The following is a 54672-nucleotide window of genomic DNA, read 5'->3' on the forward strand; positions in this document are numbered from 1 at the left end:
GGTCAATAGTGGCCTGCGCAGCTATTTCCCGTCTGTGACGGACCGCGTCTCCCGCCGCGCGCTCGGTGCGATCATGTCGTCCGGCGCACCCTCCATGGTCCGCAACGAGGTGGTCGCCGATCCCTCCGCCATCGGCACCACACGGCAGATCTACGTGCCGCTCCAGGCCAATGCCGATCTCTATCTCAAGGGTCTGGTCTCGGCTGTGGAAGTCACCAAAGGGCAGGGCGAACTGGGCGTGTCGGGAACGTCCGGCCAGGTGCAGTTGTCCTCCACGGTCAACAATTTTGCGCCGCTGCTGGCGGCGGTGAAGGCCCAGCTTCAGGCCGAGGCGACCCGGCTGCGCGGTGATCTCGCCGGCAAGCAGCGCGTGCTCGTCATTTTGGAACGCGACGTGGGGGCGCTCCAGCGCAGCCTCGCGACGGTGCCCGAGGCGGACCGCGCCCGGCTGCAGGGCCGGGTCGATCAGGATGGACGTCAGGTCGCCGCCACGCGCTCGGAGATCGAGCAGTTGCAGCAGCGCATCGCCGGCATCGAGGGCCGCATCTCCGGCGCCGACCGGGCCGAGGCGCTCGACAACGCCCTGTCCAGCTACCTCATCCGCATCAATGGCGGCGTGATCAAGCTGACCGAGGTCCAGAGCGCCAACGCCACCGGACTGGTGATCCTGCCGCCGCGCAGCACCGACGTGGCGAAGCCCGGCGAGTGGGAAGTCGTCCGCATCGCCTTGCCGGAAACCAGCCGCCGCATCAGCGACCGCGAGATCGCCTATCTGGAATCGCTGAAGGACCGCGGTCTCGTCGAGCGACGCATCTCGCGCGAGTTCTTCTTCGGCGGTGCCTCGCGTGAAGCGGAACTCGCCGGTGTCTGGGTCGCGGTGGTCGGTTCGTTCCTGACCCTGATCATCACCCTTGCACTGAGCTTCCCGATCGGCGTGGCCGCGGCCATCTACCTCGAGGAGTTCGCTCCGAAGAACCGCTGGACTGAGATGATCGAGGTCAACATCAACAATCTCGCGGCGGTGCCGTCGATCATCTTCGGCCTCCTCGGCCTGGCGGTGTTCCTCAACACATTCGACATGCCCCGCTCGGCACCGGTGGTTGGAGGCCTGGTCCTCGCCCTCATGACGCTGCCGGTGATCATCATCGCCTCCCGGGCCGCCATCCGCGCCGTGCCGCCCTCCATCCGCGAGGCTGCTCTCGGCGTCGGTGCCTCACATCAGCAGGCCGTGTTCCACCATGTCCTGCCGCTCGCCATGCCCGGCATCCTCACGGGGACCATCCTCGGAATGGCCTCGGCGCTGGGCGAGACCGCCCCGCTGCTTCTGATCGGCATGGTCGCCTTCGTGGTCGATGCGCCGAAAGGCATTTCGGATGCGGCGACACTCCTGCCGGTTCAGGTGTTCATGTGGGCGGACTTCCCCGAGGCCGCCTTCGTCAGCAAGACTGCCGCTGCCATCATCGTCCTGCTCGCGTTCCTGATGCTCATGAACGCGGCGGCTGTTATTCTGCGCAAGAGGTTCGAGCGTCGCTGGTGATCGGCCTGGCGCTCACGAGAAAAGGATGAAGTCGATGAACTCGCTTCCGACCTTCGAGACGACGGCGGCACTGTCGGCCGTGCCGGCCGCTGCGGCTCACCCGAAGATCACGGGCCGCAACGTCAATGTCTTTTATGGCGACAAGCACGCCATCAAGGACGTCAACGTCGATATCCCCGAGCGCTCCGTCATGGCCTTCATCGGCCCGTCGGGCTGCGGCAAGTCGACCTTCCTGCGCTGCATCAACCGGATGAACGACACCATCCCGATCTGCCGCGTCACCGGTGACATCCGGATCGACGAGAAGGACATCTACGATCGCGACCTCGACGTGGTGCAGTTGCGGGCCCGGGTCGGCATGGTTTTCCAGAAGCCGAACCCGTTCCCGAAGTCCATCTACGAGAACGTCGCCTACGGCCCGCGCATCCACGGCCTGGTGAAGAGCAAGACGGACCTCGACGAGGTGGTCGAGACCGCCCTGAAGAAGGCGAGCCTGTGGAACGAGGTGAAGGACCGGCTGCAGGAATCCGGCACCGGCCTCTCCGGGGGCCAGCAGCAGCGCCTGTGCATCGCGCGCGCCATCGCAGTGTCGCCCGAGGTGATCCTGATGGACGAGCCCTGCTCGGCCCTCGACCCCATCGCCACCGCCAAGATCGAGGAACTGATCGACGAGTTGAAGCAGAACTTCACCATCGTCATCGTCACCCACTCAATGCAGCAGGCGGCCCGCGTGTCGCAGCGCACCGCCTTCTTCCATCTCGGCATCCTCGTCGAGGAAGGGACGACCGACCAGATCTTCACCAATCCGGTCGACACCCGCACCCGCGACTATATCACCGGCCGTTTCGGCTGATTTTGGGCAGGCATCCGCCGCGGTTCAGCCCCGCGGCGGCCCCAATCGGCTCGCCATTCTCGTCGCTCCAACGCCACGGAGCACGTCATGAAGCCGCAGCATCTCGCCGCCCTGAGCCTTCTTCTCGCCGTCCCGGTGTCCGGCGCCGCGGCCGCGGAGTTCCGCTTCCCCTCGCGGGTGGAGGCCGTCACCGTCTTCCCTGACGGGGCGAGCATCACGCGCCGCTTCGCGGTCGAGGTGCCGGCCGGCGATCACGTGCTGATCCTCGACGACCTGCCGCTTGCCGCCGATGCCGCGTCGCTGCGCGTGGCGGGAGCCGGGACGGGACAGCTTGTGATCGGCTCGGTGGATGCCCGCCAGCAGCGCGCCACGGAGAGACCCGATCCCGTAGCGATCCGGAAACTGGAAGCCCTCCGGGACGAGCGGCTTTCGCTCGACGACCGCATCGCCGCCGAACGGGTTCGCAAGCGGGCGACGGAGGCGCTGGTGGCGCCAACGACGCTGGCCGGAGGGGAGCGCGGGCTGAACGTCGGCGAAGCCCGGCAGGCGCTCGCTGCCGCGCTGGAGGAAACACTCGCCGCCGACCGGGCCATCCGCGAGGCCGAACAGCGCCAGCGTGGCCTCGATCGCGAGATCGCCGAGGTCGAGGCCCGCGTCAGGGCGCAGCCGCCGCGGCGTCTCGAGGCCCGTATCGCAGTGGAGGCGCAGGCCGCCTTCAAGGGCGAACTCACCGTCACCTACGCCGTGCGCGCCGCCCGCTGGACGCCGGTCTATGACGCACGTCTGTGGACATCCGGAGCCAAGCCCTCCCTCGAACTCGTCCGCCGTGCCGAGATCCGTCAGCAGACCGGCGAGGACTGGCCGGACATCGCGCTGACCGTCTCGACGGCGCGCGTGGCGCGTGGCGGCTCCGTTCCGGTACTGCCGTCCCTCATCATCCGTTATCACGAGGACGCCCGCGAACGTGCCGCTGGCGGGGCGCCCCGGCCGTCCGCGATGCCGGCTCCGGCGGCGCCGATGACACGCTCACAACAGGAGGATACTGCGGCTTCGCTCGCCGGGCGGGTCGCGGAGCAGGAAGCCGTCGTCGACATGGGAGGGTTCCAGGCCTCCTTCGCCATTCCCGGACGCACCTCGATCCCGTCCGGAGACAGCGCGCGGGCGCTGCGGATCGGCACCAGCGCCATCGAGCCGCAACTCGTCTCGCGCGTCGTGCCCAGCCTCGATCCGACCGCCTTCCTTGAGGCCCGCTTCAAGCATGCCGAGGACGTGCCGCTCATGCCCGGCCGCGTCAGCCTCTACCGAGACGGCGTTTTCGCCGGCCGCGCGGCGCTCGCCGCCGCGACACGCGAGGACGAGGTGAAGCTCGGCTTCGGCCCCGACGATCTCGTCCGCGTCGAGCATCATGTCGTCCGGCGCACCGACGGCTCGGCCGGCATCATCACCTCGTCGAAGACGGAAGAGCGGGAGTTCCGCATCGTCGTGCGCAACGGCGCCCAGGCGCCGCGCCGCCTCGTTGTCGAGGATCGCCTGCCGGTGACCGAGGCTCAGGACATCGTCGTCGAGGCCCTGACCGGCATGACGGCCCCGACGACGCGGGACACCGACGGCCGCCGCGGTCTCGTCGCCTGGAGCTTTGATCTGGCACCCGCGGCGACCCGGGAAATCCGCCATGGATGGCGGCTGCGCTGGCCCTCCGAGCGGCGCATCCAGCCGGTGCAGGGGCGGATGTAAGAGGGCCAGCAACGGTCCAGGCCATGCGATCTCGTCCGTTCGCATAGTCGGGGCGACCCTTGCCACCCCGCCAGCGATCCTTTATCCGCACAGTGCAAGGGCCCCGGCAGGACGCGCTGACTGCGCCGCCGGGGTTTGCCTTGCCGTGGAGGGTTTTGGACCATGGCGAATGTGGTTGTCGTCGGCTCGCAGTGGGGCGACGAGGGCAAGGGCAAGATCGTCGACTGGCTGTCGAGCCAGGCCGATGTGGTCGTTCGGTTCCAGGGTGGCCACAATGCCGGCCATACGCTGGTCATCGATGGCGTCACCTACAAGCTGTCGCTGCTGCCTTCGGGCATCGTCCGGCCGGGCAAGCTGTCGGTCATCGGCAACGGCGTGGTCGTCGACCCGCACGCGCTGGTCGCCGAGATCGAGCGCGTCTCGGCCCAGGGCGTCGCCATCGCCCCCGAGACGCTGCGCATCGCCGAGAACGCCTGCCTGATCCTTTCCGTGCATCGTGAGCTGGACCAGCAGCGCGAGGCGGCCAATTCCGGCACCAAGATCGGCACGACCGGCCGCGGCATCGGCCCGGCCTATGAGGACAAGGTCGGTCGCCGCGCCATCCGCATGACCGACCTCAGCGACCTCGGCTCGCTCATGCCGAAGATCGAGCGGCTGCTTGTCCATCACAACGCGCTGCGCCGCGGCCTGCGCCTGCCCGAGATCGAGGCGCAGGCGATCTACGACGAACTCGCCGGCGTCGCCCCGAAGGTGCTGCCCTATGTGACGACGGTCTTCGATCTCCTCGACGATGCGAAGCGCTCCGGCAAGCGCATCCTGTTCGAGGGTGCGCAGGGAACGCTGCTGGACATCGACCACGGCACCTATCCCTTCGTGACGTCCTCGAACACGGTGTCGGGGCAGGCCGCGATCGGCTCGGGCATGGGGCCGGGGGCGATCAACTATGTCCTCGGCATCACCAAGGCCTATACGACCCGTGTCGGCGGTGGCCCGTTCCCGACCGAACTCGAGGACGAGAACGGCCAGATCATGGGCGAACGCGGCCGCGAATTCGGCACGGTCACCGGACGTCGGCGCCGCTGCGGCTGGTTCGACGCGGTTCTGGTGCGGCAGGCGGTGAAGACCAACGGCATTGACGGGATCGCGCTGACCAAACTCGACATCCTCGATGTGTTCAAGGAGATCAAGGTTTGCGTGGGCTATGAACTCGACGGCAGACAGATCGACATCTTTCCGGCCAACCAGGACGCGCAGCAGCGCATCCGGCCGATCTACGAGACGATCGAGGGCTGGGATTCGACCACGATGGGCGCGCGTTCCTGGGGCGAATTGCCGGCACAGGCGATCAAGTATGTCCGGCGGATCGAGGAATTGATTGGTTGTCCGGTCGCGCTACTATCGACCAGCCCGGAGCGCGACGATACGATTCTGGTGCGCAATCCCTTCGAGTAAGAGTTGAGGGGCGACAAGCGAGTTTCGATGGCCGACTACACGCCCCTGATCTCCCGTGCCGTTGGGGCACTGACGGACAACACCGGCGAGGCGCGCCGCGCGGTCTATGACCGCGCGCGGGCTGCTCTGCTCGCCCAGTTGCGCAACATGAACCCGCCCCTCCCGGAGGAGCACATCACGCGCGAGCGCATGTCGCTCGAGGATGCGATCCGCAAGGTCGAGGCGGAGCGTTCGTCCGAGAGCCTCGATCAGATGCTGGAGCGCGAATTCGCCACCCTGGGCAAGGGTGCGTCCCGGCAGGACCCGATCTCGATCGCTGGCGCCCGGACGGTGAGCGACGCCGCGCACGATGCGGAGACGCTGGGTGACGCCACCGCCTATGCCCGCCAGTCGGCCCGCGATCAGTTGACCGCTCCGGAAGCGGGCGTCCCGGCTGAACGCATCGAGCCGAGCGTCGAGCGGGCGCATCCGTTCAGCAATGCCAATGAGGGCGAAACATCGCCGATCCGGCCGCGCGTGTCGGTTCTCGGCGAGGAGGGCGACAAGCCGGCGCGCAAGGGCGGCGGTGGCGCCATCGCCATCGTTCTGGTGCTGCTGCTTCTCGCCGGCGCTGGCGGGCTCGGCTGGTATGTGGCGAACAATCACCCCGACCGGCTGCCCTTCTCGACCGCGCGCGCGCCAACACCCGGGCCGGCGCCTGCGCCCGCACCGGTTCCGGCCGCCGATCCGGAGCGCCCGAAGGCCACTGACCGCGTCGGGGGAGATACCCCTGCACCTGCGCCCGTGGCGACACCGGCCGCGCCTGTAGCGCCGCAGCCGCGCCAGATCGTGCCGGTCGACCCGCCAGCTACGGCCTTGCCGCCGGCATCGGCTGATTCTGCGGATACGCCTCCGGCCGCTGCGGCTCCTGCGCCGGCGGACGCCCCCCCAGCCCCGGCTGCGGATGCCCAGCCGGCCATCCCCGCTCCGGCGCCTTCGCCACCCGCGGCGGCCGCACCGGCTCCCGCTGCTGCGCCGAGTGCCCCTGTCGTGCCCGGTCAGGCGCAGCGGGCCGCGCTGTTCGAGGAGACGCCGGGCAATGCGGCCGGCACCCTGATGCAGGGTTCGGTCGTCTGGCGGACGCAGACGGTCAGCGTCGGCCCGGGGCAGCCGCCTGACCTGGCGCTTCTCGGCGAGGTGTCCATCCCCGAGCGGCGCATGACGGTGACCATCACCATCCGCCGCAATCTCGACCAGACCCTGCCCGCCAGCCATACCATCGAGATCCTCTACGCCCTGCCGCGCGATTTCCAGTTCGGCGGTGTGGCCGAGGTCCCCGGCGTCCTGATGAAGGTGTCGGAGCAGGCGCGCGGCGTTCCGCTCGTCGGCCAGGCGGTGCGGGTGACCAACGGCTTCTTCTTCGTGGGCCTGTCGGGCTTCGACATGGACCGCAACAGCAACATCCAGGCGCTGAAGACCCGGCCGTTCTTCGACATCCCGATGCGCTACGATTCGGGCCGCAGGGCCATCCTGACCGTGGAGAAGGGTCCCGCCGGCGACCGCGCCTTCGAAGAGGCCATGCAGGCCTGGGGTCAGTAAGGGGGACCGACGCCGGCGTTCCACGCGGAACCTGATCCGGTATCGTCCGCCGGACGAACCAACAAAAAAGGGAGGCTTTGCAGCCTCCCTTTCGCATATGTTGATCTCGGCGACGCGACTACGGTGCGGCGATCTGCGGCGCCTGGGCGGCCGGGCGCTCGATCTCGCGGATCGACTTGACGACCGCATCCTGAACCTTCTCGAAGGCGCGGACCTCGATCTGGCGGACACGCTCGCGCGAGACGCCGAAACGCTCGGCGAGATCCTCCAGCGTGATCGGGTCGTCCTTCAGCCGCCGCTCCTCGAAGATGATGCGCTCGCGCTCGTTCAGAACCCCGAGAGCCCGCGTGAGGGCGAGGCGACGGTTGTCGGTCTCCTCCTCGCGCGCCAGCACGGCCTCCTGACTGTCGGAGTCGTCGGCCAGCCAGTCCTGCCACTCGCCGTCGCCGTCCTCGCGGACGGGCGCGTTGAGCGAGGCGTCGCCGCCGAGGCGGCGGTTCATGTCGATGACGTCCTTCTCCTCGACGCCGAGCTTGGTGGCGATGACCTTGACCTGGTCGGGGCGCAGATCGCCATCTTCCAGCGCCGAGATCGAACTCTTCGCCTTGCGCAGGTTGAAGAACAGCTTCTTCTGGTTGGCGGTGGTGCCCATCTTCACCAGCGACCAGGACCGCAGGATGTATTCCTGGATCGAGGCCTTGATCCACCACATGGCATAGGTGGCGAGGCGGAAGCCCTTGTCGGGCTCGAACCGCTTCACAGCCTGCATGAGGCCGACATTGCCCTCGGAGACGACCTCGCCGATAGGCAGGCCATAGCCACGGTAGCCCATGGCGATCTTGGCGACGAGGCGCAGATGGGATGTGACGAGCCTGTGCGCCGCCTGGCTGTCGCCGTGTTCGCGCCAGCGCTTGGCAAGCATGTATTCCTCCTGCGGCTGAAGCATGGGGAACTTGCGGATCTCATCGAGATAACGCGACAGTCCCGCCTCGGCGGAGAGGATCGGAAGCGATGCAGCACGAGCCATATGGGCCCTCCTTCTCTTGGCTCCCGGACCATCCGGCGAGCCCCGAACCGCCCACCCCAAAGCCTGGGCGGTCCGCTGATCCCGGGGCGCCATAAGCCTCCGTGATCGAGTGTCATTGTCCGAAACAATCATGGCGGAACGTTGACAGATGCCCGCCGAGACCGGAAGTCTGGGCCAGTGATCTTGCATTCACGCAAGGAGTGGTGACCTGACTACCTCATCATCATGATACGAGAAACCGCGTCGTGTCGTTACACGATGGTGTGAAATCCTGGTGATGGGCGATCCGCGGGGGGCGGTCGAGATCCGTCCGCAGATGCAACGTCTTGTCGAGCCGCAAGTTCCGCCAACCGCTCCCAGTCCGGCGTCGGGCGGTAGCCGCGCCGTTCTCTACGCCCCGCGCAAGGCGGCGAGCAGGTTCGTCATGTCTGCTGGCAGCGGGCTCTCGAACCGCATCGGTTCGCCGGTGACGGGGTGCGCGAAACCGAGGACCGCTGCGTGAAGGGCCTGCCGCCCCAGGGCATCGAGGGCGCCGCGCGCCCCGTCACCGAGTTTTCCGGCCTTGGTCCTGAACCCCTTGCCATAGGCCTCGTCGCCGAGGAGCGGGTGACCGGCATGGGCCAGGTGGACACGGATCTGGTGCGTGCGTCCCGTCTCGAGCCGGCAGGTGATCCGGCTGACCAGGCCCGCCGCCAGGCTTTCCTCGACGGCGACGTGAGTGATCGCGTGGCGGCCGGACGTGCGCACGGCGATCCTGTCACGCGCCTTCGTGTCCCGGTCGAGCGGCGCGTCGACGGTGAAGCTCGTGCGTGCCGGCGTTCCCCAGACCAGGGCGACATAGGCGCGCTCCAGCGGGCCGGACCGTCCGTGGTCGGCGAACTGGGCGCCGAGGGCCGCATGGGCCCGGTCGGTCTTGGCCACCACCAGAAGGCCGCTCGTATCCTTGTCGAGCCGGTGGACAATGCCCGGCCGGCGAACGCCGCCGATGCCTGACAGGCTCTCGCCGCAATGGGCGATAAGCGCGTTGACGAGCGTGCCGGTCCAGTTGCCGGCCGCCGGATGGACCACCAGTCCCGCCGGCTTGTCGATGACGATCACCGCGTCGTCCTCAAAGACCACCGACAGCGGAATGGCCTCGCCCTGCGGGGTCGGATCCTCGGGCTCCGGCACGACCAATGTCACCCGGTCTCCCAGATTGACCCTGTGGCTGGCATCCGTCATGGTCCGGCCGCCGATTTCGACATGCCCGGCCTCGATCAGCGCCTTCAGGCGCGAGCGCGAGAGATCGGGCAGGCGGCGCGCCATCAGGCGGTCGAGCCGCTCGCGTGCCGCATCGGCCTCGATCTCCGTCGGCTGCGTGTTCGCCGCCGCCTCCGCCCTTTCCTCAGACACTCTTCAAACCCCTTCCATGGCCTCGATGACCAACACGTCTCCGGAACCCGATGTCAACGATGCCGCGAGCGACGCGGTGATCGCGCGCGTCCGCCGCATCTCCGTCATCTCATTCCTCGTCATGATCCTCGGCGTCGGCAGCGTGCTCGCCGTCATCGTCTATCGCCTGATGACGGTTCCTGCTGCGGGGCCGCTGATGTCGGGAACAATTCCCTCCGAAGGGCGGATCATGTCGGCGGTGGCCGCCGGTGACCGTCTGACCGTGACGCACGAGCGCCCCGCCGGGGCGCTGATCGTCATCTATGACCTCAAGACGCTGAAGGAAACCCATCGCGTCGAGGTCGGCGGCCCGCAGGTCCCGCGACCCTGACTTTTTGGGGCTGCCGCGCTTGAGCCAGGCGGATCGCCCGGCGCGGTCATTCCCTGCGCGCAACGCCTTGACCCGCCCGAGCGTTTGCGATTATGAAGCGCGCTCCGCCGCGACAGTGGCGGTCCGCTCCCTTCGTCTAGCGGTCTAGGACGTCGCCCTCTCACGGCGAAAACAGGGGTTCGAGTCCCCTAGGGAGCGCCAAGCGTCTTGCCGCTTGCGCCTGCTATGTCCGTCATCTCCTGAACCTCGCGCTCCCTGGCGGCGACCCATGGTCATGAGCCGCCGTCGGCGGTTCCGCCCAGGAGCAACCGCGATGACCCAGTCCAGTCACATGGCAGTCGGCGCATCCGCATCCTCGTCCGCCGGCTTTTCCCGCACCATCGGCCCGAAGTTCCCCGTCCAGTCGGCGGCTCGTCGTCCGCGCCCGCAAGAGCGCGCAGACCGGCATCAGCGCCCGATCGCCGGCTGGGCCCGCGCCTTCCTCAGGGAGGGGCTCTGAGCCTCCGCTTTCCGACCGGCGCCTTAGCGGTGGCCGTTGCCGGGAATGACGGGCTGGGCGCAGTTGCGATGACCCGCCTCGATGCAGGCGAGTATCCGCGACGTCGCCCTCAGTTCGACCATCACATAGTAGGTCGCAAGGCCGAGCACCGCGACGACGACGGCGGCGATGACGTTCTGGCGCATCCGCACGCGCTCGTCCCAGGCGTTGAAGCCGGGGCGTTCCGGGCTCTGGCGCCCGTGCTCGACGCTCCACGTCGGCGGTCGCCGCAGAAGCAGCGGCCGCGGATCGCCTTGTTGCCTGTCGTCGCCACCCATCGGCCGGGTCCTCGCCCTCACGGGAGCCTGTCTCGCCGCGGGTCCCGGGGCGAAGCAGGGCACCTCAATGATAGCGCGCCTGTCGACAAAGGTCGAACGGCCGGGAATGACGGGTTGGCGCGGGCGGCCCGATGTGGCAAGCGACGCAAGGTCATGGCAACACTCGCTGCCTGAAGTGCGTGACCGGGAGGCCGCAATCAACCCCGTTCGCAAGCGCCGAACCTATCTCCTGACCGGCTACGAGCCGCTCCCGCCCTCGGCGCATCATCACCGGTTCGCGCGCGAGATCGGGCGCTTCGAGAAGACATGGTCGCTGTCGGCTGCGGTCAGCCCCATGGCGCAGGCGCCCGATCGCCCGGTCGCCTTATGGGCTGCGACGGTGAGCGGCCCCGACTTCACCGTCGAGACCGACATCCGGCTGCTGCGCTGGGACGACATCGTGGCGCAGGACATGGAACTGCCGGTCTGGCGCCGCCTGCCACGCTATCTCGCCGCGGCGGCCGACATCGTCATTTCCGGCACCTTCCGGCGCTATGCCGCAGCCTACTGGCGCTACTCGTTCTTCGCCGGCTATCCCCTCGTCCTGCTGGTGGTTTTCGCCCTGCTCGCGTGGGGCGGATCGCTGCTTTGGGCAAGGGCCGGACTTGCCGATGCCGCGTGGATCCGCCTGATCGTCGCCGCCACCGTCTTCGCGGGGCTGATGAAACTCGCCGGCCGCCGCCTGCATATGGACTACATGCTGAGCGACTGGGTGTTCGCCCGTGACATGATGCGCGAGCGTCGTCCGGTCATCACGGAGCGTGCGCGAGAATTTGCCCGCGAGATCGCCGAGGGGGTCGCGGAAGGCGACGTCGACGAGGTCGTGGTCGTTGCCCACAGCCTCGGCGCGGTCTGGATGCTCCACGCCGTCGCACTCGCGCTGCAGCAGACGCCGGATCTTGCGAGGGGCAAGGTTCCCCTCGGCCTTGCGGGCGTTGGATCATCGACACTGAAGATCGCCCTCCACCCGGCCGCGGCCTGGCTGCGCGAATCAGTCCAGCGTGTCGCCGACGAGCCGGCCATCACCTGGGCCGAGTATGACAGCCACGTCGACTTCATCTGCTTCTACAAGAACAACACTGTCGACGCGCTCGGCCTGACGACGGCGACGAGGCCCGTCCGCCAGTCGATCCGGCTGTCGCGCATGCTTTCGCCCGAAACCTGGCGCCGCTTCCGCGGCAATCTGCTGCGCATCCACCGCCAATATGTCATGGGCAACGAGCAGCGCTACGCCTATGATTTCCACATGATCGCCTGCGGGCCGTTCCGCTTTGCCGACATCGTGCGGCACGGGCAGGCCATGCCTGAGGCGCTTGGGCCGGACGGTTCGCTCGCCAGGGCGGCCAGGCCCTTTCCACCCCTCGACCAGGACCCAGCCAGCCCATGACCCGCCAACTCGCCCAGATCATCTTCCTGATCGGTGTCGTCGGCTGGGGGGCGATCCGCATTCCCCACGAGGTGAAGAACAAGCGGAAGAACCGCATCGACGTCAGCGCCGTCGACGCGCAGGAGCGCATCCTGCTCTTCGTCTCGCTCGCCGGCCTCGGCATCCTTCCCATCGCCTACTGCATGATGCCGCGCTTCGGCTTTCTCGCCTTCGCGGACTACGGGTTCTCGCCGCTGATGGCGTGGGCGGGCAGCCTCGTCTTCGGACTGTCCCTGGCGCTGTTCCTGGCGACCCATCGGCAACTCGGCCGGAACTGGTCGCAGACGCTCGAGCTCCGTGAGGGCCATACGCTCGTCACCCACGGCGTCTATCGGCTTGTCCGGCACCCCATGTATTCGGCGTTCTTCCTGTGGGCGCTGGCGCAGGTGCTGCTGCTGCAGAACTGGATCGCCGGTCCTGCCGGCTTCCTCGGCTTCGGGCTTCTCTATGCGTTCCGCGTCGGCCGGGAAGAAGACCTGATGCGGTCCGCCTTCGGCCAGGATTATGCGGACTACGAAGCCCGAACGAAGCGGATCGTGCCCTTCATTCATTGACTCTTGACGGGCCCTGCCGTTCTTTCGCCCCCGGTCGCTGCCAGTGTTGCAGGCTTCGGCTGCGTGTCGGCGGGAACAGTGTCCATGCGTCCATTTTCACCAGCCAGAGTGATCCTGGTCACGTTGGCGACGATGCTGGCCGGCTGCCAGACGATGGAGATGATCGGCGCCTCGGGCACCGCGCCGCGATCCCTGCCGGGACAGACGTCCGCAGCGGCGCCGCAGGACGGCGTCGATCTGACGACCCCCAAAGTCTATCTGATGCGAGGTCTCGCCCGTACGGTGTCCGAAGGCGTCGACCATCTCTCCGCCAAGCTCACGGCCCGCGGCTATCGCGCCAGCGTCCATGGCTATGGTGACTGGCAGGAGATCGCCAACGCCATCCTGTCCGACAGGCGCCGTTCGGGCGGTGCGAGCCGCGCGGTGGTGGTCGGTCATTCCCTCGGCGCCAATTCCGTTGTCGCGCTGGTCAACACCCTCGCCGGGCGCAATGTCGAGGTGGATCTCGCGGTCACCTTCGATCCGACGGTGGATCTGCAGGTGAACGGCGGCGTCAGGCGCTTCATCAATTTCTACCAGTCCGACAATGGCTGGGGCCGGGTGGTGCGGGCCAGCGCCGCGATGGAGAGCAGGGTTGAGAACACCGATCTCAAGGTCATGGTCCACCTCACACATTTCACCATCGACAGGGACGCGCAGATTCACGAGCGGGTGATGACGGCGATCGCACGGATCGTCGCCCACCCTCCGGCGCCGGACACCCGGTAGCAACGTTCCATGAGCGTCCGTCCGGCGCGGCATTCGCGCAACAGTCGCACCGGGACAGCGGACGGGACAGCCGTTCCGCCGCCTCGCGGCGTTGACAGCTTCCCGTCCTCGTCTTCAGCTTGGCTTAACCACGCTGGGGCAGTTTGCCCGCTGCAGGCAAAGGGAACACGACGCGTCCCGCTGCGTTTGAAGACGGTTCTGAGAGGCTGAGGTTGGCAATGGGCATGTCATCGCGCGCCGGCGTGCTGGCTCTGGCGTTTTCGGGGTTCCTGCTCGCAGGGTGCCAGACGACGGCGCAGACGAGCGGCGAGGGCGGCGCGACCGTCCAGATGGCGCGCGAGGCCATGGCCCGCGGCGACCTGTTGTCGACGGCCTCGTCGCGCAGCGCCCCGGCGCAGGCGATCGCGCCGCGCATCTATCTCATCCGCGGCCTCGCCAACGTGTTCTCGCAGGGCATGGATGACCTCGGCGTCAAGCTTCGCCAGCGTGGCTACAACGCCACCGTTCACGAACACGGCGCGTGGAGCGTCATCGCCGCCGAGATCGTCACCAACCAGAGGGCGTCGGGCGGTCGTCACCAGGCGGTGGTCGTCGGCCATTCGCTCGGCGCCAATGCGGTCACCGACATCGCCAACGAGGTTGGGCGCCAGGGCGCCACGGTGGCGCTCTCGGTCGCCTTCGATCCGACGGTGCGCCAGCAACTGGCCGGGGGCACGCGCCGCTACGTCAACCTGTTCCAGTCCAACAACGGCTGGGGATCGGCGGTCGGCGCAGCGCCGGGCTTCCGTGGCAGGCTGGAGAACATCGACCTGAGCCAGCGCGGCAACATCACGCACTTCAACATCGACAAGGACGCTGGCCTCCATGCCCAGGTGATCGCCTGGGTGGGGCAGGCGGTGGGCAACGGGCGGCGCGGCGCCCGTCAGGCCGTGGCGCGCTGATAGTCCTTGATGTCGGAGAAGGTGATGCCGGCCGCGCGCTCTTCCTCATAGCGCAGCGAGAAGGCGCTGGAGGCCATGTAGACCGGCGCGCCGTCGAGATCGCGCGCCATTGATGATCCGTGGCTCTCGATGAATGCGTTCAGCTTCACCGGGTCGTCCGAGGTGATCCAGCGGCAGACCGCGAACTGGCAGGGATCGAAATCGACGGGCAGGGTGTATTCCGCCGACAGCCGCTCCTTAAGCACGTCGAGCTGCAGCGCGCCGACGACGCCGACGATGGCCGGCGAACCGTCATTCGGCACGAAGAGCTGGACGACGCCTTCCTCGCCCATCTGCTGCAGCGCCTCGCGCAGCTTCTTCGCCTTCATCGCATCCTTCAGCTTGACGCGGCGGAGCTGCTCGGGCGCGAAGCTCGGCACGCCCTTGAAGACGATGTCCTCGCCGTCGGTGAGCGTGTCGCCGATGCGCAGCGTGCCATGGTTCGGGATGCCGACGATGTCACCGGCATAGGCCTCTTCCGCCAGCTGGCGATCCTTGGCGAAGAAGAACTGCGGCGCGTTGAGCGGCATCGGCTTGCCAGTGCGTACCAGCTTGGCCTTCATGCCGCGCATCAGTTTGCCCGAACAGACGCGCAGGAAGGCGATACGGTCGCGGTGGTTGGGGTCCATGTTCGCCTGGATCTTGAAGACGAAGCCACTCATCTTCGGTTCGTCGGCGAGTACGGTGCGGCTCTCGGCGACCTGCGCGCGCGGCGGCGGCGCATAGGCGATCAGCGCGTCGATCAGGTCACGGACGCCGAAGTTCCGGAGGGCCGAGCCGAAATAGACCGGCGTCATGTGGCCCTCGCGATAGGCGTCGAGGTCGAAAGGCTTGGCGCCCTCCTTGGCCAGCAGCGCGCTCTCGCGCCAGGCTTCGGTGCCGATCGGCAGCATCTCGTCGAAGATGGCGGCCTCGGGTCCGTTGACCTTGATCGGCTCCTCGTCACGGTCGATGCGGCGCACGTGATTGTGGACGAGGTCGTAGGTGCCGGCGAATTCGCGGCCGACCCCGATGGGCCAGGTCATCGGCACGGTGTCGAGGGCCAGCGCCTTTTCCACATCGTCCATCAGGTCGAAGGGGTCGCGGCTCTCGCGGTCCATCTTGTTGACGAAGGTGATGATCGGGATGTCGCGCAGGCGGCAGACCTCGACGAGCTTGCGCGTGCGGTCCTCGACGCCCTTGGCGCCGTCGATGACCATGATGGCGGAATCCACCGCGGTGAGGGTGCGGTAGGTGTCCTCGGAGAAGTCCTCGTGGCCCGGCGTGTCCAGCAGGTTGAAGACGCAGCCGCCATATTCGAAGGTCATCACCGAGGTGACGACGGAGATGCCGCGCTGGCGCTCGATGGCCATCCAGTCGGAGGAGGTCTGGCGGCGGCCCTGCTTGGCCCGCACTTCGCCGGCGAGCTGGATGGCGCCGCCGAACAGCAGCAGCTTCTCCGTCAGCGTGGTCTTGCCGGCGTCGGGGTGGGAGATGATGGCGAAGGTGCGCCGGCGCGAGGCGGGGGTCTCAGACGTGTTCGGGCTAAGGGGAGCGTTCATGGCCGGGGTTTAGCCATGCGATCGATGCCGGGTCAATGCGGGAAGCCCTGCATTGCGCGGGCTCGACGTTGCGTCAGGGCGTCCTATAGTCGGCGTTCGGGTGGGCTTCCCCCACCACCGGAGGGCTTCATGGTTTCGTCGTCCAAGCGTTCTGTCTCCAAGCGTGTCGTGATCGCCTTGGCCGCAAGCCTCGGCATGGCTTCTCCTGCCCTGGCCCAGGCGCCGGCGCTGCCGCCGGGCCCACCCATCGCCATCCAGATGGTGACGCAGCTCTCTCCCTCGATTCCCCAGTACACTAGGGTCGACATCCCCATGCTGCGCGAGGCGCTGCCGACGCGTTCCGGCGGGCGCATCCGGGTGACGCTGGCGAGCTGGCCCGAGCGCAGCCTCACCGGTCCCGACCTCATCCGCGTGCTGCGCTCCGGGCAGATCGACCTCGCCGGCCTCGCCTTGCCGACGGTGGCCGGCGACGTACCCCTGCTCGACATCATCGACATGTCGGGACAAAACCCCTCGCACGAGCAGGGCCGGCGCATCGCCCATGCCATGCTGCCGACGCTCAACAAGGAGCTGGAGCGGGTTGGCATCAAGATCGTCGCCTTCTATCCCTTCCCCGGCCAGGTGCTGTTCTGCCGCGATCCGGTGACGAGCCTCGCCGACCTCAAGGGCCGGCGCGTGCGCACCCCCGGCGGCTCGCAGAATGACTTCATCCAGTCCATCGGCGGCCAGCCGGTCGCCATCGGCTTCCCGGAGGTCTACGGCGCGCTGGAGCGCGGCGTCGTCGACTGCGCGGTGACCGGCACGGCTACCGGCAACGGCGCGCGCTGGTACGAGGTGACGCGTCATCTCTACACGCTGCCGATCCAGTGGGGCGTCGCCGCCTATGCGGTGAACCTTGCGTGGTGGAACCGGCTGGACCCGGCCGTGCGCGATTTCCTGCAGGCCTACATGACCGAGGTCGAGGAAGCCCAGTGGAAGCTCGGCGCCGAACTCACCGAGGACGGCATCCAGTGCAATGCCGGCAACGCGGCGGGCTGCAAGATCGGCCATGTCGTCACCAACCGTCCCATGACCATCACCCGCGAGACGCCGGCTGACGTGGCGCTGTTGCGCGAGGCGATGCAGAAAGTGGTGCTTCCGGCCTTCGTGAAGCGGTGCGGCGCGCGCTGCGGCGAGATCTACAACCAGATCGTCTCGCCGATCAGCGGCATCACCTATACCGCTCAGTGACGCCGGCATGATCCGCCTTCTCGATCCCGCCGCCTTCCAGACCGTCCCCTGGAAGAATGGCGGGGGCACCGCCACGGATATAGCTGTCGGCTTCGGCGCCGACGGCGAGGTTGACTGGCGCGTCGGCACGGCGGCCATCCTCGCGGAAGGGCCGTTCTCCGACTACGAGGGCGTGACGCGCACCTTCACCATCGTCGCGGGGCCGGGCGTCCATCTCGACTTTGCCGGAGAGGGCACGCGCACAGTGGACCGCGACCAGCCGACGCGTTTCGCCGGTGCACCGGCGCCGTTCTGCCGGCTGCGCGACGGGGCGAGCGCCACCGCCTTCAACCTTCTGACCCGGGATGGTGCCGCGACCGGCGACGTCTCCATCCGCCGCGGCCACGCGGCCGAGGAACCGGTGCCTCCTGCCGGGCTCCTGGTGCTCTATGCACTGGAGGAGGCCTGGAGCCTGACCGCCGACGGAACGTCGGTGATCGTGCATCAGGGCGCGGCGGCGCAGGTGGAAGGCGCTTCGGCCATCACCATCTCGTCGGCCATCGGCGGACGGGCGGCCGTGGTGACGATCGACCGCGGTTGAGCGCCTCACCCGATCGCGACGATCTCGACCTCGCCGCCGGCCACCACCGCCACATCCCCGACCTGCCTGCCCATCAGCGCGCGGGCGACCGGCGAGACATAGGAGATGGTGCCCTGTGAGGGCTCGGCCTCGTCCTCGCCGACGATCTGGAAGGTCTGGCGGCGACCATCGTCGCGGTCGAACGTGACGCGGCTGCCGAAATGCACCTTGCCGTCGGCAGGCGGTGGATCAACCAACTGGGCGCTAGCGTGACGTGCCGAGAAATAGCGAAAGTCGCGGCTGGCGCGGGCCAGGGCTAGACCGGTGGCATCCTCCCCGGCGGCGCGGGCCTCGTGAACCGCGGCCCTGGCGGCTTCCAGCGCCGCCGCGAGCAGGGCGAGCCCGCGCGGCGTCACCAGATTGGGATGCTGCGAGATCGGACGATCCTGGAGATTGGCCTCGGTGCCGTCCCGGTCGTTTTCCTTGGTGAAGGCGACGCTCATGAAGGCAGCCTCCTATTGTTGCGATCTGGCGAAGGGTATGGTGGATGCGGACGATGCGCACGGGCCGTGACGCCGCACGGCACGGACCACCTAGATGGCGGCTTGTTCCGGCGCCTGCAACCTTGACACCCCGCGCCCGGGCACGTATAGCCCGCGCCTTCTCTTCTTCGACGCGTCGTCCGTCGGGTTCTCCGATCGTCGGTGCTCGTTCCCTCCAAGGATCGCCGCCATGAAGGTCCGCAATTCGCTGAAGTCTCTGCGTGGTCGCCATCGCGACAACCAGATCGTGCGCCGCAAGGGCCGCGTCTACGTGATCAACAAGGTCCAGAAGCGCTACAAGGCGCGCCAGGGCTGAGAGCGGCTGCTTCTAGCAGCCGTATCGGGAGGCAGGGGCTCACGCGCCTGTCATCGTCCCGACATTGACCGTCGCCGTCTCATGCCCCACGTTCGGGACATGACTCGCGCGGCGGTTTTCTTTTGCCTGATGGCCATGTTCGCCCCGCCTGCCCACGCGCAGGTGACGGGACCCGTGCCGCCGGCTGCCGAAGCGGCTCCTCCTGCCGCCAACGCCACGCCGCCCTCTCTCGCATCGGAACGCGCACGCCGCCTCGACGAGCTCTACTCCCGCCTGCGCGAGGCGGAGGGGCCGCGACAGGCGCGCGTGTTCGAGGCGCAGATCACCATGCTGCTGGCGCAGTCGGGTTCACCCACCGCCGACCTCCTGATGGTCCGTGCCCAGCAGGCGGTACAGCAGCGACAGGCCGATCTGGCGCTGTCTCTCCTCGATGCGGTCATCGACATGTACCCCGACTATGTCGAGGCCTGGAGCCGGCGCGCCACCCTCTATTTCGCCCGCCGCGAAATCGGGCGCGCCATCACCGACATCGAGAACGTCCTGCGGCTCGAGCCACGGCATTTCGGCGCGATGGTCGGCCTCGGCATGATGCTGCAGCAACTCGGCCAGGACAAACAGGCCCTTGCGGCCTTCAACCGGGCCATGGAGATCAACCCGCACATCGAACGGGTGCCGCAGATCATCCTGCGGCTGCAACCGAAGGTCGACGGCGTCGAGCTTTGACGTCCGTCTCCCGATCCATTGCGCCGCACCGGGCGTAGACCATCCATGGTCGGCCTGATCGCACCCCTTGTCGCCGCCGCCGCCGTGCCCGCACTCCTCGCCGGCTGGACGGCGATGCGCTCGCGCGCCATCACCCGCGCCTTCCCGCCCGAGGGCCGGTTCGCGCCCACGAGGGCCGGCGCCCTTCACGTCGTCGACGAAGGGGAGGGAGCCGTGCCGGCGGTGTTCCTGCACGGCGCCAGCGGGTCTGTCCGGGCGTGGCGTCCGGCGCTGGAGGACAGGCGGGCAGCCCTTGGCCGGACCCTGTTCCTCGATCGTCCGGGCCACGGCCACAGCGAACGCCGCGCCGGCCGGGAGGCCGCGAGGCTCGACCATCAGGCCGGCGCGATCATCGACGTTCTCGATCATGCGGGGATCGGCCGCGCCGTCATCGTGGCCCATTCCTGGGCCGGGGCGCTCGCCTGCCGGCTGGCCCTCGACCATGGCGATCGCATCGCCGGTCTCGTCCTTCTCGCGCCCGCGACCCATCCCTGGCCGGGCGGCGTTCACTGGTACTACCGGCTGGCTGCGAGCCCCGTCCTCGGACCGCTATTCTCGTGGACCCTGGCCCTGCCCGTCGGGGAAGCCTGGATGCGGCGGAGCATCACGGGGGTCTTCGCGCCACAATCGGTCGAGGACCGCTATGTGGAGGAGGCCGGCATCCCTCTGGTGCTGAGGCCCGCACAGTTCATGGCCAACGCCGAGGACGTGGCCGGTCTGCTCGGTCAGGTGCGCGCGCAATCCCCGCTCTATGGCGACATCGCCTGCCCCGTCACGGTGATCTCGGGCGACAGCGACAGCGTCGTGTGGACCCATCTCCACTCGGTGGGTCTCGCGCGCGACATTCCGCGGGCCAAGCTCGTGATCCTGCCCGGTGTCGGCCATGGACCTCACCACGCCGATCCCGACCTGGTGGTGGCGGAGATTGCGACGCTGCAGGCGACAGCGACCTAGACGTCGACCTCGTCGGAGCCGACGAATGCGATGCGCAGCATGTTTGTCGCACCCGGTGTGCCGAGCGGAACGCCGGCCACCACGATGATGCGCTGGCCCGGCTTGGCGAAACCGTCCTTGAAGGCGAAGCGGCAGGCGCGGCTGACCATGTCGTCGAGGTCGCGAGCGTCCTGAGTGACGACGCAATGAACGCCCCAGAGAAGCGCCAGACGGCGCCCCGTGGCGATCTTCGGGGTCAAGGCGATGGTGATCGGCTTCGGCCGCTCGCGCGCGACGCGCAGCGCCGTGGAGCCGGACGAGGTCCAGCAGACGATGGCGGAGAGGTCGAGCGTCTCGGCGATGTCGCGCGCGGCGAGCGCGATGGCGTCGGCGCCGGTGGCCTCCGGCTCGGCGCGCTGACCCTGGATGACTGAGCGATAGGTCGGATCGGCCTCCACCTCCTCGGCGATGCGATTCATCATCGCCACGGCCTCGACGGGATATTGGCCCGCGGCGCTCTCCGCCGACAGCATGATCGCGTCCGCGCCCTCGAACACGGCAGTCGCCACATCCGAGACCTCGGCGCGCGTCGGCACGGGCGCGGTGATCATGCTCTCCAGCATCTGGGTGGCGACGACCACCGGCTTGCCGGTGCGCCGGGCCTGGCGGGTGATCTGCTTCTGGATGCCAGGCACCTTGGCCATGGGCATCTCGACGCCGAGATCGCCGCGCGCCACCATCAGGGCGTCGGCGATGTCCATGATCTCGGCAAGGCGGGTGACCGCCTGCGGCTTCTCGATCTTGGCCATGACCGCAGCACGGCCCATGGCCACCTTCTTCACCTCGGCGACATCCTCGGGGCGCTGGACGAAGGAGACGGCGATCCAGTCGACGCCGGCATTGAGGGCGGCGTCGAGGTCGGAGCGGTCCTTGTCGGTGAGGGCGGAGACGGGCAGCGTCGTATCGGGCAGGCTGACGCCCTTGCGATCCGACAGCTTGCCGCCGACGACGACACGGCATTCGGCCCGCTTCGGCGTGCAGTGCTCGGCGGTGAGCGTCACCTTGCCATCGTCGAGGATCAGGCGATGTCCCGGCTCCAGCGCCGCGAGGATCTCCGGATGGGGCAGGTGGACGCGGGTGGAATCGCCGGGCTTCTTGTCCGAGTCGAGAACAAAGGCCGCCCCGTTCGCCAGCGTCACGGGTCCGTCCTTGAAGGTGCCGACGCGCAGCTTGGGGCCCTGGAGGTCGGCGAGGATGCCGATCGGCCGCTGTTCCTCGTGCTCGATGGAGCGGATGGTCTCGACGAACTCGCGCAGCTTGTCGTGCGGCGTGTGGCTCATGTTGATGCGGAAGACGTCGGCGCCCGCGGTGAACAGGGCGGCAATCTGCTCGCGGCTCGACGAGGCCGGTCCGAGGGTGGCGAGAATCTTGGTCCGGCGCTGGCGTCGCATGGTGATTGGTTTCTCCCTGACGGCGATCCTAAACCGTTTTGAGCGAGCGCCGCGAGGGGGAAGGGAGGTTCCTGTCCCTTTCAGTCGACGCGCGCCGACGGCGGGCGTCGGGTCATTCGGCGACGTCACATGGGTTTCAGGCGTGGCCCGACTCGCTCGACAGCATGGCGGGATCGATGCCGATCTTGCGCATGGCCCGCTCGTATTTCGTCTCCACGTCCGGGCCGAAGATCAGGTCAGAATCGGCGGGGCAATGCAACCAGCCGTTGGCCTGGATTTCGTTCTCCAACTGGCCGGCGCCCCAGCCGGCATAGCCGAGCGCCAGGACCGCGTTGGACGGTCCGTCGCCTGTCGCCAGTGCCTTCAGGATGTCGAGGGTGGCGGTAAGGCACACGCCCTCGTCGATCGGCAGGGTCGAGTTCTCGATGAAGAAGTCCGACGAATGCAGCACGAAGCCCCGGCCCGTCTCGACCGGCCCGCCGCGCAGGACACGAATTGAATCCACCCGTTCCGGGAGCAGGATCTTCCGCGATTCGGGAATGATGTCGAGTTGAACGAGGAGATCGGAGAAGGCCAGATTGGTGGCGTTCTGGTTGATCACGATACCCATCGCGCCATCGGAGGAATGGGCGCACATGTAGATGACGGTGCGCGAAAACCGTTCGTCGCGCATGGTCGGCATCGCGATGAGAATCTGTCCGTCGAGATAGCCGCGGAGGCTGTCGCGCCCGCCGCTTCGAGGTTTTGCTGCCATGCGTCACGCTAACCCGGAACGGGGCGGAATGCCACCTGTGCAGCTTATGTGGGGCCCCGTCGCGGCGTCTTCAACGGAACGTCAGTGGCCAAGACGGGTTCCGGGCCCTACATGGCGGTGATGATCGATCGCCGCGTCTTCGTCTCTGTCCTTGCGCTGGCGGCGGCAGCCAGCCCTGCCGTCGCAGGCGCGTCGGCGTCGCCCTGGGCGCGCGATTCGAAATCGGCGGTCAGGCTCATCCGCGGAGGCTTCGACGGCACGGTCCACAGGGCAGGGGTCCATATCGTCCTTGATCCCGGAACCAAGACCTACTGGCGCACGCCGGGCGATTCGGGGGTTCCGCCCACCTTCGACTGGTCGGCCTCCGACAATGTCGCGGACGTGACGCTGTCCTGGCCGGCGCCGGTGCGCTTTCCCGACGGGGGCGGATATTCCATCGGCTACAAGACGGCCGTCATCTTTCCGGTGCAGGTGACGCCGCGCGATCCGCGGCGCCGGGTACGCCTGGTGATGAAGCTCGACTATGCCGTCTGCGACCAGATCTGCATTCCCGCGAAGGGCGAGGGTTCGCTCGTCCTGTCCGCAGCGCCGGCGGACCCGGAACTGGCCTCGCTCCTGGCGGGCTTCGAGGCACGGGTTCCCCGATCCGAGGTCGAGGGGCTCGGCCTGTCGATCGCCGCGGTGGAACGCAGCGGCGAGCACCCGGTGGTGACGCTGGCGGCGCGGGTCGATCCTGCCGCAAAGGCTGATCTTTTCGTCGAGGGGCCGGACGCCCGCTGGGTGCTGCCTCTGCCTGAGGCCATCGACGCGACCGGGGCAGAGCGGCGTTTCCGACTGGTGATGGACGGCGCTCCGCGCGGCGTCGAGCCGCTCGGCCAGGTCCTGACCTTCACGCTGGTGTCAGGAGATCGCGCTCTGGAAGCTCGGCTGAAGCCCGAATGAGGTCCCTCGACGCCGGCCGGGTGACGCTCTAAGTGTTGCTCGCATTGGAGCGCGACAAGCACCGCGGCTCAATCAACACCACCCATCGAGGAGTTCCCCCATGACGATCCAGGTTGGCGAAAAGCTGCCGGAAGCCACCTTCCGCACCATGACAGCGGATGGCCCGGCCGCCCGTACCACCGCGGAAATCTTTGCCGGCAAGACCGTCGTCCTGTTCGCCGTGCCGGGCGCCTTCACGCCGACCTGCCACAAGAACCACCTGCCGGGCTTCGTGACCAACGCCGAGGCGATCAAGGCGAAGGGCGTCGATGCCATCTACGTGACCTCGACCAACGACGTCTTCGTGCTCGACGCCTGGCAGAAGGCGTCCGGTGCCGTGGACAAGGTCGGCATCCTCGCCGACGGCAGCGCCGATTTCGCCAAGGCCGTGGGCCTGGAGAACGACATGTCCTCCTTCGGCATGGGCATGCGCACCAAGCGCTATTCGATGATTGTCAAGGACGGTGTCGTGGCTTCGCTGAATGTCGAGGACGCACCGGGCAAGGCCGACGTTTCGGGCGCCGACACCCTCATCAAGCAGCTCTGAGGATATGCTGGCGCGGCCGCGCGTTGCGCGGCCGGGTCAGACGGCGAGCACCAGCGCCAGCGCCAGCGGGGCGCTCTGGTGGCCCGCCGAGCCGGCAATACGGGCGGCGATGCCGTCCCTGATCCTGTGGACCGCGCGCGCGACCCTGCGTGTGGCCCTCAGCGGGAAAGTGATGGCTACCGGCAGGCTGTCGCGACAGATGGCATGTTTGCGGACATAGTGCGGGACGTGCCAGGTCGCCCATGTCCCGGCGCGGAACAGAGCGGCGTCGCCGGGCCGCAGGGTGCGCTCCGGCACACCCTCGCCGGAGACGATCACCTCGCCCTCGATGATGTGGACGATCTCGTCGCCACCGAAGAACCAGCGGAACCTGCCGGCTGTGCAGTCCCAGACCATGGCGCAGGTGGTGCCGTCGGAGGAATCCGACCAGTGGCGGCATCGGGCGGCGGGGCGACCCTCGAGAATCCATTCGGGGCGGATCGGGGCCGGGTCGAGGTCGAGGCTGGCGAGGCTTGCGGCAGAGAAAGGCGGCCGGCTCATGGTCGTCTCCTGTTTCACTCCGGGACGCCTGGCCCGGTTGAACAGCGACTTCGCAAAAGCCTTGCCGCCTCTCACGCCGGCGTGATCAGATTTTTCCGGGCTTGAACGGCGCCATGCCCTCGCGGGCGAGTTCGTCGGCGCGCTCGTTCTCGGGGTGGCCGGCATGGCCCTTCACCCAGTGCCAGGTGACCTGGTGCAGGTCCGCGACGTCGTCGAGCCGCTGCCAGAGGTCGGCGTTCTTCACCGGCTTCTTGTCGGCGGTCTTCCAGCCGTTGCGCTTCCAGCCGTGGATCCAGTTCATGATGCCGTTCTTGACGTACTGGCTGTCGGTATGGAGGTCGACATGCGACGGGCGTTTCAGCGCCTCCAGCGCATTGATGGCCGCGAGCAGTTCCATGCGGTTGTTGGTGGTGACCGGCTCGCCGCCGTTCAGCTCCCGCACGGTGTCGCCGTAGCGCAGGATCGCCCCCCAGCCGCCCGGGCCGGGGTTTCCCGAGCAGGCGCCGTCGGTGAAGACCTCGACGCGGCGGGGTGCCGGTTTCACGAGGCTGTTCATGCGAGGCCATACTCGGTCGGCGACCCGACCTTCTGGTGAAAGCGGAGCTTCTTCAGATACTCGAGCGGGTCCTTCGGCGTTACCACGGCGCCGGGCGGAACATTCAGCCAGTCGACGAGCCGTGTCAGCAGGAAGCGCAGGGCCGAGCCGCGCGCCAGCAGCGGCAGCGCCACCTTTTCCCCATCGTTCAGCGGCCGGACCGACTGGTAGGCGGCGATCATCGCCGACCCCTTGGCGAAGTCGAACTCGTAGTCCGGCGAGAAGCACCAGGCGTTGAGGCAGATCGCGAGGTCGTAGGCGAGGATGTCGTTGCAGGCGAAGTAGAAGTCGATGAGACCTGACAGCTGGTTCTGCAGGAAGAAGACGTTGTCGTTAAACAGGTCGGCATGGATGACGCCGGTCGGCAGGTTCGTCGGCCAGTTTGCCTCGCAGTGTTCCAGTTCGGCGGCGATGGTCGCGGCCAGGTTCGGCGCGACGTTGTCGGCGCGGTCCTTCGCCTGCTCATAGAGCGGCCGCCAGCCGGGCACGGAGAGCGCGTTGAGCCGGGTGAGCTCAAAGCCCTGTCCGGCCATGTGGAGTTGCGCCAGCGCCCGGCCCACGGCGGCGCAATGATGCACCTGCGGGCGGCGGATCCACATGCCCTCAAGGAAGGTGACGATGGCGGCGGGCCGGCCGGCGAGCTCCCCGAGCGTCTCGCCGGACGTCATTCGCACAGGCTGCGGGCAGGTGAGGCCGCGGGCGGCGAGGTGCTCCATCAGGCCGATGAAGAAGGGCAGGTCGGCCGGATCGACGCGCTTTTCGTAGAGCGTCAGGATGAACGCGCCGCGGGTGGTGTGGAGCAGGAAGTTCGAGTTCTCGACGCCCTCGGCAATGCCCTTGAACGAGAGCAGTTCGCCGATGTCGTAGCGCGCGAGGTGGGCCGACAGATCCTCGGCGGTGACGTCGGTATAGACGGCCATGAATCGGTCTTTCAGGCGGCCGCGTCGGGGCGCAGCTGGCGGGGCAGGGGGAAGAAGACGCTCTCGTCGGCGGTGGAGACGGTCTCGACCAAGACTTCGTAGCGCGCGGCGAAGGCCTCGATGATCTCCTCGACGAGGACTTCCGGAGCCGATGCGCCGGCGGAGATGCCGAGCGAGGCAATGCCGCCGAAGCGCGTCCAGTCGATGTCTGCGGCGCGCTGCACGAGTTCGGAGATGCGGCAGCCCTCGCGCTCGGCCACCTCGCGCAGACGCTGCGAGTTGGACGAGTTGGGGGCACCCACCACGATCATGGCCTCCACCTGCGGAGCGACGCGCTTCACCGCCTCCTGGCGGTTGGTCGTCGCATAGCAGATGTCTTCCCTGTGCGGGCCGACGATGGCCGGGAAGCGGGCGCGCAGATAGTCGACGATCTCGCGCGTGTCATCGACCGAGAGGGTCGTCTGGGTGACGAAGGCGAGAGCCTGCTCGTCGAGCGGCACGAAGGCCCGCGCGTCGTCGAGCGTCTCGACCAGAGTGACCGCCCCGGCCGGGAGCTGGCCCATCGTGCCAACCACTTCCGGGTGACGGGCGTGGCCGACAAGGACAACCTCCCGGCCGCGCTTGTGGTGGATCTCAGCCTCGCGATGCACCTTGGTGACGAGCGGGCAGGTAGCGTCGATGGCGAGGAAATTGCGGTTCTGGGCCTCGACCGGTACCGATTTCGGCACGCCGTGGGCGGAGAAGATGACGGGAGCATCGGTGTCCGGGATCTCGTCCAGCTCCTCGACGAAGATCGCGCCCTTGGCCTTGAGCCCATCGACGACGAAGCGGTTGTGGACGATCTCGTGCCGCACATAGACCGGCGGGCCGTAGATCTTCAGCGCCTGCTCGACCGCGTCGATGGCGCGCACCACGCCGGCGCAGAAGCCGCGCGGTGAGCAGAGCAGGACTTTCAGCGGGGGCTTGGACAACAGGCTCTCCGGATCGGCACGGCCCGGTTTCGGGGGAACGGGCGCGGCTGTCAAGGAGAGCGGGACGCAGTGACCTGCAGAACGCTGCGGCGACGCATTGTTCATTCCCGGCGGCCTGTCTCCTCGTGATAGAGGTGCGGCAGGAAGTGCTCAAACTGACCCACCTCCTCGACATTGTGCCGGAGCCAGGCCTGTCCCTTCTCGGGGGTGAAGGCGAACCTGGCGATCAGGGGTGTGGCGAGGCGCAGAAGCGACCCGGTCGCGCCAATGATCAGGCAGTTCTCGTAGAGTGTTCCACCGGCCACCCGCTCGAACCGATATTCCATGCGGGCGAAGCCCGGCCTGCCATGAAACTCGGGATTGTGGACATAGCCGCCCTCGTCAAGCCGCTCGATGTGGCTGCGGGTATCCACGACGAAGCGTTCATCCCGCCCGAGCACCTCGATCAGCCGCAGGATCGCGCCGGGACCAACGCTGCCGTCGGGCCGGCGGCTGGCATAGCTGATATGGACGTGATCGCGCGGGTGCCAAAACCGGTAGCGGTTGTAGCATTGCCCGCCAAAGGTGATGTCACCTTCTAGATTGGCGAACCACCAGGCCAGCATGCGCGGGGTGACGCCGCGCAAGACGTCGTGGCGGATGCTGTAGCGGACGCGTCCATCCGGCAGGGTCTCGACCGCCGTATCAGCCGAGGTCAGGGGCCTCAGTGGAAAGGGCAGGACCAGCGGCTCCGGCAGGCCCCGGAAGCGAAAGGGCGGCACTTCGGGGTGCAGCTCGTATTCGGCGGCGGCGGACATGGGCATCTCCACATCAGGGGTTATATGTAAAGCGATTGCTATATGATTGATTTATCACCGCCAGATCGATATGTAAAGCACGCGCACTACATATGAGGTGATCATGAGTGTGACGGACAACGGCGAGCCCGCGCGCCGACGCGGGCCGCCGGGTCGAAAGCCCTCTGCCGAGAAGCGGGCGGCCATCATTGCGGCGGCATCGCGCCTCTTTGCCGAGCGCGGGGTGGAAGGGGCCACGACGCGCGAGATCGCGTCGGTGGCCAAGACCACCGAGCGCACCCTGTTCAAGCATTTCGGCGACAAGGGCGGCCTGGTCCGGGCCGTGGTGGAGGAGGTATCGCGAGCGTTTGTCCGGCAGACCTCGTTCGCACGGGTTCTCGACCCCGCCCCCTTTACGCTGGACACGTTTGGCGACTGGCACCGTCAGTTCCTTGAGGAGCGGATTGCGTCGGCCGAGCGTGCGCCCGACGGCTACCGGATCGTGTTCCGCGAAATGATGCGCGACGAGGGCTTCCGCCGACGCTATTCGGAGGGCTGGATGACGGCGGTCTTCGAGCCGCTGGAACGGCAGATTGCCTCGATGCAGGAGCGCGGCCTGATCGCTTCGGCCTCCAGCCCCCAGGCGCTGGCAGGCCTCTTCTTCAGCCTCAATCTTGGCTATCTCGCTTCGCGCTTCGTGCTGGCTCCGGAACGCGACTGGGCGACCGGCGGCGATGTCGAGGCCATCGTGGCACTGTTCCGCGCGGCCTGCGGCAGAGGCTGACTGGCCGACCGCGCCACCCTCACCCGGCGGAACACGGCGACGATCTCGTGCCGGGTGCAGGGAATGGCGCCCATGGCGATGGCGCGGCGGCGCTCGAAGCCGGTGAGATCGTAGTGCGGCGCGCTGGTCTTGGGCGGACCCTGATAGACCAGCCTGTGCATGCCGATGGACCGGGCGAAGCGGTGGAGCTCGTCCTCCGTGTCGGCGAGCATGTGGCACCACTTCAGTCCCTGCCAGTCCCAGATCGCATCGTCGACATAGACCGCCACGGCGCGTGCCTCAGGCAGCGAGCAGCCCGGCCGAGCCGAGCGCGGCCTGCTGGCGGGCGGTGACGCTTTGCAGGCTGAAGCGGTCGATCTCCTCGTTGAACATTCGGTAGAAGTTCAACTCGGCCTTGAGGTGCAGGAAGACGCCGCCGAGGCCGATGGCGGCGCGATCCATCAGAACGAATTCCTGCGGAATGGTCACCGGCCCCTTTTCCTTCAGCGCCTTGTGGACGGTGAAGGCCTCGCGCCGGCCGTACTGGCCGGGCGCGACGCCGTCGGCAATGGAGCGCACGCGGTCGTCGAGCAGCGGGCCGTAGATGAAACGGGCCCACAGGTTGAGGATGTCGATGAGGTCGCGGTTGAGGTTCTTGAACCCCCAGGTCTCGTAGGCGTGGACGACACGCGCCTCGTCTCCCGCCTCCAGGCCCTTGTAGAGGTCGATGACGGCGCCGATGAAGCGCGGTGGAAAGATCCTGACGCAGCCATAGTCGAGGAGGTTGATGCCGCCGGGTTCGCCTCCCTCCTCGAACACCGTGTAGTTGCCGAGGTGGGGATCGCCGTGGATGACGCCAATGGCGGCGAAGGGATGCCACCAGGCGCGGAACATCGCGGTGGCCAGCCGGTTGCGGATCGCAAGCGTCTTGTCGACATGGCTCAGCATTTTGGTGCCGTCGAGCCAGGAGAGGGTCAGCAGGCGGCCGGTGGACAGTTCCGGCCGCACGGTCGGTACGCGCACCAGCGGCTCGTCGGCGAGCACCTTCTGGTACAGCGCAGCATGCTTGGCCTCGCGGTGGTAGTCGAGTTCCTCGCGGACGCGGTCGCCGATCTCCTTGATGATCTCGCGGGTGTCGATGGCGCTGTCCATGCGGCGCTGGATTGCGAAGAGAATCTCGAGCTGCGACAGGTCGGCCTCCACGGCCGACTGCATGTCCGGATATTGCAGCTTGCAGGCGAGGGCCATGCCGTCATGCGCCGTGGCGCGGTGCACCTGCCCGAGCGAGGCGGCGGCGGCCGGCACCTTGTCGAAACTTGCGAACTTGCGTTCCCAGTCGGCGCCGAGTTCGGCCATCATCCGGCGCTTGACGAAGGCCGGACCCATGGGCGGCGCCTCGGACTGAAGGGTCTGGAGCTGCTCGGCATATTCGGGCGGCAGGACTTCCGGAATGGTGGCGAGGAGCTGCGCCACCTTCATGATCGGCCCCTTGAGGCCGCCAAGGGCGCGGGTCAGATCGGCAGCGTTCTTCTCGCGGTCGAGCGCGGTGCCAAACAGGCGCGAGGCGGCGATGGAGGCGGCGGCGCCGGCGACATTGGTGCCGACGCGGGCATAGCGCGACAGGCGGCCGGTCAGTCGGTTGGCTTCGTCGTCGCGCGGCGGCATGGGGTCTCCCGGTCGGATGGCGGTGAGGAGGAGATAGTGCGGGAGGCCGGCGGTTACGAGGGGCTCAGGCCTTTGGCCAATTGTCCCGTATCCAGCGCGTCAGGCCGTCCTCGCCGACCTCGCCCGCTGCGAGGGCCAGGATGATGGCGGTCGCTTCCGCAGGAGGCGGGGCGAAGGCGATGTCGTTGAGGCCGAGAAAGACGATGATCGCCGCGAACGCAGCCCTCTTGTTGCCGTCCACGAACGGGTGATTGCGAGCAATGCCGAAGGCATAGGCCGCTGCAAGGGCTGCGAAATCCTGCTCCCCATAGCTGAACTTGTTCACCGGACGGCCGAGCGCTGATTCAAGCATGCCGAGGTCGCGGATACCTTCCGGCCCGCCGAACAGCGCCAACTGCTCGGCGTGGATGTCGACTATGATCTCCGCGTCCAGCCAGACGGGCTCGTTCACTTGGCGAGAGCCTTGAACGTGTCGGCGTAGTCACGAAACGCCTTGCGTGCGATGCCCATCGCCTTCGCATGCTTGGGATCATAGGGGCTCAGCTTGATCGTTCGCTCCGTCTGCTCGATCACGTGCAGCTTGTCGCCCTCCTGCAGGTTGGTGCGGGCGAGGAGCTCCTTCGGCAGGATCACGCCGATCGAATTGCCGATCTTGCGGACTTGCAGCACGAAGCCTTCCGCTTCCGCCTTCCGGGTCTGGTCGGTCATGCCGTCCTCCTGTGTTGTACGTTTTGTATAACACGAAGGGGAGGGACCGTCATCCCGGCGCTCTCAGCCGGCGTTGGCCTTCAACTGCTCGATGAGGCCGTGGATGTCGCCGAGCACCCATAGGTCGCGGACGAAATCGCCCTCGAAGGTGAAGAACGGCGCGCCCGCCCAGGCGACATGCTTGCCGGTCGGCGCGAAGCCGAACATTTCCTTGCGGTGATGGCCGTGGAAGCGCAGGCGGCCGGCCACCTTGTTGCCCTGCTCGACGAGGTCGAGAATGTCGCTCGTATAGTCGCCGAGCGCGCCAGTGACGAAGTCGACATAGCCTGCGAACTGCTCGTGGCCGACGAGCACCGGTCCGAGCGAGCCGCGGAACGTGAAGTCCGGGTGGAAGATGGTGGGGATCAGGCTCTTGTCGGCATGGTCCCACATCTCCTTGTAGAAGCGCGTGACGACGGCGATCTGGTGCGACATCAGCCTTCCATCGCCTCGAGCTCATCGATCAACCGGGATATAACGCCGAGGCCGCCCTGCCAGAAGACGGGGTCGCGGGCATCGAGCCCGAAGGGCGCCAGCAGCTCCGCGTGGTGCTTCGTGCCGCCGGCCGAGAGCATGGCGATGTAGCGATCGACGAAGCCCGGATCGGCCTTCTCATAGACCGCATAGAGCGAGTTCACCAGGCAGTCGCCGAAGGCATAGGCATAGACGTAGAAGGGCGAGTGAATGAAGTGCGGGATGTAGGCCCAGAAGGTCTCGTAGCCCGGCTTCAACGCGATGGCGGGGCCGAGGCTCTCGGCCTGCACGCTCATCCAGGCGGCGGAGATGTCGTCGGCGGTCAGTTCGCCGTTGCGCCGCGCCGTGTGGATCTTCCGCTCGAAGGAATAGAAGGCGATCTGGCGCACGACCGTGTTGATCATGTCCTCGACCTTGGAGGCGATGAGCGCCTTCCTTTGGACGGGGTCGGTCGTCGTCTGCAGGATCGACTTGAAGGTCAGCATCTCGCCGAAGACCGAGGCCGTCTCGGCGAGCGTGAGCGGCGTCGGCGCCATCAGCGCGCCGTTGGGTCCGGCGAGCACCTGGTGGACGCCGTGGCCGAGTTCGTGTGCGAGGATCATCACGTCGCGCGGCTTGCCCTGGTAGTTGAGCAGCACATAGGGGTGCGCGGAGGGCACGGTGGGATGCGCGAAAGCGCCCGGAGCCTTGCCCGGCCTGACGGGGGCATCAATCCAGCGCTCGTCGAAAAAGCGGCGGGCGATGTTGGACAGGTCCGGCGAGAAGCCGGCATAGGCGGAGAGCACCGTGTCGCGCGCGTCCGCCCAGGCGATCGTGCGCTGCTCGACCTTCGGCAGCGGGGCGTTGCGGTCCCAGTGCGGCAGCGTTTCCTTGCCGAACCAGCGCGCCTTGAGGCGATAGTAGCGGTGCGAGAGGGCGGGATAGGATTCGCGCACCGCCGCCACCAGCGCATCCACCACCTCGCGTTCGACGCGGTTGGCAAGATGACGGGAATCGGCGACGTCCTCGAAGCCGCGCCAGCGGTCCGAGATCTCCTTGTCCTTCGCCAGCGTGTTGGTGATGAGCGAGAAGGTGCGCAGGTTCTCCCTGAAGGTTGCGGCGAGCGCCTCTGAGGCCTTGCGGCGGTTCTCCTCCGCGGTGTCCTGCAACAGGTTCAGCGCCGGCTCGAGTGGCAGCTTTTCGCCGTCGATCTCGAAGCGCAGGCTCGCCATGGTCTCGTCGAAGAGGCGATTCCAGGCGGCGCGCCCGGTCATGTTCTTCTCGTGGAAGAGCTGTTCGAGGCGGTCATCGAGCTGGAACGGCTTGTCCTTGCGGATGTCCTCGAGCCAGGGCCGGTAGCGGGCGAGGGGCGCGCGGGTGACCGCCTGGTCGATCAGGCTGTCGTCGATGCGGTTCAGTTCGAGGGTGAAGAACAGGAGGTGGGAGGAGATCGCGGTGATCTTCTCCTGGATGTCGCCATAGAATTTCACGCGGGCCGCGTCGGTCGTGTCGCCGGCATAGACAAGGCCTGCATAGGAGGCAAGGCGACCGAGAAGGTCTTCCAACTTCTCGAAACGGATGACGGCCTCGGCGAGGTCCGCCGCGGCGCTGGCGCTGCGGGCGATGGCGTCGAGCCGGCCCTTGTAGGCGGCGTCGAAGGCCAGCGCCTCCGTTTCGGCGCGGTAGAGGTCATCGCTCACTGCCGGGTCGTCGATGCCCTTGTAGAGGGTCGTCAGGTCCCATTCCGGCAGGCCGCCGATCGCCTCGGCGGCCTTGTCCCGCGCGGCGCTTTTCGAGCCGGCGTCGTTGACTGAACGGCGCATGGGAGCCTCCTGACGATCGAACCCAGGGGGCTGGTATGGGCAATCGGGTCGGCGGGATCAACGTGGCGTTTCGTCGATCCGGACAGGCATGGTGCAGGCGTTGCCCGTGAGCAACGCCCGGCGCGCTCAGCCCGTGGCCGCGAGGGGGATCGGTGCGGTTTCCGCCCCGACGTGCTTGCGGAACCGCACCAGGGTGTAGACGCCGAGCAGCGCGACCCGGCGCCGTTCCACCACCGCGACGCCGCCATGGGCTGCGGCCCAGGCTTCGAGCCGCTGGAACGGAAATTCCGGCCTGAGGCCGAAAGTATGGGCATGCTTTGAGAACCAGCGCTCGATGGCGGCGGCGAGACCGCGCTCCGAATAGAGGTGGTTCACAAGGATGATCTCGCCGCCGGGGCGGACGACCCTGGCGCATTCGTCCAGCACGCGCTCGGGGCGCTCCACCAGCGTGATGACGAACTGTGCCACGACAGCATCGAACATCCCGTCGGGATAGGCGAGGTCGTGGGCGTCCATGACCTGCACGTCCTTCACATGCGGGAAGGCGCCGCTCGCCATGCGTTCGCGCGCCTTGGCGATCATCGGCTCGGAGAGATCGATGCCGTGGATATCGAAGGAGGGATCGTAGTCCTGGAACGACAGGCCGGTGCCGACGCCGACCTCAAGTATGCGCTTGCCGGCCTGCTTCGCCGCCGCGGTCGCCGCGCGACGTCCCTTCTCGAAGAGGGGGCCGCACACGGCATCGTAGATCGGCGCCCAGCGGGCGTAGGCCCGCTCCATCGTTTCTCGGTCGAGGTCTCCGGCCATGGCCAACTCCCGTTCCTGTCGCGGGAGCTCCGGGAATCAGGGCCTGCCCGCCGCAATCCGGGACCCGATAGCCGCGAGCTGCGACAGTTCAACGACGGGCCGGCGGACGCCGGCGGCCTTACCTGCTCGCTGTCACAAAAGCGCAAGGGGAATCTGCTGTTGGTGCCCGCATGATCGCAGAGCGGCCGGGAGCCGGACGATGGTGCAGACGCGGCACAGGGCCATTTTCATTTCGGACGTACATCTGGGCGCGCGGGGATGCCAGGCCGCGCTCCTGATCGATTTCCTCAGGCACAACGACGCCGACATCATCTATCTGGTCGGCGACATCGTCGACGGCTGGCAGCTCAGGCGCGGCTGGCATTGGCCGCAGGCGCACAACGACGTCGTGCAGAAGCTGCTCAGGACGGTGCGCAAGGGCAGCCAGATCATCTACCTGCCCGGCAATCACGACGAGTTCATGCGCGACTATTTCGGCACGCATTTCGGCGGCATCGAGGTCATGGACCAGATCGTCCACCAGGCCGCCGACGGCAAGCGCTTCCTCGTCATCCACGGCGATGCCTTCGACGTGGTGGTGATGCACGCCCGCTGGCTCGCCCATCTCGGCGACTGGGCCTATGACGCCGCGCTCTATTGCAACCGCTGGGTGAATGTCGTCCGCCGCAAGCTCGGCCTTACCTACTGGTCGCTTTCGGCCTGGGCCAAGCTCAAGGTGAAGAAGGCGGTCAACTTCATCGGAGCCTTCGAGGAGGCTCTCGCCTCCGAGGCGCGCCGGCAGAGGGTTGACGGGGTCATCTGCGGCCATATCCATCATGCGGTCATCAAGGACCAGATCGGCATTCGCTACATGAACTGCGGCGATTGGGTCGAAAGCTGCACGGCCCTTGTCGAGGGGCACGATGGCCGCTTTGAGATCCTGCGCTGGACGATGGTGAAGGCGACGGCGCCGGAGCTTGCGCCGGTCGAGGAAGAGACGATGGAGATCTCGCTCGGCCTCCCCGAACGGCCTTCGGTGAGGGCCTGACCGGGGAGGACGGACCATGCGCCTAGCGATCGCCACGGACGCCTGGGCGCCGCAGGTGAACGGTGTCGTCCGGTCGCTGCAGGAGACGGCGAGGGCTCTCGGCGGGCAGGGCATCGCCGTCGATTTCGTCACGCCCGAGGGCCTGGCGAGCTGGCCGCTGCCGACCTACCCCGACATCCGCCTCGCCATCGGCGCCGGGCCGGCGGTCGCGGCCCGGCTGGAGGTACTGCGGCCCGAGGCCCTTCACATCGCCACCGAAGGCCCGATCGGCCATGCGGCGCGGCGCTGGGCGCTGTCGCGCGGCCTTCCCTTCACCACCAGCTACCATACCCGCTACCCCGAATATGTGCGCGCCCGGGCCCCCATCCCGGAGGCGCTGACCTACGCCTGGCTGCGCCACTTCCACGCTCCAGCCGCCCGCACCATGGTGCCGACGGAGACGATGCGGAGCGAACTCGCCAGCTGGGGCTTCGCCAACCTCTCGGTATGGACGCGCGGCGTCGATACCGCACTGTTCCGGCCGCGCGAGGGGCTCGTGGCGGAGTGGCCCCGGCCGCTCATGCTCAGCGTCGGCCGGCTGGCGGTCGAGAAGAACGTCGAGGCCTTCCTCGCCTGCGACCTGCCGGGCACCAAGGTCGTCGTCGGCGACGGACCGCAGCGCGCCGACCTGGAACGCCGGTTTCCCGAAGCGGTCTTCCTCGGCGTCAGGACCGGCGAGGCGCTGGCCGGAGTCTATGCCTCCGCCGACGTCTTTGTCTTCACCAGCCGCACCGATACCTATGGCAACGTGATGCAGGAGGCCATGGCTTGCGGCGTGCCGGTGGCGGCCTTTCCGGTGCCCGGCCCGCTCGACGTCATCACCGATCCGGCCGTCGGCGTTCTCGACGAGGATCTGCCCTCCGCGATCCGCAAGGCCCTCCTGCTCGACCGCCGCGCATGCCGGGCGCTGGCGGAAACCCGTACCTGGGAGGCGGCCGCGCGCCAGTTCGCCGCCGCGCTGGCGCCATTTCCTGCTGCCGCAAGGGCAGCCTGAATGCGGGTCTGATCCGTTCGTGGCCACGCCGTTAGAGGGCCGTTAACCGGGCCTTAAGCGGCGGCAACCACCCTCTCCCGAATCGAGACATCCGCATTCGGGAGTGCATGCCGTGACCACCATCCTCATCTGCGACGACGATCCGGTTCAGCGCCGTCTGGTGGAGGCCATGGTGCGCAAGTTCGGCTACGAGCCGCGCCTGTGCGAGAATGGTGAGCAGGCCCTGCAGATCCTGTCGTCCGACGGCGATTCAATCGATCTCGTCCTCCTCGACCTCGTTATGCCCGAGCGCGACGGCATGGGCGTGCTCGCCGCCATGCGCGAGGAGGGCATCGTCAAGCCGGTCATCGTCCAGACCAGCCAGGGCGGGATCGACACCGTCGTCAACGCCATGCGCGCGGGCGCGAGCGATTTCGTCGTCAAGCCGGTCGGCGGCGAGCGACTCGCCGTATCGATCAAGAACGCCCTGAAGACCGAGGCGCTGGTCGCCGAGGTCCAGCGCCTGAAGCGCAAGGCCGAGGGTACCTTGACCTTCAAGGACATCGTCACCCGCTCGCCCCGGATGCAGCCGCTCCTGAAGATGGCCGAGAAGGCCGCCGGCTCGATGATTCCAGTAATGATCGAGGGCGAGAGCGGCGTCGGCAAGGAGCTGCTGGCGCGCGCCATCGCCGGCTCGGGCGAACGGCGCGCCAAGCCCTTCGTGGCGGTGAACTGCGGCGCCATCCCGCAGAACCTCGTGGAGAGCATCCTCTTCGGCCACGAGAAGGGGGCCTTCACCGGCGCGACCGACAAGCATACCGGCAAGTTCGTCGAGGCCCATGGCGGCACGCTGTTCCTCGACGAGGTGGGCGAACTGCCGCTGGAGACGCAGGTGAAGCTCCTGCGCGCCATCCAGGAGGGCGAGGTCGATCCCGTCGGCGCGAAGCGCGCGGTGAAGGTCGACAACCGAATCATCTCGGCCACCAACCGCGATCTGATCAAGGCGGTGAAGGAGGGGCGCTTCCGCGAGGACCTCTATTATCGCCTCTGCGTCTTCCCGATGACCCTGCCGCCGCTGCGCGAGCGCGCCGAGGACATTCCCGATCTCGTCCGGCATTTTCTCGCGCGCATCGCGGCGGAGGAGGGCAAGCGCATCCGCGGCGTACAGCCGGCCGTGTTCGGCCTGCTCGGCGCCTATCCCTGGCCCGGCAACGTCCGGCAGTTGGAGAATGCCGTCTTCCGCGCCGTCGTCCTGTGCGACGGCGACGAACTGTCGGTCGCCGACTTCCCGCAGATCGCCGCGCAGGTTGACGGCTACGAGGTCGTCGTTCCCCTGGCGCCCGCTCCCGTCATGGCCTCGCCGGCGACCCAGCCGGCCATGCTGCACCAGTCCGCGATGATCTTACCCGGCGCATCCATCGCGCTGGTCGACGAGGCGGGACATGTCCGGCCGATGGAGCAGATCGAAACCGACGCGCTGAAATTCGCCATCGAGCACTATCGCGGGCAAATGTCGCAGGTGGCGCGCCGGCTCGGCATTGGCCGTTCGACCCTGTACCGCAAACTCAAGGATCTGGGGCTTGAGGAGCCGGTTGACGTGCCGGAGGAGGTGTGACCGCGACGCATCGCCAGCCCTGCTTTCGGCGCCGCTCAAGCCTTCGTGGCTTGATCGGGGACGCTGTGCATGATCGAAAAATGTCACGTTGGACACGCTGCGTTCCGGGACGGGAATCGCACGAGGGGTCGGGGGGAATGAAGATGCGCCTGCGGTCGGCTCTCCTAGCTTGCGCCCTGATCGGGGCAGGCGGACTGGTGATCCCGCAGGCGGGCGCATCGGAGACATCCGGCCTTGCAGGATGGGAGGTCGATCTCGCCATCCCGAAGCCGCCGCTCGACCGGGTCGGCCCGCTGGCGCCGCAGGACTTCGGCCTCGCAGCCTTTCCGGCCTCGCCCATCCTCGCCGAAGCGCCCAATGCCGATGACGAGGCGCCTGAGACGGTCCAGGCTCCCGCCATTCCGCAGCCGACCGAAGCCGACTTCGCCGCGATTCCCGACGATCCGCCGAGCCTCGTCGAGGACGGCCAGCCCGATCCGGCCATCACGTTCGAGCGCGTGGCGCAGCAGTTGCGCATCCTTCTCGCCAGGCCCGGCGGCGACCGGTCGCTGCAGCAGCAGTTCAATCCCTTCTATGCGGGCCGTGGCTACGCGCCGCTCTTCGTCAGTGACGGTGTCATCGGTGCGCGCGGACAGGCCGCGCTGAGCCGTCTCGGCCAGGCGGGCGAGGATGGGCTCGATCCCACGACCTACCGCATCACGCTGCCAGCGGGCCCCCGCACGGCGGAAAGTGTCGCCCGGCTCGAGCTCGCCCTTGCCAGAGCCGTCGCGCTCTATGCCTCGCACGCTTCGGGCGGGCGAACGGACCCGAAGCGCCTGTCGGGATATTTCGACGTCGCCCCGCCGCGAGTCGATGCGACCGCCGCGCTCGAGACGCTCGCGCGGGCGGAGAACGTCGCCGCCGCCATCGAAGGCTTCAATCCTCCCCATGCCGGTTTCCGGCAGTTGCGCGCCAAGCTCGTCGAGATGCGGGGCGAGCGGCGCGAGATGACCACCACCGAGGCGACACGCCGCCATGCGCTCAGGGAGCGCGATCTCATCGCCAATCTCGAGCGCTGGCGCTGGCTGCCGCGCCAACTCGGTGACACCCATGTCTGGGTCAACTCGCCCGACTACCACGTCAATGTCGTGCGCTCCGGCAACGTCATCCACCGCACGCGCGCCGTCATGGGCCGGGCCGAGACGCAGACGCCCGTCTTCTCCGACGCGATGAGCTTCATTGTCCTCAACCCGTCGTGGCATGTGCCGCTGTCGATCGTCCGGCGGTCCATGCTGGGGGCGGCCAGCCGCAACGGCGGCTATTTCGCCCGACGCGGCATCCAGGTGATGCAGGGCGGCCGGGTCGTGGATGCCTCCACGATCAACTGGGCGGCCGCCAATGTCGGGCGCTACTCGTTCCGCCAACCGCCGGGTTCGGCCAATGCGCTGGGACGGATGAAGTTCATGTTCCCCAACCGGCACTCTGTCTATCTGCACGACACGCCGTCGCGCAGCTATTTCGCCCAGTCCAACCGCGCGCTGTCGAATGGCTGCGTGCGTGTCCAGAATCCGGAGGAACTGGCCGAGCTGCTCCTGGGAATCGCCCTGCCGGGCGAGAACTGGACGGCCTCGCGCATGCGCAGCCTCTATGGCGCGGGGGAGCGGTCGGTCCGCTTCCGCCAGGCAATCCCGATCCATCTCGTCTATTTCACGATGACGGTGGATTCGGACGGGTCGCTGGTTGAACTGCCCGACATCTATGGCCACAATGCCCGGGTTCGCGCAGCTCTGACCGGCATCGGCGGTTAGACTTGCGTTAACCTCGACCACCATCGCGCAACCGGTTGCGGCATGATTTCGCCATGATTGCTGCCTACCGGTCACGCATCCGTGAGCGGGTCATGGTTGTCGATCCGTTGACGGGACTCAGGGTTCTTTAACTGATCCTGACGATGATACGTTCACCATGAGCCGGCTCTCGTCGGCGACGAACCATCCTTCGTTCGACAAAAGAGCCTCGCCATAGTGTCCTCAGCCCACCGCACAGTGCCTGGCCAGGTTTCGCGCATCGCCCTGCGCACCACCGCCACCGTCGCTCTCGGATTCGGCTTTCTCATCGCGATCAGCAATGGCACGCAGACCGTCGTCGCGAACGGCGATACCCGCACCCTGTCGATGCTGCACAAGCACACCGGCGAGCAGGTCCTCATCACCTTCAAGCGCAACGGCCGCTACGACCAGGACGCGCTGAACAAGCTCAACTGGTTCCTGCGCGACTGGCGTCGCGACGAGCCGACGCGGATGGATCCGCACCTCTTCGACGTCGTCTGGGAAGTGTACCGCTCGGTCGGCGCGCAGTCGCAGATCCACGTCGTCTCCGCCTTCCGTTCGGCGGGCACCAATGCCATGCTGCGCCGCCGCTCCCGCGCCGTCGCCCAGCAGTCGCGCCACATCACCGGCCAGGCGATGGATTTCTACATCCCCGGAGCCTCGATGACGCGGGTCCGCGAGGCCGGCATGATGCTGCAGCGCGGCGGCGTCGGCTTTTATCCGGGCTCGGCCAACCAGTTCGTCCACATGGATACCGGTTCGGTCCGGCACTGGCCCAAGGTTTCGCGCGACTATCTCGCCCGCCTCTTCCCGGATGGCCGCACCGTCCATATCCCGGCTGACGGTCGGCCGCTGGCCGGGTTCGACACGGCGCTCACCATGGTGCGCTCACGCGGCGGAACCGCGTCGCGCTTCTATGATTCCCGCGCCGACGAAGGGGCAACCTTCGAGGACGACAGCGACCGCGGTGGGGTGATCCGTCAGCGGAGCAGTTCCATGGGTCTCTTCGCCGGCCTGCTCGGTGGTGGTCAGCGCCAGCCGGCGCGTGCAGCCGCACCGCAGCCGGCTCCGGCAGCCCCTGTGGTTGCTGCCCGCGCACCGGAGCCTGCGGCAACTCCGGCTCCGGCAGTGGCCGGCCAGCCTGTTCCGACCTCGATCAACGCCCAGACGCCTGGCCGCCCGGTGCAGATCGTCACCAACAATCCGCCGCGCATGCTCATCGCGTCTGCGCCGCTCCCGGTGCGCGCTCCGCCGGCCGCAACCCGTCTTCGTGGCAACGAGGATGAGGACGCGGTTGAACGGCTGATGGCCGCGCCGTTGCCCCCCGCCCGTCCGACCGTTCCGGGCGAGGCGCCGACAGCTGTCGCCTCCGCCGGCCCGGCCGAAGGACAGCGCCCGGCGGACACTGCCCGGCCGACCGTCCTCGCTGATGCCGGTCCCACGGTCATCGCACAGGCGCCGATGCCGCCGGCGCGCCCCCAGGTTCTCGGTGGATCGACGCCGGCCCCGGCAGTACCGCCCCTGATCGCCACCGGCGACCAGCGGGGACGCCCGGCCGAGGCCGCACCCGCCATCGCGCTTGCCTTCGCCTCTCCGTCGCAGCCCGTCACCCTTCCGGGCGCCACGTCGCTCCAGGGTCCGCAGCCGCGCCCTGCGCAGGCGTTGCGCTCCGGTCCTTCGCCGCAACAGGCGGCGCAGGCCCCGCGTCCCGCGACCCGCGCCGCCCGTCCGGCCGGCGCACCGATGGTTGCGCCGAATGCGGGAGCGACGCGCACTGCCGCCGCTCGGCCGGCAGCGGAGCGCCCGGTTGCCGTCGTACTGCAGGCGCCGAACCCGCACGAGCAGCGGCTGATCCAGCAGCCCGTTCAGGTGGTGGCGATGAGCTTCTCGGCGACGCCGCCTGATCTGGCGGCGGCGCAGCAGTTCTCCGGGCAGGCCGTCGCCTCGCTGCGCACGATCGAGTTCAGCGCGCCACCCGCCCGCCAGCGCGGCGCCTGGCTGTCGCGTTGAGCTGAACGGCCCGCGGCGCGCGCCTGACCTGCGCCGCCGGCCATGGCGAACCACCCTGCATTCATCGCATCGTCCCCGCCCGGTCTCGCTGAAGGCTGGTGATCTTCCTCGATTCCGGTCCGGCCAAGCCCGCTCCGGTCATGCCGGGACACGATGGACCTGACCCGTTTCATTCCCGCCGCCCTGGCGATCCTGTGGGGCCTCAACTGGCCTGCCGTGAAGATCGCGCTGTCGGAGGTTCCGCCCTTCGCTTTGCGCATGACCGGCCTCGGCGCCGGCGCCCTGTTGCTGCTGGCCTTTGCGGCCATGCGCGGGCGCTCGCTCGCGATCAGCCGGCCCTCGTGGGTGCCGCTGGCCATTGCCGGCATCTTCAATATCGCGGCCTTCAACCTCGCCACGGTCTTCGCGCAGCTCAACACGACGACGTCGCGGGCGGCGATCCTCACCTTTACGACGCCGCTCTGGGCAATCCTGCTGGCCTATCTCTTTCTCGGCGAACGTCCGGACCGCGCCAAATGGATGGCGCTCGCCATCGGCATGACCGGCATCGGTATCCTTGCCCTGCCGCTGGCGACCGGCGGCCTCTCGCCGCTCGGCCTCCTGTTTCCGATGATCGCCGCGGTGAGCTGGGCGGCCGGCAGCGTCTATCAGAAGTCGCATCCGATGGACGGCGACCGGATGGTGATGACGGGCTATCAGCTGCTGCTGGCGTCCGCGGTGGCCGCGGTCGGCTATGTGGCGAGCGGGGAGGTCATGCCGACGTCGCTGTCGACAGAGGCGTGGATCGCCATCGTCTTCCACGTGATCGGCGCCACGGCGCTTGCCTATGTTCTGTGGTTCACGCTGCTGGCCCGGGTGTCTGTCGCCGCGGCGTCGCTGACGACGCTCGCGATTCCGGTGGTGGGCGTGATCGGCGCCATGACCATCGTCGGCGAGCGCCCGGCGGTTCTCGACTATGTCGGTTTCGCCGCCGTCCTCGCGGCCGCCGGCGTCACCCTGTTCACCGCGCGTCCCGCGCCGTCCTGAAGGCGCCGCGGGACCGGATTCCTCACGCCATGCCGAGCGCCTGCAGGTAGAGTTCGAGGATCGCTTCCTGCTCCATGCGCTCGTCACGATCCTGTTTCCGGAGCGAGACGATCTTGCGAAGCACCTTGGTGTCGAAGCCGTTGGCCTTGGCCTCGCCGTAGACGTCCTTGATGTCGTCCGACAGCGCCTTCTTCTCCTCCTCGAGGCGCTCGATGCGCTCGATGATGGACTTCAGCTGATCGGCTGCGACGCTCTGGGTATCGACCATGTGAGGCTCCAAGGGGCGGGGCGGAGGAAGCCGCACTGGTTCGCGAATTCGGGCGGCGGGGTCAAGCGGCGCGGCGCTTGTCCACAGGGGCCGTGACCCCTATGCATCGGCGGGCGAACCCATGCCATGACAACCCGCCCTCCCGCACCTCCCTCCCAGGCCGCCGCCTTTCTCGCCCTTCTCGCCGGTGCGACGGCGCTCGGGGTCTCGCCGGTCTTCGTCCGGCTGGCCGATGTCGGCCCCTTCGCCTCGGCCTTCTGGCGGGCGCTCTTGGCGCTGCCGGTGCTCTATGTCTGGATGCGGTTCGAGGATCGCGGCCGGACGCAGCGACCCGGCCTCGCCTTGCCGGGGATTCTCGCCGGCGTCTTCTTCGCCGGCGACCTGTTCTTCTGGCACCTGTCGATCCTCAACACGTCCATCGCCAACTCGACCTTCCTGGCGACGACGGCCCCCGTCTGGGTTATCCTGGTCGCCTGGCTGTGGTTCCGCGACACCATTTCCCTGTGGACGCTCGCCGGCCTTGCCCTGTGCATCGCCGGGGGCGCCGCTCTGGTCGGCGACAGTCTGCAGGTGGATCGCACGCGCCTCCTCGGCGACGCCTACGGAGCCGCGACGGGCGTCTTCTTCGGGCTCTATTTTCACGCCATCCGGATCGGTCGCTTGACCCACGGGGCGGCGCGGCTGACCCTGCAATCGACGGCCGTGACCGCTGCGGTGCTGTTCAGCGTCGCCCTGCTTCTGGAACCCCGCATCCTGCCACAGAGCCTTCAGGGCTGGCTCGCGGTCATCGCGCTCGGCATGCTGACGCACGCGGCAGGTCAGGGGCTCCTGTCGGTGGCGCTTGGCACGCTGCCGACGGTGTTTTCCTCCCTCGTCATCTTCCTCGAAGCCGTGATCGCGGCGCTTTTCGCCTGGATCGCGCTCGGCGAGGCCCTGAGCCTGACGCAGGTCGCGGGCGGGGCGGCGATCATGCTGGGCATCTGGGTGGCGCGCCCGCGCCGGCCGGTTGCGGAGTTGCCGGGATGAGGCACAGGGGCCAGGACAGGATGCCGATGCGCCAGGCCCTCGCCGCCGTTGTCGCCGCTCTTGCCCTGATGGCCTTGGCCGAACGCCCCGCTGAGGCCAGCGAGCCTGCAACCGTCGAGACGCTGGAACAGGCGCTGTGCCGGATGATCGAGACGAGCGCGCGACGCCATGATCTGCCGGTCCATTTCTTCACCCGTCTCATCTGGGCGGAGAGCCGCTTCCGTATCCGCGCGGTCAGCCGGGCCGGGGCCCAGGGCGTGGCGCAGTTCATGCCCGGTACGGCGCAGGAACGCGGGCTTGCCGATCCCTTCGATCCGGAACAGGCGATCGCAGCTTCATCTGCCCTGCTCGCCGACCTGCGCCGGCAGTTCGGCAATCTCGGGCTGGCCGCTGCCGCCTACAATGGCGGCCCGGGTCGCGTACAGGCGTTTCTCGCCGGGCGCGGCGGACTTCCGCTGGAGACGCAGAACTATGTCTTCCAGATCACCAGCCGCACGGCCGAGGACTGGGCTTCGGATCGCGACAAGCCGGCGCCGCCGGGCCTGATGCGCGACCAGCCGCCCCACGCCTGCCTGATGGTGACGGCCCTGCTGCGCCGGCCTGGCGAACTGCTGGCGAATGTCGAGGGTCCCTTCGCGCCCTGGGGGGTGCAGCTTTCGGGCAATTTCTCGCGCGCCGTCGCGCTTGCAAGCTACGCCCGGGCACGGCGCGGTCTTGCAGGCATCCTCGGAGACGTGCAGCCCCTCATCCTGGGATCTCGCCTCAGGAGCCGGGGCAGGGCCATCTTCTACCGGATCCGCGTACCTGCCGGTTCTCGCCGTGCGGCGGGCGAGCTCTGCGACCGAATCCGCAATGCCGGTGGCGCCTGCATCGTGCTGCGGAACTGACCCTATCCCGTCGGCCGGCCTCGCCTGCAGCTCAAAGGCTGCCGCCGCCCTTCGTTGACAGCCCTGCGCACATCAAGGAAAAGCCAAAGAGCTGGATGACAAAGTGCTGATGAATCGCTACTTCCCCCGCGGACTATCCGTTGCGCTCGGCCTGATCGCGGGCCTCGTCTGGCTGTCCTCGACCACGCCCGCCAGCGCCGATCTGCGGCTCTGCAACACCACGGCAAGCCGCGTGGGCGTCGCGATTGGCTACAAGGACGGCGATGGATGGACCACCGAGGGCTGGTGGAACGTGTCGGCCCGCTCCTGCGAGACGATCCTCAGGGGCCCTCTGGTGGCGCGCTACTACTACCTCTACGCCGTCGACTACGATCAGGGCGGTGAGTGGTCCGGCCGCGCCTTCATGTGCTCCCGCGACAGGGAGTTCACGATCCGCGGCATCGAGCAGTGTCTGGCGCGCGGCTATGACCGCCTCGGCTTCTTCGAGGTCGATACCCAGGACCAGCGACAGTGGACCGTTCAGCTCACCGACGAGGGCCAGCGCCCGGCCCAACCCGCCCCGCCGATGGCGGCGCCCGTGCCTCCGCCAGGGCCGCAGCGGCGCCCCGATCCGACGCCCGCATCCTCCGGACAGCGGAGTACCCCGCTGCCCACGGCACCGGCCGGTAGTGGTGGCGGGGCAGGGGGCGTTCAGGGGGGCGTGCCCGCCTTCACGGCCCCGCGGTGATGCGGCGAAATTAGCCACCCGGGTGCGTTGCAAGACATTGTCCCATGCGCTACCCCAATCAGACAGATCGGTCTGGCTTTCAGGAGTTGAACCATGGCGTCCGAACCGCGTGTCGACGGGACCGCACCGATGGACTACGCCGAGCACGAGCGCACCTATGCGTTCTTCGTCGGGCTGGCCAAGTGGGGCACCATCTCCCTCGTCGTCCTCATGATCCTGATGGCGATCTTCCTGCTCTGACGGGTGATGCGCACCCGCTATCGGGGGGCAGCGGGCGCGACCTGACACGACCAAGACGCCCCTCGGAGCGGCCCGGCACAAGGGCGGACCGGAGGAGCATTCTATGCGGATCGCGATTCCCAGGGAGACGGAGGCGGGCGAACCGCGCGTCGCCGGCACGCCTGACACGGTGAAGCGCCTGTCGGCGCTGGGAGGCGATCTGGTCGTCGAACCCGGCGCGGGCCTCGCCTCCGGCATTCTCGATGCCGACTTCGAGGCGGCGGGAGCCACCGTCACCGCCGATGCGGTCAAGGGCGCCGATGTGGTGCTCAAGGTGCGCCGACCGAGCGTGGCCGAACTGGCGTCCTACAAGCCGGGTGCCGTGGTGCTGGCCACCATGGACCCCTATGGCAACGAGGCTGCCCTCGCCGAGATGGCGAAGGCCGGCGTCTCCGCCTTCGCCATGGAGCTGATGCCGCGCATCACGCGCGCCCAGGTCATGGACGTGCTCTCCAGCCAGGCGAACCTTGCAGGCTATCGCGCGGTGATCGATGCCGCCGGCGATTTCGGCCGCGCGCTGCCGATGATGATGACCGCGGCCGGCACGGTTCCCGCCGCCAGAATCTTCGTCATGGGCGCCGGCGTCGCCGGCCTGCAGGCCATCGCCACGGCGCGGCGCCTCGGCGCGGTCGTGACCGCCACCGACGTGCGCCCCGCCGCCAAGGAGCAGGTCGAGAGCCTCGGCGCCAAGTTCGTCGCCGTGATGGACGACGAGTTCAAGCAGGCGGAGACGGCGGCGGGTTACGCCAAGCCGATGTCGGCCGAGTACCAGGCCAAGCAGGCGGCCCTTGTCGCCGAGCACATCGCCAAGCAGGATATCGTCATCACTACCGCGCTGATCCCCGGGCGCGCTGCGCCGCGCCTCGTCACGGCGGCGATGGTGGCCTCGATGAAGCCCGGCTCTGTGCTGATCGACCTTGCCGTCGAGCGCGGCGGCAACGTGGAAGGGGCGAAGATCGGCGAGACAGTCGTCACCGCCAACGGCGCGAAGATCGTCGGCCACGCCAACGTGCCGGGTCGCCTCGCCGCCACGTCCTCCTCGCTCTACGCCAAGAACCTCTTCGCCTTCCTCGAGATCATGATCGACAAGGCAACGAAGGCCCTTGTCGTGCCGTGGGACGACGAACTTGTGAAGGCGACGCTGCTGACCCGGGACGGCGCCGTCGTCCATCCGAGCTTCCAGAACGCTCCGCCACCCCCCGCCGCTGACCCGGCGACGGACGATGCAGCCGCCGCCAAGCCGAAGGCTGCGCCGAAGAAGTCCACCAAGGCCTGATCCAAGGGGAACCGAATGACGACGCTCACGCCAGATCAGGCTCTCGAACGGGCCCGCGCCGCCGCCGAGGCGGCCCGCATCGCCGCTGAACAGGCGCGGCTCGCCGCTGAACAGGCCACTGCCGTCGCCGACCAGATCGGCACGGTGGCGGGCGCCGCGGCCCATGCGGCCTCCGGCGGGGCCATCGACCCGACCGTCTTCCGCCTCACGATCTTCGCGCTCGCCGTCTTCGTCGGCTACTACGTGGTCTGGTCGGTGACGCCCGCCCTGCATACGCCGCTGATGTCGGTGACCAACGCCATCTCCTCGGTCATCGTGGTGGGGGCGCTTCTCGCGGTCAGCGTCCAGGTGATGGACTCGGGCACGGTTTTCGCCCGCATCTTCGGCTTCATCGCGCTCGTCCTCGCGGCGATCAACATCTTCGGCGGCTTCCTCGTCACACAGCGCATGCTTGCGATGTACAAGGCGAAGGACAAGCCCGCGACGAGCAAGGGCTGAACCGATGTCGGCGAACCTCGCAGCCCTCCTCTATCTGGTCTCCGGCATCCTCTTCATCCTCAGCCTTCGCGGGCTGTCGAGCCCGTCGTCGTCGCGGCAGGGCAACCTGTTCGGCATGGTCGGCATGACCATCGCCATCCTGACGACGCTGGCCTATGCGCGGCCCGCCGGCATCGGCGCCTGGATCCTCGTCCTCGCCGGCCTCGGCATCGGCGGCGGGATCGGTGCGGTCGTCGCCCGCCGGGTGCCGATGACCTCCATGCCGCAGCTCGTTGCGGCCTTCCACTCCGGCGTCGGCCTCGCCGCCGTCTTCGTCGCGGCCGCCGCGCTCTACGCGCCGACGGCCTTCGACATCGGCGCGCGCGGCACGATCAAGGGCCTCTCCCTGTTCGAGATGGGCCTCGGCGCCGCGATCGGCGCCATCACCTTCACCGGCTCCGTCATCGCCTTCCTGAAGCTCGACGGGCGGATGAGCGGCAAGCCGATCCTGCTGCCGCAACGCCATCTCCTCAATATCGGCATCGCCGCCGCCATCCTCGTGCTGATGATCGTCTTCATGCGCACGGAGAGCACGCTCGCCTTCTGGCTGATCGTGATCCTCTCCTTCGTCGTCGGCGTGACGCTGATCATCCCGATCGGCGGCGCCGACATGCCGGTCGTCGTGTCGATGCTCAACTCCTATTCGGGCTGGGCGGCGGCGGGCATCGGCTTCACGCTCGGCAACACGGCGCTGATCATCACCGGTGCGCTGGTCGGCTCGTCTGGCGCGATCCTGTCCTACATCATGTGCAAGGCGATGAACCGCTCGTTCATCTCCGTGATCCTCGGCGGCTTCGGCGGCGAGGATGCGGCGGCGGGCGGCTCGGGTGAGGCGAGGCCCTACAAGGCCGGGTCGGCGGAGGACGCCGCCTACATCATGAAGAACGCCCAGAAGGTTATCATCGTGCCCGGCTACGGCATGGCGGTGGCGCAGGCCCAGCATGCCCTGCGCGAGATGGCCGACCTCCTCAAGAAGGAGGGCGTCGAGGTGAAATACGCCATCCATCCGGTCGCCGGCCGCATGCCCGGCCACATGAACGTGCTACTGGCCGAAGCCAACGTGCCCTATGACGAGGTCTTCGAGCTCGAGGATATCAACTCGGAGTTCGCGCAGGCCGACGTCGCCTTCGTCATCGGTGCAAACGACGTGACCAACCCGGCCGCCAAGACCGACAAGACCTCGCCGATCTACGGCATGCCGGTTCTCGACGTCGAGAAGGCGGCCAACATCCTGTTCGTCAAGCGCGGCATGGGCGGCGTCGGCTATGCCGGCATCGACAACGACGTGTTCTATCGCGACAACACGATGATGCTGCTCGCCGATGCCAAGAAGATGGTCGAGAACATCGTCAAGGCGCTGGGGCATTGATCGGGAGCGCCGACGGCTTTGCGGGTTGCAACGCGGTTCAGGACGGATGAATTTGCCGCTGCGATAGCAACTTACTATGTTGATGGCGCAGCCGTAATCGCCAGTGGGCTGGCCGCGAGCCTGCTTGAGCTGATCCGCGGAGAATTCATCGACGGCACTCGCCCCGGGCAGCGAAGCTTCGCGCTACCTGATGCTCTCAACGACCTGCTGACGTCCGACGGCCCGGTCGGCAATATTGCCTTATTGTTGATGGGGCAGCCTTGCCTGCCGGTTCGGGTGCTGAAGTTTGACAAGAACGCCAGCTCGAACTGGGCCGTGCCGTGGCACCAGGACAGGACAATTGCCGTCGCGGAGCGGGCGGAACTGCCCGGCTTCGAGGTGTGGAGTCGCAAAGGCGGAATCGATCATGTGGAACCGCCCGAGGATTTCCTGCGGGACATGGTTGCCCTGAGGCTCCATCTGGATGACTGCGCAATAGACAATGGTCCGCTAGAGATTGCAGCGGGGTCGTGGACTTCGGGGCGCATTCCGTCCGGCGCCGTGGCAGATGCTGTCAGGCAACATGAGATCATCATCTGCACTGCCGATGCGGGGGAGATCGTCGCGATGCGCGGACTGACGCTCCATGCCAGCCAGCCCGCGCGGAAGGTCGGGCATCGAAGGGTCCTGCACGTCGATTACGCCAGGCGTCCGCTGCCTGCTCCGTTGCGCTTCGCCATGGCGTGACGCAACGGCTCGGTTGAGCGCCGGCCGCATCGTGATCTAGGATCGGAGCGGGGCTTTCAGGCCCCGCTTCTTTTTTGGAGACACCATGCTGTTCATGGTCATCGAGCGTTTCGCGGGCTGCGATCCGGTGCCGGTCTATCGGTGGGTCCGCGACAAAGGACGTTCGCTGCCCGAAGGGCTCACCTATGTCGGCAGCTGGATCGAGCCGAATTTCGACCGCTGCTTCCAGCTGATGGCGTGCGACGACCTTCGCCTCCTGCAGGAATGGGTGCTCACGTGGCGCGGCTCGGGCGTCACCTTCGAGATCGTCCCTGTCGTGCCGAGCGATCAGACGCGCGCGGTGGTCGCTCCCTATCTCGACGGACCGGCGCCATGAGCGCGACGGTCCGCGCCTACGCGCCCGGCGACCGCGCCGCTGTCGTCGGCCTCGTCCACCAGCTCAACCTGTTCGAGGACGCCATCTCCGCCGATCGCGCGCGCGACGTGAAGGCGGCCGAGGCCTGCCTCGATTCCGACCTGGCGCGCATCGCCCGCGACGGCGGCGCCATCATGGTGGCGGTCGATGGCCGCGATGTCGTCGGCATGATGTGCTTCGTGCTGGAACAGCCGCAGCCCTATCTGAGGGCGGAGATCGCGCAGGTCGGCTGGGTGTCGGAACTCGTCATCGACGAGCGCTACCGGGGGCAGGGGATCGGCACGGCGCTATTGGCGGAGGCGGAACGGCTGGCGCGCTCGTTCGGCGTCAAGCGACTGATGATCGGCGCCATCGTCGGCAACCACATCGCGCGCAAGGCCTATGAGCGCTTCGGCTTCCGCCCGGCGGTGATGGAGCTGTCGAAGGACCTTGACTGACAGGCGTCAGTTGAACAGCCGGTAGCTCTGGCCGGCGCGGCCGCCGAGGCGGGCGAAGCCCTCGCGGGCGCCGGGGTGGTTTTCCTCCAGGCTGATCGCCTTGGTGTAGGAGCCGAGCGCGCGCTCGTTGTCGCCGGTGCGCTCCAGCGCCTGTCCGCGCGCGACCCACAGGCCGGGGTTGCGCTGATCGAACTGCACGGCTTCGTTGAAATCGTCGAGGGCGAGCTTGTTCTCGCCGATGGCGAGGTAGCTGAGGCCGCGGCCGTAGTAGGGCTCGGCATTGTTCGGGGCGAGGCCGAGGGCCGAGGTGAAGTCCTCGACCGCCTGGCGGTGGTTGCCCTGCGCCGCCCAGACCAGGGCGCGGTTGTGATAGGCCTGCGCGTTCGAGCCGTTGATCTGGATGGCGCGGTTGTAGTCGGCGAGTGCCTCGGTGTGCCGGTTCTGAATCCGGTGGACATTGCCACGGCCGATATAGGCGGCGGCATAGTTCGGATCAGCGGCGATCGCCCGGTTGTAGTCGGCGAGAGCCAGGTCGGCCCGGCCGCTCTGGCGGTGGACGAGGGCGCGGTTCGACAGCGCTTGGACATAGTTCGGATCGATCTGGATGGCGCGGGAGAAGTCCGCCAGCGCCTCGGCGCGCCGCCCCGTGCGGGCGAGAACCGTGCCGCGCATGTTGAAGGCCTGGGGGTCGTTCGGATTGCGCTGCACGACCTCGGTGAGAGAGGCGAGGTTTGCGGTCGAGCCGATATAGCTCGACTCCACGTCGTCACCGCCCGTCGCCGAACCGCCTGACGTCACACCGCCCGTCGAACTGCAGCCGGCAAGCGCCAGCGCTGTGGCGAGCAGGATCAGTGGCCGTGTCAGGCAGATCGTCGCGTGGGCCGAACGTGTCATGTCCCATCGTCCTGTCATCGGCCTGAAGCGCCATTGCGGCCCGGTCGGGCCATCCTGAAACGACTCGACCCGCGATGATGGTTCGTCGCGGGCCTGTCAAAAATACGGCAGAAGCCAGGAAACGTCGGTCAGCGCGCGCCGGCCGTACGCTCCTTCACCGGCTTGGCGGGGATGAGGCCCTCGCGCTGGGCCTTCTTGCGGGCGAGTTTGCGGGCGCGGCGCACGGCCTCGGCCCTCTCGCGAGCCTTCTTCTCCGAGGGCTTCTCGAAGTGGCCGCGCAGCTTCATCTCGCGGAAGATGCCTTCGCGCTGCATCTTCTTCTTGAGAGCTTTCAGAGCCTGGTCAACGTTGTTGTCGCGAACGAGAACCTGCACGCGGATGATCCTTCAAGCCATCTGGATTCGAGGTCGAGCAGAGCCCCACGGGAAATCCGTGCCGGAAGGCCATGCCCAAAGACGTGAGGCGCTTAGCAGGGACGGGTGTTTTTGTCCATGGCCTTGTTGGCTTTGTGACGAATTTTGAAGTCCTCGTTTGCGTCACGACGCCGTCGCGGTTATATCGAAGGCGATTTCCCGATCCATTGATCGATACGAGGCGGTGGCCTCGGCCCGGACCCGCACGGTCTGGGAACGGGAGCCCTCACGCTTCCGCCCCGGTTTCCACCGGATCGATCACCGCGCACGAGGCACGTCATGACCCAGCTTCTGATGCCCAAGGCGACCGCCGTCTGGCTCGTCGACAACACCGCCCTGTCCTTCGAGCAGATCGCGGCCTTCTGTACGCTGCATCCCCTCGAGGTGAAGGCCATCGCCGACGGCGAGGCCGCCCAGGGCATCAAGGGCGCCGATCCGGTGATTACCGGCCAGCTTACCCGCGAGGAGATCACCAAGGCCGAGAAGGATCCTGCCTACCGGCTGAAGCTCGCCCCGCCCAAGGTGAAGCTGCCCGAGGTGAAGTCGAAGAAGGGTCCGCGCTACACGCCGGTGTCGCGCCGCCAGGATCGGCCCAACGCCATCCTCTGGCTGGTGCGCAATCATCCCGAGGTGAAGGATGCGGCGATCATGCGCCTCGTCGGCACCACCAAGCCGACCATCGCCGCGATTCGCGACCGCACCCACTGGAACTCGCAGACCCTTTCGCCGATGGACCCGGTGACGCTCGGCCTGTGCTCGCAGATCGATCTCGACCTCGAGGTCAACCGCGCCGCCAAGGAGCGGGGCCCGGTCGACACCACGCCCGAGCAGACGCTGCTGCCCGCCGACCAGACCACGTCGGCTCCCGCCAGGTTCGATCCCTTCGAGCGTCCCGACGCGCCGCGGCGCGAGGAGCGCTACGATGCCGAGAAGGTCTTCGCCAATCTGAAGTCGATCCGCGGCGACGACGAGTAGTCTGCACGGCTGTCCGCAGCCGGCATCCCTTTTCCCGGCGTCGCTGACGTTGTAACCGGGTGCGCCCGTCCTTCGACAGGCGCACCCGATTCGTTTCCGGAGACCGATCATGGCCGATGCAGCCCGTAGCCCGATCTCGCTCGAAGGGCTCGATCTGGCCGCGCTCGTGGCGAGCCGCGTCTGCCACGACGTGATCTCGCCGGTCGGGGCCATCGTCAACGGCCTGGAACTGATGGAAGACGGGGCCGACGCAGCCACGACGGAACTCGCCCTCGATCTCATCCGCAAGAGCGCGCGGACGGCCTCGGCCCGTCTGCAGTTCTGCCGCATCGCCTTCGGCGCGGCCGGCTCGGCGGGATCGGCGATCGACACGCGCGACGCCCAGCAGGTGGCGACGAACTTCCTCAACGACGACCGCACGAAGGTCGACTGGCACATTCCTCCGGCCTTCCTTCCGAAGAACCGGGTCAAGCTGCTGCTCAACCTGCTGATGCTGGCGGCCGGCGCCATTCCGCGCGGCGGAACGATCAAGGTGGAGATGACCGGCGAGGGCGACACTGCCGGCTTTGCCATCGACGTGACGGGCCTCAACGCACGCGTTCCGCCCCATGCGGTCGAGCTTCTCGCAGGCATCCCGTCGAACGAGCAGGGCACCATCGACGCCCATGCGATCCAGCCTTACTACGCCGGCCTCCTGGCGCGGGCCGCCGGTATGTCGGTGCGGATCGAGAAGATCGACGACAGGGTGGAGATCGCCGCGGCGTGACGTTACGTAAGATTTGAAGCAACCGAATTTATTCATTCCACGTCAATTGCTTATCCGGACCGCCTATCGCACTGGACGGGCTGTTCGCTTCAACAAGATTTAACCCTTTTCCCGGACACTTCGGAACATGAGGTAGGCCGCGATCTGGCCTGCCGTGTTCCTACAGGCCGGGCTGGGCGACAATGGATGACTTGCTGCGCGAATTCCTGACCGAGACCAACGAGAGCCTCGACGTGGTCGACGTCGAACTCGTCAGGTTCGAACAGGACCCCAACAACGCTGCTATCCTCGGCAACATCTTCCGCCTCGTCCACACCATCAAGGGCACCTGCGGGTTCCTCGGCCTTCCCCGCCTCGAAGCGCTGGCCCACGCCGCCGAGACGCTGATGGGCAAGTACCGCGACGGTGCTCCGGTCACCGGTGAGGGCGTGACCCTCATCCTGTTCACCATCGATCGCCTGAAGGAGATCCTCGCCGATCTCGAGAACGCCGGCGCCGAGCCCGAAGGCGACGACGGCGATCTCATCTCCCAGCTCGAAGCCATGTCCATCGCCGCCGACGCGGCGCGTGCCGCAGGCGCCGCCGCCGCCAAGGCGCCGGAAGCTCCCGCCGCGGCCGGAGCCGTCGTCGACCAGAGCCTCGACCGCCCGCTGCGTCCGGGCGAGGTGTCCCTCGACGAACTCGAGCGCGCCTTCCGCGAGACGGAGGCCGAGGTTGCGGTCGCGCCGCTGCCGGAAGTGGCCGCCCCGCCTGTCGCGCCGGTCGAGGCTGCCCCGGCCAAGGCCGATGTCAAGAAGCCCGCCCAGCGGGCTGCCAAGCCGGCCACGGCGGCCGGCGAGGAGGACGGCGAGGGTGGCGTGAAGGGTCAGCAGACCCTGCGCGTCAACGTCGACACGCTCGAACAGCTGATGACCATGGTCTCGGAACTGGTGCTGACCCGCAACCAGCTCCTCGAGATCGTCCGCCGTCACGAGGAT

At 67.8% G+C, this 54672-nt stretch carries 58 protein-coding genes, 1 tRNA gene and 3 pseudogenes (2 of these 62 cut by a window edge); 40 read left to right on the top strand and 22 right to left on the bottom strand.

The window, feature by feature from the left end:
• From ACJ4V0_RS16870 to ACJ4V0_RS16895, 6 genes and pseudogenes are all read left to right on the top strand, one after another.
• A pseudogene (locus tag ACJ4V0_RS16870) lies at window positions 1–190 on the top strand (DUF3333 domain-containing protein); its annotated part reaches 302 nt to the left of the window's first position; the annotation flags it as partial.
• A gap of 525 nt (window positions 191–715) precedes the next feature.
• Window positions 716–1537, top strand: a pseudogene (gene pstA / locus ACJ4V0_RS16875) (phosphate ABC transporter permease PstA); the annotation flags it as partial.
• Between the two features lie 34 nt (window positions 1538–1571).
• Window positions 1572–2390: a phosphate ABC transporter ATP-binding protein PstB gene (gene pstB, locus ACJ4V0_RS16880; protein WP_448300762.1), complete on the top strand. Its 819-nt coding sequence runs from the start codon at window positions 1572–1574 to the stop codon at window positions 2388–2390.
• Between the two features lie 87 nt (window positions 2391–2477).
• Window positions 2478–4124 (top strand): mucoidy inhibitor MuiA family protein, encoded by a 1647-nt coding sequence (locus tag ACJ4V0_RS16885; RefSeq protein ID WP_448300763.1) that lies wholly within the window; start codon window positions 2478–2480, stop codon window positions 4122–4124.
• A gap of 162 nt (window positions 4125–4286) precedes the next feature.
• Window positions 4287–5576 (top strand): adenylosuccinate synthase, encoded by a 1290-nt coding sequence (locus ACJ4V0_RS16890; RefSeq protein ID WP_448300764.1) that lies wholly within the window; start codon window positions 4287–4289, stop codon window positions 5574–5576.
• Window positions 5577–5603: 27 nt separating this feature from the next.
• Window positions 5604–7154, top strand: coding sequence for a hypothetical protein (locus ACJ4V0_RS16895; protein WP_448300765.1), 1551 nt, complete (start codon window positions 5604–5606; stop codon window positions 7152–7154).
• 118 nt (window positions 7155–7272) lie between these two features.
• Here the strand turns inward: ACJ4V0_RS16895 and rpoH are convergent, their stop codons facing one another.
• Together rpoH and ACJ4V0_RS16905 are read right to left on the bottom strand one after the other, a co-directional pair.
• Window positions 7273–8181 carry an RNA polymerase sigma factor RpoH gene (gene rpoH / locus ACJ4V0_RS16900; protein WP_448300766.1) on the bottom strand — a complete coding sequence of 303 codons (909 nt, stop codon included), beginning with the start codon at window positions 8179–8181 and terminating at the stop codon, window positions 7273–7275.
• 390 nt (window positions 8182–8571) lie between these two features.
• A complete protein-coding gene (locus ACJ4V0_RS16905; protein ID WP_448300767.1) occupies window positions 8572–9573 on the bottom strand; it encodes an RluA family pseudouridine synthase in 1002 nt (333 codons plus the stop codon).
• Window positions 9574–9589: 16 nt separating this feature from the next.
• Here ACJ4V0_RS16905 and ACJ4V0_RS16910 point away from each other — a divergent pair, with 16 nt between their 5' ends.
• The 3 genes from ACJ4V0_RS16910 (at window position 9590) to ACJ4V0_RS16920 (ending at window position 10442) form a co-directional block, all read left to right on the top strand.
• A complete protein-coding gene (locus ACJ4V0_RS16910) occupies window positions 9590–9943 on the top strand; it encodes a hypothetical protein (protein WP_448300768.1) in 354 nt (117 codons plus the stop codon).
• Window positions 9944–10068: 125 nt separating this feature from the next.
• Window positions 10069–10144 (top strand) — tRNA-Glu (locus ACJ4V0_RS16915).
• Between the two features lie 112 nt (window positions 10145–10256).
• Window positions 10257–10442, top strand: a complete 186-nt coding sequence (locus tag ACJ4V0_RS16920; protein ID WP_448300769.1) for a hypothetical protein — start codon at window positions 10257–10259, stop codon at window positions 10440–10442.
• Between the two features lie 23 nt (window positions 10443–10465).
• Here the strand turns inward: ACJ4V0_RS16920 and ACJ4V0_RS16925 are convergent, their stop codons facing one another.
• A complete protein-coding gene (locus tag ACJ4V0_RS16925) occupies window positions 10466–10759 on the bottom strand; it encodes a hypothetical protein (protein WP_448300770.1) in 294 nt (97 codons plus the stop codon).
• A gap of 175 nt (window positions 10760–10934) precedes the next feature.
• On the opposite strand from ACJ4V0_RS16925, the gene ACJ4V0_RS16930 reads away from it, so the two are divergent.
• From ACJ4V0_RS16930 to ACJ4V0_RS16945, 4 genes are all read left to right on the top strand, one after another.
• On the top strand, window positions 10935–12185 hold the full coding sequence (locus ACJ4V0_RS16930; RefSeq protein ID WP_448300771.1) for a hypothetical protein: 1251 nt from the start codon (window positions 10935–10937) through the stop codon (window positions 12183–12185).
• Window positions 12182–12778 carry a protein-S-isoprenylcysteine O-methyltransferase gene (locus ACJ4V0_RS16935; protein WP_448300772.1) on the top strand — a complete coding sequence of 199 codons (597 nt, stop codon included), beginning with the start codon at window positions 12182–12184 and terminating at the stop codon, window positions 12776–12778. Before ACJ4V0_RS16930 ends, ACJ4V0_RS16935 begins: the two co-directional genes overlap by 4 nt.
• A gap of 108 nt (window positions 12779–12886) precedes the next feature.
• Window positions 12887–13546, top strand: coding sequence for a hypothetical protein (locus ACJ4V0_RS16940; protein ID WP_448300773.1), 660 nt, complete (start codon window positions 12887–12889; stop codon window positions 13544–13546).
• Between the two features lie 224 nt (window positions 13547–13770).
• A complete protein-coding gene (locus ACJ4V0_RS16945; protein WP_448300774.1) occupies window positions 13771–14487 on the top strand; it encodes a lipase in 717 nt (238 codons plus the stop codon).
• Here the strand turns inward: ACJ4V0_RS16945 and ACJ4V0_RS16950 are convergent.
• Window positions 14469–16067 (bottom strand): peptide chain release factor 3, encoded by a 1599-nt coding sequence (locus ACJ4V0_RS16950; RefSeq protein WP_448300775.1) that lies wholly within the window; start codon window positions 16065–16067, stop codon window positions 14469–14471. The two genes, ACJ4V0_RS16945 and ACJ4V0_RS16950, sit on opposite strands and share 19 nt — an antisense overlap.
• A gap of 129 nt (window positions 16068–16196) precedes the next feature.
• On the opposite strand from ACJ4V0_RS16950, the gene ACJ4V0_RS16955 reads away from it, so the two are divergent.
• Window positions 16197–17297 (top strand): TRAP transporter substrate-binding protein, encoded by a 1101-nt coding sequence (locus ACJ4V0_RS16955; RefSeq protein WP_448300776.1) that lies wholly within the window; start codon window positions 16197–16199, stop codon window positions 17295–17297.
• Between the two features lie 7 nt (window positions 17298–17304).
• Window positions 17305–17877: a HutD/Ves family protein gene (locus tag ACJ4V0_RS16960; RefSeq protein WP_448300777.1), complete on the top strand. Its 573-nt coding sequence runs from the start codon at window positions 17305–17307 to the stop codon at window positions 17875–17877.
• A gap of 5 nt (window positions 17878–17882) precedes the next feature.
• On the opposite strand, the gene greA is transcribed toward ACJ4V0_RS16960, so the two are convergent.
• Complete coding sequence (greA, locus tag ACJ4V0_RS16965) at window positions 17883–18359, bottom strand: transcription elongation factor GreA (protein WP_448300778.1); 477 nt, start codon at window positions 18357–18359, stop codon at window positions 17883–17885.
• 229 nt (window positions 18360–18588) lie between these two features.
• On the opposite strand from greA, the gene ykgO reads away from it, so the two are divergent.
• The 3 genes from ykgO (at window position 18589) to ACJ4V0_RS16980 (ending at window position 20430) form a co-directional block, all read left to right on the top strand.
• Complete coding sequence (ykgO, locus tag ACJ4V0_RS16970) at window positions 18589–18714, top strand: type B 50S ribosomal protein L36 (protein ID WP_448300779.1); 126 nt, start codon at window positions 18589–18591, stop codon at window positions 18712–18714.
• 129 nt (window positions 18715–18843) lie between these two features.
• Window positions 18844–19437 carry a tetratricopeptide repeat protein gene (locus ACJ4V0_RS16975; protein WP_448300780.1) on the top strand — a complete coding sequence of 198 codons (594 nt, stop codon included), beginning with the start codon at window positions 18844–18846 and terminating at the stop codon, window positions 19435–19437.
• Between the two features lie 45 nt (window positions 19438–19482).
• Window positions 19483–20430 carry an alpha/beta fold hydrolase gene (locus ACJ4V0_RS16980; RefSeq protein WP_448300781.1) on the top strand — a complete coding sequence of 316 codons (948 nt, stop codon included), beginning with the start codon at window positions 19483–19485 and terminating at the stop codon, window positions 20428–20430.
• On the opposite strand, the gene pyk is transcribed toward ACJ4V0_RS16980, so the two are convergent.
• Both pyk and ACJ4V0_RS16990 read right to left on the bottom strand, forming a co-directional pair.
• Entirely contained in the window at window positions 20427–21860 is a 1434-nt protein-coding gene (pyk, locus tag ACJ4V0_RS16985; RefSeq protein WP_448300782.1) for a pyruvate kinase, read from the bottom strand. The genes ACJ4V0_RS16980 and pyk overlap by 4 nt on opposite strands.
• A 136-nt stretch (window positions 21861–21996) precedes the next feature.
• Window positions 21997–22614: a YqgE/AlgH family protein gene (locus ACJ4V0_RS16990; protein ID WP_448300783.1), complete on the bottom strand. Its 618-nt coding sequence runs from the start codon at window positions 22612–22614 to the stop codon at window positions 21997–21999.
• Between the two features lie 84 nt (window positions 22615–22698).
• Between ACJ4V0_RS16990 and ACJ4V0_RS16995 the strand changes: the two genes are divergently transcribed.
• Both ACJ4V0_RS16995 and ACJ4V0_RS17000 read left to right on the top strand, forming a co-directional pair.
• On the top strand, window positions 22699–23556 hold the full coding sequence (locus ACJ4V0_RS16995; RefSeq protein WP_448300784.1) for a protein-disulfide reductase DsbD domain-containing protein: 858 nt from the start codon (window positions 22699–22701) through the stop codon (window positions 23554–23556).
• Window positions 23557–23656: 100 nt separating this feature from the next.
• Window positions 23657–24142 carry a peroxiredoxin gene (locus ACJ4V0_RS17000; protein ID WP_448300785.1) on the top strand — a complete coding sequence of 162 codons (486 nt, stop codon included), beginning with the start codon at window positions 23657–23659 and terminating at the stop codon, window positions 24140–24142.
• 36 nt (window positions 24143–24178) lie between these two features.
• Here the strand turns inward: ACJ4V0_RS17000 and ACJ4V0_RS17005 are convergent, their stop codons facing one another.
• The 5 genes from ACJ4V0_RS17005 to ACJ4V0_RS17025 all read right to left on the bottom strand — a co-directional run bounded on the left by ACJ4V0_RS17005 (window position 24179) and on the right by ACJ4V0_RS17025 (window position 27965).
• Window positions 24179–24682 carry a cupin domain-containing protein gene (locus ACJ4V0_RS17005; protein WP_448300786.1) on the bottom strand — a complete coding sequence of 168 codons (504 nt, stop codon included), beginning with the start codon at window positions 24680–24682 and terminating at the stop codon, window positions 24179–24181.
• A gap of 85 nt (window positions 24683–24767) precedes the next feature.
• Window positions 24768–25238, bottom strand: a complete 471-nt coding sequence (gene rnhA, locus ACJ4V0_RS17010) for a ribonuclease HI (RefSeq protein WP_448300787.1) — start codon at window positions 25236–25238, stop codon at window positions 24768–24770.
• Window positions 25235–26197, bottom strand: a complete 963-nt coding sequence (locus ACJ4V0_RS17015) for a homoserine kinase (RefSeq protein ID WP_448300788.1) — start codon at window positions 26195–26197, stop codon at window positions 25235–25237. Before ACJ4V0_RS17015 ends, rnhA begins: the two co-directional genes overlap by 4 nt.
• Before the next feature lie 11 nt (window positions 26198–26208).
• On the bottom strand, window positions 26209–27171 hold the full coding sequence (gene ispH / locus ACJ4V0_RS17020; protein WP_448300823.1) for a 4-hydroxy-3-methylbut-2-enyl diphosphate reductase: 963 nt from the start codon (window positions 27169–27171) through the stop codon (window positions 26209–26211).
• A gap of 98 nt (window positions 27172–27269) precedes the next feature.
• A complete protein-coding gene (locus ACJ4V0_RS17025; protein ID WP_448300789.1) occupies window positions 27270–27965 on the bottom strand; it encodes a DAPG hydrolase family protein in 696 nt (231 codons plus the stop codon).
• Between the two features lie 103 nt (window positions 27966–28068).
• Here ACJ4V0_RS17025 and ACJ4V0_RS17030 point away from each other — a divergent pair, with 103 nt between their 5' ends.
• Window positions 28069–28728: a TetR/AcrR family transcriptional regulator gene (locus tag ACJ4V0_RS17030; RefSeq protein ID WP_448300790.1), complete on the top strand. Its 660-nt coding sequence runs from the start codon at window positions 28069–28071 to the stop codon at window positions 28726–28728.
• Here ACJ4V0_RS17030 and ACJ4V0_RS17035 read toward each other — a convergent pair.
• The 7 genes from ACJ4V0_RS17035 to ACJ4V0_RS17065 all read right to left on the bottom strand — a co-directional run bounded on the left by ACJ4V0_RS17035 (window position 28623) and on the right by ACJ4V0_RS17065 (window position 34202).
• A complete protein-coding gene (locus ACJ4V0_RS17035) occupies window positions 28623–28997 on the bottom strand; it encodes a DUF4031 domain-containing protein (RefSeq protein WP_448300791.1) in 375 nt (124 codons plus the stop codon). The two genes, ACJ4V0_RS17030 and ACJ4V0_RS17035, sit on opposite strands and share 106 nt — an antisense overlap.
• A 10-nt stretch (window positions 28998–29007) precedes the next feature.
• On the bottom strand, window positions 29008–30372 hold the full coding sequence (locus ACJ4V0_RS17040) for an ABC1 kinase family protein (protein ID WP_448300792.1): 1365 nt from the start codon (window positions 30370–30372) through the stop codon (window positions 29008–29010).
• A 64-nt stretch (window positions 30373–30436) separates the two neighbouring features.
• Entirely contained in the window at window positions 30437–30823 is a 387-nt protein-coding gene (locus tag ACJ4V0_RS17045) for a type II toxin-antitoxin system death-on-curing family toxin (RefSeq protein ID WP_448300793.1), read from the bottom strand.
• On the bottom strand, window positions 30820–31080 hold the full coding sequence (locus ACJ4V0_RS17050) for an AbrB/MazE/SpoVT family DNA-binding domain-containing protein (RefSeq protein ID WP_448300794.1): 261 nt from the start codon (window positions 31078–31080) through the stop codon (window positions 30820–30822). The genes ACJ4V0_RS17045 and ACJ4V0_RS17050 overlap by 4 nt, the downstream gene beginning before the upstream one ends.
• A 63-nt stretch (window positions 31081–31143) precedes the next feature.
• On the bottom strand, window positions 31144–31554 hold the full coding sequence (locus tag ACJ4V0_RS17055) for an ester cyclase (RefSeq protein WP_448300795.1): 411 nt from the start codon (window positions 31552–31554) through the stop codon (window positions 31144–31146).
• Window positions 31554–33395, bottom strand: coding sequence for a M3 family oligoendopeptidase (locus ACJ4V0_RS17060; RefSeq protein WP_448300796.1), 1842 nt, complete (start codon window positions 33393–33395; stop codon window positions 31554–31556). Before ACJ4V0_RS17060 ends, ACJ4V0_RS17055 begins: the two co-directional genes overlap by 1 nt.
• A 126-nt stretch (window positions 33396–33521) precedes the next feature.
• Window positions 33522–34202: a class I SAM-dependent methyltransferase gene (locus tag ACJ4V0_RS17065; RefSeq protein WP_448300797.1), complete on the bottom strand. Its 681-nt coding sequence runs from the start codon at window positions 34200–34202 to the stop codon at window positions 33522–33524.
• Window positions 34203–34401: 199 nt separating this feature from the next.
• Here ACJ4V0_RS17065 and ACJ4V0_RS17070 point away from each other — a divergent pair, with 199 nt between their 5' ends.
• From ACJ4V0_RS17070 to ACJ4V0_RS17095, 6 genes are all read left to right on the top strand, one after another.
• Entirely contained in the window at window positions 34402–35229 is an 828-nt protein-coding gene (locus ACJ4V0_RS17070; protein WP_448300798.1) for a UDP-2,3-diacylglucosamine diphosphatase, read from the top strand.
• Between the two features lie 16 nt (window positions 35230–35245).
• Complete coding sequence (locus tag ACJ4V0_RS17075) at window positions 35246–36262, top strand: glycosyltransferase family 4 protein (RefSeq protein WP_448300799.1); 1017 nt, start codon at window positions 35246–35248, stop codon at window positions 36260–36262.
• 169 nt (window positions 36263–36431) lie between these two features.
• On the top strand, window positions 36432–37856 hold the full coding sequence (locus ACJ4V0_RS17080; protein WP_448300824.1) for a sigma-54-dependent transcriptional regulator: 1425 nt from the start codon (window positions 36432–36434) through the stop codon (window positions 37854–37856).
• A 137-nt stretch (window positions 37857–37993) separates the two neighbouring features.
• Complete coding sequence (locus ACJ4V0_RS17085) at window positions 37994–39643, top strand: L,D-transpeptidase family protein (RefSeq protein WP_448300800.1); 1650 nt, start codon at window positions 37994–37996, stop codon at window positions 39641–39643.
• Window positions 39644–39859: 216 nt separating this feature from the next.
• A complete protein-coding gene (locus ACJ4V0_RS17090; protein WP_448300801.1) occupies window positions 39860–41674 on the top strand; it encodes a peptidoglycan L,D-endopeptidase MepK in 1815 nt (604 codons plus the stop codon).
• A 153-nt stretch (window positions 41675–41827) separates the two neighbouring features.
• Entirely contained in the window at window positions 41828–42700 is an 873-nt protein-coding gene (locus ACJ4V0_RS17095; RefSeq protein WP_448300802.1) for a DMT family transporter, read from the top strand.
• A gap of 22 nt (window positions 42701–42722) precedes the next feature.
• On the opposite strand, the gene ACJ4V0_RS17100 is transcribed toward ACJ4V0_RS17095, so the two are convergent.
• Window positions 42723–42968 (bottom strand): DUF2312 domain-containing protein, encoded by a 246-nt coding sequence (locus ACJ4V0_RS17100; protein WP_448300803.1) that lies wholly within the window; start codon window positions 42966–42968, stop codon window positions 42723–42725.
• 126 nt (window positions 42969–43094) lie between these two features.
• Between ACJ4V0_RS17100 and ACJ4V0_RS17105 the strand changes: the two genes are divergently transcribed.
• From ACJ4V0_RS17105 to ACJ4V0_RS17150, 10 genes and pseudogenes are all read left to right on the top strand, one after another.
• Complete coding sequence (locus ACJ4V0_RS17105; protein WP_448300804.1) at window positions 43095–43994, top strand: DMT family transporter; 900 nt, start codon at window positions 43095–43097, stop codon at window positions 43992–43994.
• A 26-nt stretch (window positions 43995–44020) separates the two neighbouring features.
• A complete protein-coding gene (locus ACJ4V0_RS17110) occupies window positions 44021–44881 on the top strand; it encodes a lytic transglycosylase domain-containing protein (RefSeq protein WP_448300805.1) in 861 nt (286 codons plus the stop codon).
• A gap of 109 nt (window positions 44882–44990) precedes the next feature.
• The gene (locus tag ACJ4V0_RS17115; RefSeq protein WP_448300806.1) at window positions 44991–45608 is read left to right on the top strand and encodes a DUF1036 domain-containing protein; all 618 of its coding nucleotides are present in this window, start codon (window positions 44991–44993) and stop codon (window positions 45606–45608) included.
• Between the two features lie 93 nt (window positions 45609–45701).
• A pseudogene (locus ACJ4V0_RS17120) lies at window positions 45702–45833 on the top strand (aa3-type cytochrome c oxidase subunit IV); the annotation flags it as partial.
• A gap of 118 nt (window positions 45834–45951) precedes the next feature.
• Window positions 45952–47163, top strand: a complete 1212-nt coding sequence (locus ACJ4V0_RS17125) for a Re/Si-specific NAD(P)(+) transhydrogenase subunit alpha (RefSeq protein WP_448300807.1) — start codon at window positions 45952–45954, stop codon at window positions 47161–47163.
• Window positions 47164–47178: 15 nt separating this feature from the next.
• A complete protein-coding gene (locus ACJ4V0_RS17130) occupies window positions 47179–47661 on the top strand; it encodes a proton-translocating transhydrogenase family protein (protein ID WP_448300808.1) in 483 nt (160 codons plus the stop codon).
• A gap of 4 nt (window positions 47662–47665) precedes the next feature.
• Window positions 47666–49069 (top strand): NAD(P)(+) transhydrogenase (Re/Si-specific) subunit beta, encoded by a 1404-nt coding sequence (locus ACJ4V0_RS17135; protein ID WP_448300809.1) that lies wholly within the window; start codon window positions 47666–47668, stop codon window positions 49067–49069.
• A gap of 18 nt (window positions 49070–49087) precedes the next feature.
• A complete protein-coding gene (locus ACJ4V0_RS17140) occupies window positions 49088–49795 on the top strand; it encodes a phytanoyl-CoA dioxygenase family protein (protein ID WP_448300810.1) in 708 nt (235 codons plus the stop codon).
• An 85-nt stretch (window positions 49796–49880) separates the two neighbouring features.
• Window positions 49881–50171, top strand: coding sequence for a DUF3303 domain-containing protein (locus tag ACJ4V0_RS17145; protein WP_448300811.1), 291 nt, complete (start codon window positions 49881–49883; stop codon window positions 50169–50171).
• The gene (locus ACJ4V0_RS17150; protein WP_448300812.1) at window positions 50168–50647 is read left to right on the top strand and encodes a GNAT family N-acetyltransferase; all 480 of its coding nucleotides are present in this window, start codon (window positions 50168–50170) and stop codon (window positions 50645–50647) included. The genes ACJ4V0_RS17145 and ACJ4V0_RS17150 overlap by 4 nt, the downstream gene beginning before the upstream one ends.
• 6 nt (window positions 50648–50653) lie before the next feature.
• On the opposite strand, the gene ACJ4V0_RS17155 is transcribed toward ACJ4V0_RS17150, so the two are convergent.
• Window positions 50654–51541: a tetratricopeptide repeat protein gene (locus ACJ4V0_RS17155; RefSeq protein ID WP_448300813.1), complete on the bottom strand. Its 888-nt coding sequence runs from the start codon at window positions 51539–51541 to the stop codon at window positions 50654–50656.
• 128 nt (window positions 51542–51669) lie between these two features.
• Complete coding sequence (gene rpsU / locus ACJ4V0_RS17160) at window positions 51670–51915, bottom strand: 30S ribosomal protein S21 (RefSeq protein ID WP_448300814.1); 246 nt, start codon at window positions 51913–51915, stop codon at window positions 51670–51672.
• Window positions 51916–52233: 318 nt separating this feature from the next.
• On the opposite strand from rpsU, the gene ACJ4V0_RS17165 reads away from it, so the two are divergent.
• The 3 genes from ACJ4V0_RS17165 to ACJ4V0_RS17175 all read left to right on the top strand — a co-directional run.
• Window positions 52234–52929 carry a DUF1013 domain-containing protein gene (locus ACJ4V0_RS17165; protein WP_448300815.1) on the top strand — a complete coding sequence of 232 codons (696 nt, stop codon included), beginning with the start codon at window positions 52234–52236 and terminating at the stop codon, window positions 52927–52929.
• A gap of 109 nt (window positions 52930–53038) precedes the next feature.
• A complete protein-coding gene (gene chpT, locus ACJ4V0_RS17170) occupies window positions 53039–53695 on the top strand; it encodes a histidine phosphotransferase ChpT (protein ID WP_448300816.1) in 657 nt (218 codons plus the stop codon).
• Between the two features lie 182 nt (window positions 53696–53877).
• Window positions 53878–54672, top strand: partial view of a hybrid sensor histidine kinase/response regulator gene (locus ACJ4V0_RS17175; RefSeq protein ID WP_448300817.1) — the start only. The gene runs 1923 nt beyond the window's last position; only the first 795 of its 2718 coding nucleotides appear in the window; it begins with the start codon at window positions 53878–53880; its stop codon lies beyond the right edge, outside the window.

The sequence above is a fragment of the Phreatobacter aquiterrae genome (assembly GCF_053471285.1).

Coding starts and splice junctions, on each gene's coding strand:
- ACJ4V0_RS17040 (WP_448300792.1), bottom strand. CDS start 30,372: ATGCCGCCGCGCGACGACGAAGCCAACCGACTGACCGGCCGCCTGTCG.
- ACJ4V0_RS17025 (WP_448300789.1), bottom strand. CDS start 27,965: ATGTCCGCCGCCGCCGAATACGAGCTGCACCCCGAAGTGCCGCCCTTT.
- ACJ4V0_RS16885 (WP_448300763.1), top strand. CDS start 2,478: ATGAAGCCGCAGCATCTCGCCGCCCTGAGCCTTCTTCTCGCCGTCCCG.
- pstB (WP_448300762.1), top strand. CDS start 1,572: ATGAACTCGCTTCCGACCTTCGAGACGACGGCGGCACTGTCGGCCGTG.
- ACJ4V0_RS16975 (WP_448300780.1), top strand. CDS start 18,844: ATGGCCATGTTCGCCCCGCCTGCCCACGCGCAGGTGACGGGACCCGTG.
- ACJ4V0_RS17005 (WP_448300786.1), bottom strand. CDS start 24,682: ATGAGCCGGCCGCCTTTCTCTGCCGCAAGCCTCGCCAGCCTCGACCTC.
- ACJ4V0_RS17065 (WP_448300797.1), bottom strand. CDS start 34,202: ATGGCCGGAGACCTCGACCGAGAAACGATGGAGCGGGCCTACGCCCGC.
- ACJ4V0_RS17070 (WP_448300798.1), top strand. CDS start 34,402: ATGGTGCAGACGCGGCACAGGGCCATTTTCATTTCGGACGTACATCTG.
- ACJ4V0_RS17055 (WP_448300795.1), bottom strand. CDS start 31,554: ATGTCGCACCAGATCGCCGTCGTCACGCGCTTCTACAAGGAGATGTGG.
- ACJ4V0_RS17030 (WP_448300790.1), top strand. CDS start 28,069: ATGAGTGTGACGGACAACGGCGAGCCCGCGCGCCGACGCGGGCCGCCG.
- ACJ4V0_RS16895 (WP_448300765.1), top strand. CDS start 5,604: ATGGCCGACTACACGCCCCTGATCTCCCGTGCCGTTGGGGCACTGACG.
- ACJ4V0_RS17155 (WP_448300813.1), bottom strand. CDS start 51,541: ATGACACGTTCGGCCCACGCGACGATCTGCCTGACACGGCCACTGATC.
- ACJ4V0_RS16935 (WP_448300772.1), top strand. CDS start 12,182: ATGACCCGCCAACTCGCCCAGATCATCTTCCTGATCGGTGTCGTCGGC.
- ACJ4V0_RS17130 (WP_448300808.1), top strand. CDS start 47,179: ATGACGACGCTCACGCCAGATCAGGCTCTCGAACGGGCCCGCGCCGCC.
- ACJ4V0_RS17085 (WP_448300800.1), top strand. CDS start 37,994: ATGAAGATGCGCCTGCGGTCGGCTCTCCTAGCTTGCGCCCTGATCGGG.
- ACJ4V0_RS17050 (WP_448300794.1), bottom strand. CDS start 31,080: ATGACCGACCAGACCCGGAAGGCGGAAGCGGAAGGCTTCGTGCTGCAA.
- ACJ4V0_RS16890 (WP_448300764.1), top strand. CDS start 4,287: ATGGCGAATGTGGTTGTCGTCGGCTCGCAGTGGGGCGACGAGGGCAAG.
- ACJ4V0_RS17145 (WP_448300811.1), top strand. CDS start 49,881: ATGCTGTTCATGGTCATCGAGCGTTTCGCGGGCTGCGATCCGGTGCCG.
- ACJ4V0_RS16980 (WP_448300781.1), top strand. CDS start 19,483: ATGGTCGGCCTGATCGCACCCCTTGTCGCCGCCGCCGCCGTGCCCGCA.
- ACJ4V0_RS17115 (WP_448300806.1), top strand. CDS start 44,991: ATGAATCGCTACTTCCCCCGCGGACTATCCGTTGCGCTCGGCCTGATC.
- ACJ4V0_RS16955 (WP_448300776.1), top strand. CDS start 16,197: ATGGTTTCGTCGTCCAAGCGTTCTGTCTCCAAGCGTGTCGTGATCGCC.
- pyk (WP_448300782.1), bottom strand. CDS start 21,860: ATGCGACGCCAGCGCCGGACCAAGATTCTCGCCACCCTCGGACCGGCC.
- ACJ4V0_RS16925 (WP_448300770.1), bottom strand. CDS start 10,759: ATGGGTGGCGACGACAGGCAACAAGGCGATCCGCGGCCGCTGCTTCTG.
- ACJ4V0_RS17165 (WP_448300815.1), top strand. CDS start 52,234: ATGACCCAGCTTCTGATGCCCAAGGCGACCGCCGTCTGGCTCGTCGAC.
- ACJ4V0_RS17105 (WP_448300804.1), top strand. CDS start 43,095: ATGACAACCCGCCCTCCCGCACCTCCCTCCCAGGCCGCCGCCTTTCTC.
- ACJ4V0_RS17060 (WP_448300796.1), bottom strand. CDS start 33,395: ATGCGCCGTTCAGTCAACGACGCCGGCTCGAAAAGCGCCGCGCGGGAC.
- greA (WP_448300778.1), bottom strand. CDS start 18,359: ATGAGCGTCGCCTTCACCAAGGAAAACGACCGGGACGGCACCGAGGCC.
- rpoH (WP_448300766.1), bottom strand. CDS start 8,181: ATGGCTCGTGCTGCATCGCTTCCGATCCTCTCCGCCGAGGCGGGACTG.
- ACJ4V0_RS17080 (WP_448300824.1), top strand. CDS start 36,432: ATGGTGCGCAAGTTCGGCTACGAGCCGCGCCTGTGCGAGAATGGTGAG.
- ACJ4V0_RS17095 (WP_448300802.1), top strand. CDS start 41,828: ATGGACCTGACCCGTTTCATTCCCGCCGCCCTGGCGATCCTGTGGGGC.
- ACJ4V0_RS16920 (WP_448300769.1), top strand. CDS start 10,257: ATGACCCAGTCCAGTCACATGGCAGTCGGCGCATCCGCATCCTCGTCC.
- ACJ4V0_RS17015 (WP_448300788.1), bottom strand. CDS start 26,197: ATGGCCGTCTATACCGACGTCACCGCCGAGGATCTGTCGGCCCACCTC.
- ACJ4V0_RS17110 (WP_448300805.1), top strand. CDS start 44,021: ATGCGCCAGGCCCTCGCCGCCGTTGTCGCCGCTCTTGCCCTGATGGCC.
- ACJ4V0_RS16950 (WP_448300775.1), bottom strand. CDS start 16,067: ATGAACGCTCCCCTTAGCCCGAACACGTCTGAGACCCCCGCCTCGCGC.
- ACJ4V0_RS17125 (WP_448300807.1), top strand. CDS start 45,952: ATGCGGATCGCGATTCCCAGGGAGACGGAGGCGGGCGAACCGCGCGTC.
- ACJ4V0_RS16910 (WP_448300768.1), top strand. CDS start 9,590: ATGGCCTCGATGACCAACACGTCTCCGGAACCCGATGTCAACGATGCC.
- ACJ4V0_RS17000 (WP_448300785.1), top strand. CDS start 23,657: ATGACGATCCAGGTTGGCGAAAAGCTGCCGGAAGCCACCTTCCGCACC.
- ykgO (WP_448300779.1), top strand. CDS start 18,589: ATGAAGGTCCGCAATTCGCTGAAGTCTCTGCGTGGTCGCCATCGCGAC.
- ACJ4V0_RS16990 (WP_448300783.1), bottom strand. CDS start 22,614: ATGGCAGCAAAACCTCGAAGCGGCGGGCGCGACAGCCTCCGCGGCTAT.
- ACJ4V0_RS16960 (WP_448300777.1), top strand. CDS start 17,305: ATGATCCGCCTTCTCGATCCCGCCGCCTTCCAGACCGTCCCCTGGAAG.
- rnhA (WP_448300787.1), bottom strand. CDS start 25,238: ATGAACAGCCTCGTGAAACCGGCACCCCGCCGCGTCGAGGTCTTCACC.
- ACJ4V0_RS17135 (WP_448300809.1), top strand. CDS start 47,666: ATGTCGGCGAACCTCGCAGCCCTCCTCTATCTGGTCTCCGGCATCCTC.
- chpT (WP_448300816.1), top strand. CDS start 53,039: ATGGCCGATGCAGCCCGTAGCCCGATCTCGCTCGAAGGGCTCGATCTG.
- ACJ4V0_RS17075 (WP_448300799.1), top strand. CDS start 35,246: ATGCGCCTAGCGATCGCCACGGACGCCTGGGCGCCGCAGGTGAACGGT.
- ACJ4V0_RS17150 (WP_448300812.1), top strand. CDS start 50,168: ATGAGCGCGACGGTCCGCGCCTACGCGCCCGGCGACCGCGCCGCTGTC.
- ACJ4V0_RS17100 (WP_448300803.1), bottom strand. CDS start 42,968: ATGGTCGATACCCAGAGCGTCGCAGCCGATCAGCTGAAGTCCATCATC.
- ACJ4V0_RS16945 (WP_448300774.1), top strand. CDS start 13,771: ATGTCATCGCGCGCCGGCGTGCTGGCTCTGGCGTTTTCGGGGTTCCTG.